42 protein-coding genes and 1 pseudogene (1 of these 43 cut by a window edge) are annotated in these 48,068 nt (G+C 63.0%); 27 read left to right on the forward strand and 16 right to left on the reverse strand.

The features are described 5' to 3' along the window. The 3 genes in view from IB236_RS14655 to IB236_RS14665 are tightly spaced (at most 17 nt apart) and all read left to right on the forward strand, a layout consistent with a single transcriptional unit that may run on beyond the window. On the forward strand, positions 1-708 hold the 3' portion of the coding sequence (locus IB236_RS14655; RefSeq protein WP_192421284.1) for an ABC transporter permease. It extends 408 nt beyond the left edge of the window; the window shows 708 of its 1,116 coding nt (coding positions 409-1,116); its start codon lies off the left edge, out of view; it ends in the stop codon at positions 706-708. Next, the gene (locus IB236_RS14660) at positions 702-1,505 is read left to right on the forward strand and encodes an ABC transporter ATP-binding protein (protein ID WP_121943135.1); all 804 of its coding nucleotides are present in this window, start codon (positions 702-704) and stop codon (positions 1,503-1,505) included. The genes IB236_RS14655 and IB236_RS14660 overlap by 7 nt, the downstream gene beginning before the upstream one ends. A 17-nt stretch (positions 1,506-1,522) precedes the next feature. Continuing rightward, the gene (locus IB236_RS14665) at positions 1,523-2,722 is read left to right on the forward strand and encodes a cytochrome c (RefSeq protein WP_192421329.1); all 1,200 of its coding nucleotides are present in this window, start codon (positions 1,523-1,525) and stop codon (positions 2,720-2,722) included. Positions 2,723-2,890: 168 nt separating this feature from the next. Here IB236_RS14665 and IB236_RS14670 read toward each other — a convergent pair whose 3' ends face one another. Then, on the reverse strand, positions 2,891-3,283 hold the full coding sequence (locus IB236_RS14670) for a VOC family protein (RefSeq protein ID WP_056067560.1): 393 nt from the start codon (positions 3,281-3,283) through the stop codon (positions 2,891-2,893). A 356-nt stretch (positions 3,284-3,639) separates the two neighbouring features. Between IB236_RS14670 and IB236_RS14675 the strand changes: the two genes are divergently transcribed. Continuing rightward, positions 3,640-4,755 carry an LLM class flavin-dependent oxidoreductase gene (locus tag IB236_RS14675; RefSeq protein ID WP_192421285.1) on the forward strand — a complete coding sequence of 372 codons (1,116 nt, stop codon included), beginning with the start codon at positions 3,640-3,642 and terminating at the stop codon, positions 4,753-4,755. Positions 4,756-4,853: 98 nt separating this feature from the next. Here the strand turns inward: IB236_RS14675 and IB236_RS14680 are convergent, their stop codons facing one another. Continuing rightward, on the reverse strand, positions 4,854-6,494 hold the full coding sequence (locus IB236_RS14680) for an FAD-dependent monooxygenase (protein ID WP_192421286.1): 1,641 nt from the start codon (positions 6,492-6,494) through the stop codon (positions 4,854-4,856). 102 nt (positions 6,495-6,596) lie between these two features. Further along, positions 6,597-7,613: a tripartite tricarboxylate transporter substrate binding protein gene (locus IB236_RS14685; RefSeq protein ID WP_192421287.1), complete on the reverse strand. Its 1,017-nt coding sequence runs from the start codon at positions 7,611-7,613 to the stop codon at positions 6,597-6,599. A gap of 83 nt (positions 7,614-7,696) precedes the next feature. Here IB236_RS14685 and IB236_RS14690 point away from each other — a divergent pair, with 83 nt between their 5' ends. The 3 genes from IB236_RS14690 (at position 7,697) to IB236_RS14700 (ending at position 11,691) form a co-directional block, all read left to right on the forward strand. Next, positions 7,697-8,626: a LysR family transcriptional regulator gene (locus IB236_RS14690; protein WP_225581155.1), complete on the forward strand. Its 930-nt coding sequence runs from the start codon at positions 7,697-7,699 to the stop codon at positions 8,624-8,626. A gap of 87 nt (positions 8,627-8,713) precedes the next feature. Continuing rightward, on the forward strand, positions 8,714-10,072 hold the full coding sequence (gene yjjJ, locus IB236_RS14695; protein ID WP_192421288.1) for a type II toxin-antitoxin system HipA family toxin YjjJ: 1,359 nt from the start codon (positions 8,714-8,716) through the stop codon (positions 10,070-10,072). A 173-nt stretch (positions 10,073-10,245) separates the two neighbouring features. Continuing rightward, positions 10,246-11,691 carry a TIR domain-containing protein gene (locus tag IB236_RS14700; RefSeq protein ID WP_370539919.1) on the forward strand — a complete coding sequence of 482 codons (1,446 nt, stop codon included), beginning with the start codon at positions 10,246-10,248 and terminating at the stop codon, positions 11,689-11,691. 87 nt (positions 11,692-11,778) lie between these two features. Here IB236_RS14700 and IB236_RS14705 read toward each other — a convergent pair whose 3' ends face one another. Further along, positions 11,779-12,723, reverse strand: a complete 945-nt coding sequence (locus IB236_RS14705) for a LysR family transcriptional regulator (RefSeq protein ID WP_192421289.1) — start codon at positions 12,721-12,723, stop codon at positions 11,779-11,781. A 97-nt stretch (positions 12,724-12,820) separates the two neighbouring features. Between IB236_RS14705 and IB236_RS14710 the strand changes: the two genes are divergently transcribed. Next, positions 12,821-14,056: an MFS transporter gene (locus tag IB236_RS14710; protein ID WP_192421290.1), complete on the forward strand. Its 1,236-nt coding sequence runs from the start codon at positions 12,821-12,823 to the stop codon at positions 14,054-14,056. Between the two features lie 512 nt (positions 14,057-14,568). On the opposite strand, the gene IB236_RS14715 is transcribed toward IB236_RS14710, so the two are convergent. Further along, complete coding sequence (locus IB236_RS14715) at positions 14,569-15,165, reverse strand: hypothetical protein (RefSeq protein ID WP_056067822.1); 597 nt, start codon at positions 15,163-15,165, stop codon at positions 14,569-14,571. 476 nt (positions 15,166-15,641) lie between these two features. On the opposite strand from IB236_RS14715, the gene wecB reads away from it, so the two are divergent. From wecB to IB236_RS14745, 6 genes are all read left to right on the forward strand, one after another. Further along, a complete protein-coding gene (wecB, locus tag IB236_RS14720) occupies positions 15,642-16,787 on the forward strand; it encodes a non-hydrolyzing UDP-N-acetylglucosamine 2-epimerase (protein WP_192421291.1) in 1,146 nt (381 codons plus the stop codon). Then, entirely contained in the window at positions 16,762-18,090 is a 1,329-nt protein-coding gene (locus IB236_RS14725; RefSeq protein ID WP_192421292.1) for a glycosyltransferase, read from the forward strand. Before wecB ends, IB236_RS14725 begins: the two co-directional genes overlap by 26 nt. 23 nt (positions 18,091-18,113) lie before the next feature. Continuing rightward, positions 18,114-19,241 (forward strand): glycosyltransferase family 1 protein, encoded by a 1,128-nt coding sequence (locus tag IB236_RS14730; protein ID WP_225581156.1) that lies wholly within the window; start codon positions 18,114-18,116, stop codon positions 19,239-19,241. A gap of 99 nt (positions 19,242-19,340) precedes the next feature. Continuing rightward, positions 19,341-20,738: a polysaccharide pyruvyl transferase family protein gene (locus IB236_RS14735; protein ID WP_192421294.1), complete on the forward strand. Its 1,398-nt coding sequence runs from the start codon at positions 19,341-19,343 to the stop codon at positions 20,736-20,738. Positions 20,739-20,760: 22 nt separating this feature from the next. Next, on the forward strand, positions 20,761-23,079 hold the full coding sequence (locus IB236_RS14740; protein WP_192421295.1) for a glycosyltransferase: 2,319 nt from the start codon (positions 20,761-20,763) through the stop codon (positions 23,077-23,079). Further along, complete coding sequence (locus IB236_RS14745) at positions 23,076-23,999, forward strand: bifunctional 2-polyprenyl-6-hydroxyphenol methylase/3-demethylubiquinol 3-O-methyltransferase UbiG (protein WP_225581157.1); 924 nt, start codon at positions 23,076-23,078, stop codon at positions 23,997-23,999. Before IB236_RS14740 ends, IB236_RS14745 begins: the two co-directional genes overlap by 4 nt. A gap of 24 nt (positions 24,000-24,023) precedes the next feature. Here IB236_RS14745 and IB236_RS14750 read toward each other — a convergent pair whose 3' ends face one another. From IB236_RS14750 to IB236_RS14760, 3 genes are all read right to left on the reverse strand, one after another. Beyond that, entirely contained in the window at positions 24,024-25,283 is a 1,260-nt protein-coding gene (locus IB236_RS14750; RefSeq protein WP_192421297.1) for an ABC transporter ATP-binding protein, read from the reverse strand. Continuing rightward, positions 25,273-26,091 (reverse strand): ABC transporter permease, encoded by an 819-nt coding sequence (locus tag IB236_RS14755; RefSeq protein WP_192421298.1) that lies wholly within the window; start codon positions 26,089-26,091, stop codon positions 25,273-25,275. The genes IB236_RS14750 and IB236_RS14755 overlap by 11 nt, the downstream gene beginning before the upstream one ends. A gap of 114 nt (positions 26,092-26,205) precedes the next feature. Further along, the gene (locus IB236_RS14760; protein ID WP_192421299.1) at positions 26,206-26,889 is read right to left on the reverse strand and encodes a 2OG-Fe(II) oxygenase; all 684 of its coding nucleotides are present in this window, start codon (positions 26,887-26,889) and stop codon (positions 26,206-26,208) included. Positions 26,890-27,664: 775 nt separating this feature from the next. On the opposite strand from IB236_RS14760, the gene IB236_RS14765 reads away from it, so the two are divergent. From IB236_RS14765 to IB236_RS14795, 7 genes are all read left to right on the forward strand, one after another. Beyond that, positions 27,665-28,483, forward strand: a complete 819-nt coding sequence (locus tag IB236_RS14765; RefSeq protein WP_192421300.1) for a class II aldolase/adducin family protein — start codon at positions 27,665-27,667, stop codon at positions 28,481-28,483. After that, entirely contained in the window at positions 28,480-29,628 is a 1,149-nt protein-coding gene (locus IB236_RS14770) for an acyl-CoA dehydrogenase family protein (RefSeq protein WP_192421301.1), read from the forward strand. The genes IB236_RS14765 and IB236_RS14770 overlap by 4 nt, the downstream gene beginning before the upstream one ends. Before the next feature lie 21 nt (positions 29,629-29,649). After that, positions 29,650-30,651: an NAD(P)-dependent oxidoreductase gene (locus IB236_RS14775; protein WP_192421302.1), complete on the forward strand. Its 1,002-nt coding sequence runs from the start codon at positions 29,650-29,652 to the stop codon at positions 30,649-30,651. Positions 30,652-30,796: 145 nt separating this feature from the next. Then, positions 30,797-31,756 (forward strand): ABC transporter substrate-binding protein, encoded by a 960-nt coding sequence (locus IB236_RS14780; protein ID WP_192421303.1) that lies wholly within the window; start codon positions 30,797-30,799, stop codon positions 31,754-31,756. A gap of 209 nt (positions 31,757-31,965) precedes the next feature. Continuing rightward, positions 31,966-33,174, forward strand: coding sequence for an MFS transporter (locus IB236_RS14785; RefSeq protein ID WP_225581158.1), 1,209 nt, complete (start codon positions 31,966-31,968; stop codon positions 33,172-33,174). A 155-nt stretch (positions 33,175-33,329) separates the two neighbouring features. Beyond that, complete coding sequence (locus tag IB236_RS14790) at positions 33,330-34,376, forward strand: methionine ABC transporter ATP-binding protein (RefSeq protein WP_192421304.1); 1,047 nt, start codon at positions 33,330-33,332, stop codon at positions 34,374-34,376. Positions 34,377-34,391: 15 nt separating this feature from the next. Beyond that, a complete protein-coding gene (locus IB236_RS14795) occupies positions 34,392-35,057 on the forward strand; it encodes a methionine ABC transporter permease (protein WP_056067588.1) in 666 nt (221 codons plus the stop codon). Between the two features lie 158 nt (positions 35,058-35,215). Here IB236_RS14795 and IB236_RS14800 read toward each other — a convergent pair whose 3' ends face one another. From IB236_RS14800 to IB236_RS14815, 4 genes are all read right to left on the reverse strand, one after another. Beyond that, on the reverse strand, positions 35,216-35,995 hold the full coding sequence (locus tag IB236_RS14800; RefSeq protein WP_225581159.1) for an N-acetyltransferase: 780 nt from the start codon (positions 35,993-35,995) through the stop codon (positions 35,216-35,218). An 86-nt stretch (positions 35,996-36,081) separates the two neighbouring features. Then, complete coding sequence (locus IB236_RS14805; RefSeq protein WP_056067589.1) at positions 36,082-37,116, reverse strand: tripartite tricarboxylate transporter substrate binding protein; 1,035 nt, start codon at positions 37,114-37,116, stop codon at positions 36,082-36,084. Between the two features lie 64 nt (positions 37,117-37,180). Beyond that, positions 37,181-38,485, reverse strand: coding sequence for a glycerate kinase (locus IB236_RS14810; RefSeq protein WP_056067591.1), 1,305 nt, complete (start codon positions 38,483-38,485; stop codon positions 37,181-37,183). A 41-nt stretch (positions 38,486-38,526) separates the two neighbouring features. Beyond that, positions 38,527-39,615, reverse strand: a complete 1,089-nt coding sequence (locus IB236_RS14815) for a tartrate dehydrogenase (RefSeq protein ID WP_192421305.1) — start codon at positions 39,613-39,615, stop codon at positions 38,527-38,529. A 167-nt stretch (positions 39,616-39,782) separates the two neighbouring features. Here IB236_RS14815 and IB236_RS14820 point away from each other — a divergent pair, with 167 nt between their 5' ends. Together IB236_RS14820 and IB236_RS14825 are read left to right on the forward strand one after the other, a co-directional pair. Next, complete coding sequence (locus IB236_RS14820; protein ID WP_056744402.1) at positions 39,783-40,757, forward strand: LysR substrate-binding domain-containing protein; 975 nt, start codon at positions 39,783-39,785, stop codon at positions 40,755-40,757. 110 nt (positions 40,758-40,867) lie between these two features. Next, on the forward strand, positions 40,868-41,455 hold the full coding sequence (locus IB236_RS14825; RefSeq protein ID WP_192421306.1) for a DUF1566 domain-containing protein: 588 nt from the start codon (positions 40,868-40,870) through the stop codon (positions 41,453-41,455). A 55-nt stretch (positions 41,456-41,510) separates the two neighbouring features. Here IB236_RS14825 and IB236_RS14830 read toward each other — a convergent pair whose 3' ends face one another. From IB236_RS14830 to IB236_RS14840, 3 genes are all read right to left on the reverse strand, one after another. After that, the gene (locus IB236_RS14830; RefSeq protein WP_056067597.1) at positions 41,511-41,912 is read right to left on the reverse strand and encodes a carboxymuconolactone decarboxylase family protein; all 402 of its coding nucleotides are present in this window, start codon (positions 41,910-41,912) and stop codon (positions 41,511-41,513) included. Then, entirely contained in the window at positions 41,839-42,318 is a 480-nt protein-coding gene (locus tag IB236_RS14835) for a MerR family transcriptional regulator (protein WP_192421307.1), read from the reverse strand. Before IB236_RS14835 ends, IB236_RS14830 begins: the two co-directional genes overlap by 74 nt. A gap of 149 nt (positions 42,319-42,467) precedes the next feature. Continuing rightward, a complete protein-coding gene (locus IB236_RS14840) occupies positions 42,468-43,358 on the reverse strand; it encodes a LysR family transcriptional regulator (protein ID WP_056067602.1) in 891 nt (296 codons plus the stop codon). Between the two features lie 96 nt (positions 43,359-43,454). Here IB236_RS14840 and IB236_RS14845 point away from each other — a divergent pair, with 96 nt between their 5' ends. From IB236_RS14845 to IB236_RS14860, 4 genes are all read left to right on the forward strand, one after another. After that, positions 43,455-43,925: a cyclophilin-like fold protein gene (locus IB236_RS14845; RefSeq protein ID WP_056067604.1), complete on the forward strand. Its 471-nt coding sequence runs from the start codon at positions 43,455-43,457 to the stop codon at positions 43,923-43,925. Between the two features lie 254 nt (positions 43,926-44,179). Then, positions 44,180-45,175: an alpha/beta hydrolase gene (locus IB236_RS14850; protein WP_056067605.1), complete on the forward strand. Its 996-nt coding sequence runs from the start codon at positions 44,180-44,182 to the stop codon at positions 45,173-45,175. 96 nt (positions 45,176-45,271) lie between these two features. Next, positions 45,272-46,423 carry an MFS transporter gene (locus IB236_RS14855; RefSeq protein WP_200939000.1) on the forward strand — a complete coding sequence of 384 codons (1,152 nt, stop codon included), beginning with the start codon at positions 45,272-45,274 and terminating at the stop codon, positions 46,421-46,423. Positions 46,424-46,637: 214 nt separating this feature from the next. Beyond that, the gene (locus tag IB236_RS14860; protein WP_056067610.1) at positions 46,638-47,777 is read left to right on the forward strand and encodes a zinc-binding dehydrogenase; all 1,140 of its coding nucleotides are present in this window, start codon (positions 46,638-46,640) and stop codon (positions 47,775-47,777) included. 215 nt (positions 47,778-47,992) lie between these two features. On the opposite strand, the pseudogene IB236_RS24610 reads toward IB236_RS14860, so the two are convergent. Then, positions 47,993-48,068: pseudogene (locus tag IB236_RS24610) on the reverse strand (DUF4148 domain-containing protein); the annotation flags it as partial.

Consider the following 48,068-nt stretch of genomic DNA (forward strand, 5'->3'; position numbering starts at 1 on the left):
GTGTGGGAGGTGTTCACCGCCAAGCTGGGCACGCTGCCGCCGCCCTTCTTTGCACCGCCCCAAAGCCTGGTGGAGGTGTACGCCACCGACTGGCCGCGCCTCCTGGAGAGCGCGGGCGCCTCCATCCGCCTGTTGGCGCTGGGCATTGCGATTGGAGCAGCGGCAGGTTTTGTCACGGGCGTGCTGATCGGCTGGTCGCGCCAGGCCAGTTACTGGATCCACCCGGTGCTGCGCATCCTGGGCCCGGTGCCCACCACCGCGCTGCTGCCGGTCAGCTTTTATTTCTTTCCGTCCAGCTGGTCCACCGCGATCTTTTTGATTGCGCTGGGCACGGCCTTCCCGGTGGCCATCCTCACCTGGTCGGGTGTGGCCGGGGTGCACAAGAACTTTTATGACGTGGCCCGCACCATGGGGGCGTCGCCCTGGTTTCTGGTGCTGCGCGTGGCCATCCCTGCGGCGCTGCCGCAGGTGTTTGTGGGCCTGTTCATGGGGCTGGGCGCGGCGTTCTCCACCCTGGTGGTGGCCGAGATGCTGGGCGTGAAGGCGGGCCTGGGCTGGTATCTCACCTGGGCGCAGGGCTGGGCGGCGTATCCCAACATGTATGCGGCGCTCATCGTGATGGCGCTGTTGTTCTCGGGCGTGATCACACTGCTGTTTGTGCTGCGCGACAGGGTGCTGTCGTGGCAGAAGGGGGTGGTGAAATGGTGAGTTCCGCGACGGTTCCCGAAATCTCTACGGCGGCCCGTGTGAACGGCGCACGCATTGACGTGCGCAATGTCAGCCACTGGTTTGACCTGCCTGCAGGCCCGCTGCACGTGATCGACGAGCTGGACTTGTCCATAGCACCCGGCGAGTTCGTGGCCCTGCTGGGCCCCAGCGGCTGCGGCAAGAGCACGCTGCTGCGCCTGGTGGCGGGGCTGGAGCCAGCCACCACCGGCGAGCTGCTGCAGAATGGCGCCCCCATCACCCAGCCCGACCCGTCGCGCATCGTGGTGTTTCAGGACCCCACGCTGTTCCCCTGGCGCACCGTGTGGGACAACGTGGCCCTGGGGCTGCAGGCGCGCGGCATCCTCAAATCCCAGCGCCATCGCGTGGACGAAGCGCTGGCCCTGGTCGGGCTGCAGGACTTTGCCAAGGCCTTCCCGCACCAGCTCTCGGGCGGCATGGCGCAGCGCGTGGCGCTGGCGCGTGCGCTGGTCAACGACCCCACCTTGCTGGTGCTGGACGAGCCGCTGGGCAAGCTCGACTCGCTCACGCGCCTGTCCATGCAGACCGAGCTGGTGCAGCTGTGGCAGCGTGCGGGTTTCTCTGCCCTGCTCGTCACGCACGATGTGGAAGAAGCGCTGTTCATGGCGCAGCGCGTGGTGGTGTTCTCTGACCGGCCTGCGCGCGTCAAGCAGGTGCTGGTCAACGACCTGCCATACCCGCGCCACCGGGGCGACCCCCGCCTGGCGGCCCTGCGCCACGAGGCGCTGGCGTTGCTGGGGCTGGACGCCAGCTGGTAGCCACCGCCTTGGCCTGGTTGTCGTTGCCGCCCGAGTGGCTGGCCGCACTGCTCGAAGGCCTGCAGGCCACCCAGCAGGGCCTGCGCGCGCTGCTGCATGCGGTGGGCCTGGCGCCCGATGTGCACGGCCAGCCCGCCTGGCCGTTTGCGCACCGTGTGGCCGCCGAGATGCTGGTGGTGGACGCCGGCCACGCGCGGCGCGTGCTGTTGTCGCTGCTGTGTGTGGGTGCGGCGCTGCTGGCGATGGCGACTTCAGCGGCGTGGCGGCGCGGCCGCAGGCCGCTGTGGTGGCTGGCCGCTGCACTGGTGGTGTTTGCGCCCTGGCCCCATCGCCACCTGCTGCTGACGCCCGCCGTGGCCACCAGCCTGCACCAGTCACCCACGGGCTTCACTGCGCAGGGCATCGTGCGTGGCCAGGCGGTGTACCAGCAGCACTGCGTGCGCTGCCATGGCGCCAGTGCCAACGGCGAAGGGCCCGACGCAGCCCGGCTGGCCATGTGGCCGCCCAACCTGAACGGCGCGCTGCTGTGGAAGCGGCTGGACGGCGAACTCTTCTGGCGCGTGCGCCACGGCATGCAGGGTCGCAACGGCGCGCAGACCATGCCCGGCTTTGACACCACGCAGCTCACCGACGCGCAGGTGTGGGAGGTGCTGGACTACCTGCAAGCCCATGCCGCAGGCCAGATGCTGCGCGAATCGGGCACCTGGGACCGCCCGGTGCGCCTGCCCGACGTGGCCGTGCTGTGCCGCCAGGGGCGCCAGCACACGGCGCGCAGCCTGGTGGGGCAGCGGCTGCGCGTGGTGCTGCCAGGCAGCGGCAGCCCCTTGCCTGCCGATGATCCACGCCTCGTCTCGCTGGTGGTGGCGCACCCCGGGCCCGGCGCGCCGCACACTCCCGATGCTGCTGCCGCCGATGCGGAATGCCTGACCACCGATACCGCAGCGCCGTTGGCATTGGCCCTGGTGCTGGGGGTGCCCGCCAGCGACCTGCCCGGCCACCAGCTCATCGCAGACCGCGCGGGCTGGCTGCGCGCACGGGGCCAGCCGGGCAAGGCCGCGTGGTCGGAGGACGATCTGGTCTGCCGCACTGCGCCAGCGGCCCAGCAGCTGCCTTCTGCCGATGTAGCTGCCAACGCTGCGGGCGATGGCCTGCAGGCGCTGATCCGCCGCATGGACGCAGAGCCCGTGCGGCTGGTGCGGGGCGGCTTCCCGCACTGACAGTGCCTGCCACCAGCGTGTTGGCAGCGCGCTGCGAGCGAACGCCTGGGTCGCGTTCCGGTTGCTCTCAAAAGAATAGCTGCTAGCGCTTTATCGACTAGCGCTTGAGGCCATTTCTCCTTAAATAAGCAGCGCAGGGGCTTCCCGCCCGCCAGGCGCCACCCTGCGCTACGCCTGTCCGTGCGACGCCACACACAGCTTGTTGCCGTCTGGGTCCCGAAAATACGCGCCGTAGTAGTTGGCGTGGTACTCGGGCCGCAGCCCGGGGCGGCCCTCGCACTGGCCGCCCAGGCTCAGCGCCAACGCATGGGCCGCGTCCACCTGGCTGCGCGTGGCGGCCATGAAGGCCACCATCAGCCCGTTGCCAGGGTGGGGCACCTCGCCGTTGAACGGGCGGGCAATCACAAACAGCGGCCGGGGGCCGGGGGTGGACTCCCAGCCCGCCCAGGGCCGCTCGGCTTCGCAAAAGCGCTCCTGAATGCCCAGCGAGGCCAGCACCGGCCGGTAGAACGCCAGGGCGCGCTCGAAATCTGTGATGCCAACAAAAACGTGCGAGAGCATGGTGGGTGGGGTCCTTTCTGGATGCGAAGCGGGCTGGCCATTGTGAGGAGTGAGGAGCCAGCGGTCAGAGGCCAGGGCCAGACGTGCAGGTTGGCAACGCACTGGCCGACCATGCCGACGCTGGCGGCCAGGCGGGGGAGTCTGGATGGCAACCCGCCACAGCATAGCGGCGCGCACGGCGGCGGTGCACCCCATCGCCTTGTGCGGCGGGGCCTATGCGCCGCACAACTTTGCAAACGCGTTTTTCTTCGTTGGCGCGCGCCAGGGGCGGGCACATCATGGCTGCAGTCCCGCACGCGTGACGTTGCCAACCATTCACCCAACCTTGTTTCACCCCATCGCCACAGGAGCCCGCTATGCCCGTCCAGTTCATCGGCATGATCCAGCCGCACGAAGTCTCTGAAACCATCGCCCGCAAGGGCCCGGCGGTGGACCCCGCCTATGTGCGCGTGTTTGCCCAGGCGCACGAGCACGCGGGGTTTGACCGCATCCTGGTGCCTGCCAGCTCGTCCAGCCCCGACACGCTGCTGACCGTCACGTACGCGGCATCGGTCACCGACAAGATCAAGTTCCTGCTGGCGCACCGCCCCGGCTTTGTGGCGCCCACGCTGGCCGCGCGCCAGCTGGCCACGCTGGACCACTACACCAACGGCCGCCTGGCCGTGCACTACATCAGCGGCGGCTCGGACGAAGACCAGCAGCGCGATGGCGACTTCCTGAGCCACGACGAGCGCTATGCGCGCACCGACGAATACCTCACCGTCCTGCGCCGCGTGTGGGCTGAAGACAAACCCTTTGACCACGAAGGCACCTACTACCGCGCCAAGGGGGTGGTGTCGGAAGTCAAGCCCCTGCAAGGCCAGCGCGTGCCCATCTACTTTGGCGGCGCCTCTGCACCCGCGCTGCAGGTGGCCGGCAAACATGCCGACGTGTATGCGCTGTGGGGCGAGTCGCTGGCCCAGGCGGGCGACCTGGTGCGCCGTGTGCGCGCCGAGGCCACCTTGCAGGGCCGGCATGTGGACTTCAGCATCTCGTTCCGCCCCATCCTGGGCAAGACCGAGGACGAAGCCTGGGCCAAGGCCGAGCGCATTCTGGAAGACACGCGCCGTTTGCGTGTGAGTCAAGGCTACTCGCGCGGCGTGGGCCCGCAGCAGAGCGAGGGCGCGCAGCGCCTGCTGGCCGACGCAGCCAAGGGCGACCGTGTGGACGAACGTCTGTGGACGGCCATTGCGCGCGAGCTGGGCGGCCGGTCCAACTCCACATCGCTGGTGGGTACGCCCGAGCAGGTAGCCGACGCACTGCTCAAGTACTACGACCTGGGCATCACCACCTTCCTGATCCGTGGCTTTGACCCGCTGGTGGACGCTATCGAGTACGGCCGCGAGCTGCTGCCCCTGGTGCGCGCCAAGGTGGCAGAGCGCGACGGGCAGCAAGCACCGGTGGCGCCCGCCGCGCTGCGCAAGGCCGCCTGAGCGATTGGCTGCCTGGCGCCCTGGCCTGGATCTCGCCCTGGCCTGGATCACTCCCGGGCTGGGGCGTTGCCGCTAACGCAGCGGCCTCGCCCGTGCGGTTACCCCGCCACGCGCGCCAGAACGTCGCGGGCTTGCTCGGCGGTCACCACGGGGCCGCCAGCAGGCGCCGTCCAGGCCACAAACTGGTCGGGCCGCACCAGCACCAGCGGTGCGCCATAGCGCGCAGGCTCGGTGCCTTCACACCCGTCACCACAGTCCACCAGCCGCAGCGGCAGTCCCAGGCCCGCCGCCGCCTCGCGAAAGGCCTGCACCGATGGCGCGTGGGCGCCGTCGCCGCCCACCACCAGCAGCGAAAAGCCCGGGCCCAGTTCCTCAAACACATTGCGCCCGCTGGGCAGCGTGGCGGGTGCCAGGTGGTGGCCAGGCCGCGCCTCAAACCGGTGCGATCCCTTGGCGCTGCTGGCGCGGCCCTCGCTGCCCCACACGATGCCCGAGCCCTCGTAGTGCGGCTCAAACGCATGCACCTCGCCCACGGCGCCCTGTGCACGCGCCAGCCACGCGGCTTCAAACGCGGCCTGGTCCCGCGCCGGGTCGTGGGTGTCCAGAAACTCCTTGTCTGTCTCGATGGACCGCGCAATGAAGTCGTTGATGGTGGACGCAAACACCGGGCGCCGCTCGGCGTCGTACGAGTCCAGCAGGCGCTCGCCGCCCCAGCCTTGCAGCGTGGCAGCCAGCTTCCAGCCCAGGTTGCGCGCGTCTTCCAGGCCCGAGTTCACGCCATAGCCGCCGTAGGGCGGGTGGCTGTGGGCGGCATCACCCGCGATGAACACCCGGCCCTTGCGGTAGCTGTCGGCCAGCATGAAGCGCAGGTCCCAAAAGCCGATGTGCTCAAACTCCACCTCAAACTCCGCGCCCACCGCCTCGTGCAGGTAGGCGGCAAAGTCAAAGTTGTCTTTGGTGGTGCCTGGCGGCACCGGGGCGTGAAAGAACCAGGTGCTGCCCAGGTCCACCCGGCCCAGAAACTTCCAGTAGCCCTTCAGCTCGGGCTGCAGCACGTTGTAGTAAGACTTGCCGGGGTAGCGCTCCAGCAGCTGGTGCAGGCCTTGCGACTTGAACACCAGCAGCACCATCATGCGGTCGTGGTCGGTGCGGGTGTGGGTGATGCCCGCCTGCTCGCGCACCACCGACCGCGCTCCGTCCGACCCCACCACATAGGCGCCGCGCAGCACGCGCTGGGCCTTGCCTTCGCCGCGTTGCTGGATGGTGACGGACACGCCCGCATCGTCCTGCGCCACGGTGCTTGTCTCCCAGCCGTAGAGGGTCTGCACCGATGGCAGCTGGGCCACGCGCTGGCGCAGCACGGCCTCGGTGGCGTACTGCGGCAGGCGTTCGTTGGCGGTGAAGTAATAGGGCTTGACCAGGTCGCGCTGTAGCCAGTCGTAGCTGTAGGGCCCCAGCAGTGTGCCGTGTGCGGTCAGGCCGCCAATCCCGTATTCCACCGGAATGGTGCGCGCCGCGCGCAGCTGCTTTTCTGCACCCCAGAAGTGAAAGTGCTCCATGGTGCGCTGCGTGAGGTTCTGCCCCTTGGGGATGGGCTGGGGCTGCACATAGCGCTCCACCACGATCACGCTCACGCCCCGCTGGCCCAGCTCAATGGCCAGGCCCATTCCGACGGGGCCGCCGCCCACGATGATCACTTCGGCGTCTTGCTGCGGCGCCACGGTTGCTTGCTGGTTCATGTTGTTGGTGTTGTTCGGTACGGGTGGGTTCGACACTGGCCGCGATGCGGTGTTGTGCAGTGCGGCGCGCTGCTGGCCACCGCTGGGTGCGGGTGGTCGTGGTTACTCGGCGGTGATGCCCTGGGCCTTGATCAGGTCGGCCCAGCGCTTGGCGTCAGCGGTCACCAGTTTCTGGAAGGCGTCGGGCGAGCTGTGGGCGGGCGTCATGCCCTGGGTCTCGAACGACTTGGCCACGGCGGGCGATGCCAGCACATCGCGCAGCTCGGTGTTCAGGCGGTCCACCATGGCGCGGGGCGTGCCTGCGGGGGCAAACACGCCGTACCACATGTCCACGTTCAGGTCGCCCAGCTTCAGCGTGCCCAGCGACGGCACCTCAGGCAGCAGCGGGTGGGGCGTGTCCGAGCTGATGGCCAGCGCCTTCAGCTTGCCCGCCTTCACATGCTGCAGGGCCACGTGGATGGGCAAGAACATCGCGTCGATCTGCCCGCCCAGCAGGTCCGTCACGGCCGGGGCGGTGCCCCGGTAGCTGATGTGGGTGAGCGAAATCTTGGCCCGGTTCTTCAGCAGCTCCATCGCCAGGTGGTGCGGGGTGCCCGCACCGGGCGAGCCGTAGTTGAGCGAGCCGGGCTTGGCCCGGGCGCGGTCCATCAAGTCTTTGAGCGATTCGATCCTGGACCCAGCCGACGCCACCAGCAGCAGCTGCCCCCAGCTCGTCTGGCTTACGGGCACCAGGTCCGTCAGCGGGTTGAAGCCCTGCTTGGGGTACAGCGCCATGTTCATCACCAGCGTGTTCACGCTGACCAGCAGCGTGGTGCCGTCAGGCGCCGCGCGCACCACCTCTTGCGTGCCGATGATGCCGGACGCCCCCGCCTTGTTCTCCACAAAAAACGGGCGCTTGAGCCGGTCAGACAGCGGCTGCGCAATCTGCCGCGCAATCAGGTCAATGCCCGTACCGGGCGTGAACGGCACCACCAGCCGCACTGGCGCATCGGCACCCGTCTGCGCCCAGGCCTTGGGCGTGGCGGCTGCAGCCGTGGCGGCCAGCGCGCCCAGCACCAGGCTGCGGCGTTGGGGGGAGGGCGGGTGCGCGTTGGCACGCAGGGTGGGCAGCTGGGGCATGGGGCTTGTCTCTCTAGTCGTTAGAAGGGCGTTACGGGACAATTCCAACGACACTCTTGACATTGATCAAACGGAAAATTCTGATGAATTCTTCATCAAAGCTGATGAATGTCAGCAGCCGCCAGCTCCATGCTTTTCTGGAGGTAACGCGCCTGCAGAGCTTTGCCAAGGCGGCAGAGCAGGTGCACCTGTCGCCCTCGGGCATGAGCATGCTGGTCAAGGAGCTGGAGGACCAGGTTGGCGCCCGCCTGTTTGACCGCACCACCCGGTCGATCACGCTGACCGACGCCGGGCGCCGCCTGCAGCCCGTGGCCGAGCGCGTGGTGGGCGAGCTGCGCGCCCTGGGCGCCGTGCTGGACGGCAACGAGGCCGCCGTGCGCTCGCGCCTGCTGGTGGCGGCCACGCCCATGATCTCGGCCAGCCTGCTGCCTGAGGTGATTCGCGGCTTTGCGCACAGCCACCCCGGCGTGCAGGTGCAGCTCAGCGATGTCGAGGTGGGCACCGTGCGCCAGCGCGTGCTCGACGGCGAGGCCGACATCGGTTTTGGCTTTTTCGTCAAACCCGCCGTGGGGCTGTCGCGCCAGCCCTTGTGCAAGTTCCGCCTCATGCGCATCAGCCCGCCCGATGCGGCGCACACCAGCGGCCAGCTGTCCGACAGCCAGCCCTGGAGCCGACTCAAAGACGTGCCTCTGGTCAGCCTGCCGTCGGGCAACCCCATACAGGTGGTCATCGAAAAGCAGCTCTCCCGCCTGGGCCTGGCCCACCAGGAGCGCCCCCGCATGAACCTGATCGGCACCCTCATTGGCATGGTGCGCGCCGGCCGTGGCAGCGCTATCGTGCCCTCGTTCGCGCTGGAAGAATGCCTGCGCCAGGGCCTGGGTGTCGCCATGCTGCGCGAGCCCGTGGTGCATCTGGACCTGTACCTGGCCTACCGCCGGGGCACGCAGCAAAAACCGGCGGCGATGGCGTTTGCCGAGGCGTTGCGGGAGGCGGCGGTGCGGTTGCCGGCGTAGTCGGGCGATCCCGGGGTGTTCATTCAGCCTGGTTTATCTGTTCTGTTATCTATTCAATTTTCCATTCAACCGGGGTATCCTTAAGGCATGCCCTCCGCCGCCCAGACCTACGCCAACGCCATCCGCCCCCTGCTGCGCCCCGGCCCCGCCAAGGCACAGGCACTGGCTCAGGCGCTCCAGGTCAGCCAGCCCACCGTCTCGCGGGCCCTTAGCGCTCTGGGTGATGAGGTGGTGCCTTTTGGGGCTGCAAGATCTATTCAATACACCCTCCGCGACCCCCTGCGCGCCGATCTGGAGGCCACTGTGTACCGCGTCACCCCCCAGGGCGCGCTCGAAACCCTGGGCACCCTCATCCCGGTGTGCCCGCAGGGCTTTGTGATGGTCGATGCGGGCGGGGCCCGGCAACACAGCGACGGCCTGCCGTGGTGGATCTATGACATGCGCCCGCAGGGCTACCTGGGGCGCGCGTACTGCCAGCGGCACGGCCAGCGCCTGGGCTTGCCCGAGCGGCTGGGCGACTGGAGCGACACCCACGCGCTGCGCGCCATCCTGGACCAGGGCGACGACATGCCCGGCAACCTGCTCATCGGCCCCACCGCCCGCGACCAGTTCGTCAACGCGCCCGACCCCGTGCCCATTGCAGCCGCGCAAAAGCTGCACACCTACGCCCGGCTGGCCGACCTGGCCGCGCGCGGCGAAGTCGCGGGCTCGTCCGCTGCCGGAGAGCAGCCCAAGTTCACCGCCTACGCAGAGCAAGCCGATGGCACCGCCGCGCATGTGATGGTCAAGTTCACCGCAGAACTCGACACCCCCGTCAGCGCCCGCTGGCGCGACCTGCTGCTGGCCGAACACATCGCCCTGCAGGTGCTGCGGGACCACGGCGTGCCTGCCGCGCAGTCGATGACCTGGATGCACGGCACCCAACGATTTCTGGAAGTGCAGCGGTTTGACCGGCTGGGCGCGCGTGGGCGCAGGGCGCTGCATTCCATCTCCGCGCTGGACGCCGAGTTTGTCGGCAGCGGCGGCAACTGGCCAGTGATTGCCAGGGCGTTGTTAAAGGCCGGGGTCATTACCCCCCAGGCCTTTGACACAGCCTGCCTGCTGTGGGCGTTTGGCACCCTGATCGGCAACACCGACATGCACAGCGGCAATCTGTCGTGCTTGTCAGAGGGGCGCAGGCCTTACGAGCTGGCCCCGGCCTATGACATGACGCCCATGGCGTTTGCACCCACGGCGGGGGGCGGTTTGCCGAGTCGGACGCTGGAACTGACGGTGGGGGAGCAGGTCAGTGCGGCGGCTTGGAAAGAGGCGCTTGCGATGGCGAAGGTGTTTGCGTGCCGGTTGGAGGACGAGGAAGCATTCAGCGCGGGCTTTGAAGAATGCAACGTTGAGTTGCGGCGCCATGTGACGGAGGCTGCTGAGCGGATTGGGCGGCTTGCGCTTTAGGGTGGGTACTCTGAAAACTCTCAGGCTATAGTTTGCGAGCTCAGTTCTGCGGGTTTTGCTGGAGCTTGATTCGTGAATCTCTCATTAGATACTCGTTTGAAGCCTCGGTCTGCGCACTGCCTGATTAAATCTATCCCGCAGGTTTTATGGGATAGCCATTTCCATACCTTTCTGTGATTGAAACCGTGAATCCACCTCGTCTATTTATTTCATACAGTTGGTCGAATCCGCAGCATGAACAGTGGGTCCTTGATCTCGCCAGTGAGCTGGTATCCAGTGGTATTGATGTTGTTCTTGATAAATGGGATTTACGTGAGGGTCACGACGCAATTGCGTTCATGGAAAAGATGGTTACTGACCCAAGTATCTCGAAGGTCGCTCTCGTATGTGACGAGGTCTACGTAACTAAGGCAGATGGCAGAGCGGGTGGTGTAGGGACGGAAACTCAGATCATTTCTGCCGAGGTTTACGCAAAGCAGAACCAGGACAAGTTCGTGGCGGTAATCGCAGAGAAGGGTACGGACGGCAAGCTATTTCTTCCAACCTACTACAAGTCGCGTATCTACATTGACCTAAGCGAAAGTGAGCGATACGCAGAGAGCTTCGAGAAGCTTGTTCGCTGGGTGTTCGATAAGCCCTTGTTCAAGAAGCCAGAACTCGGAAAGCCACCTTCATTCATTACCGATAGCACTGCACCGGTTCTTGGGACAACGCCGCTTGCAAAAAGAGTGGTGGACGGCTTGCGAGGTGACAAAGCTTATGCGAGGGGGGCTGTGGACGAGTACCTCAATATATTCTCTCAACAGCTTGAGCGGTTTCGACTCGTGGCAGTTGAGGGGGAGTTCGACGACCGTGTCGCGAAGTCCATTGAAGACTTCCTGCCGGCCCGGAATGAGTTCCTGCAGGTGCTCACCACACTGACACAATACGCGGACATCGATAGCTACTCATCTCGCCTGCATCGGTTCTATGAGTCGCTTATTCCCTATTTCTATCGTCCTTCACACATTAATCAGTGGAACGATCTTGACTTCGATAACTTCAAGTTCATCGTGCATGAACTCTTTCTATACAGTATTGCCCTTCTCTTGAAGGGAGAGTACTTTGGCGCAACAGACTACCTATTGGGGCAACCCTACTACGTCCCAGGTAACTCTAATCACGGAGAGAACGCCGCCGTTTCCTTCATTGCTATACAGGAGTACGTTAAGTCACTTGAGATCAGAAACCAGAGGCTCAAAAAGAATCGTGCCTCGCTCCGGGCTGACTTACTTGAACAGCGCTCGCATACGTCGGGGCTCGCATTCCGTCATTTGATGCAGGCCGATCTCGTGTGCTTTCTTCGTGGAGACATGATGGGCGTCGATACCTGGCATCGTTGGTGGCCAGACACGCTGATATACGCACAAAGACAACATGGACCATTTGAGATTTTCGCTCGTGCATCCTCGAAGTCCTACTTGCCATCTGTGCTCAAAGTCGTAGGCGCTTCCAGTGTTGCTGCGCTGAAGGCGAAGCTCGAAAGCTATGCGCATGACAGCAGTTTTCCTCGTTGGAGCTATCACTCGTTCAGTCCAGCCTCTTTGACTGGAATTGAACAAATCGGAACACGGCCCTGAGGCGACGGCGCAACTCTATGCTGAGCGCCAGCGTTCGTCAGCTATTAGCCACTGTCATCAACTGATCCCAGCCGCTAGCTTCGCCCCTCACCCCACCGCCCGCATCCCCACCAACCCCGGCATCGCCCCCCGCATCGCCTCCAAAAACAAGCGCAGCCGCGCCGGATAAAACCGCGCATACGGGTACACCAAGTACACCGGCAGCGGCGCCGCGTGCCAGTTGGGCACCAGGTGCAGCAGCTTCCCCTGCCGCACATCGTTGTCCACGATCCACGCCGATGAAATGCACGCCCCCAGCCCGGCCAGGGCGGCGCTGCGCAGGGCGTACAGGCTGTCGGTGGCCAAACGGGGCGTGATGCCGAAGGTGTGGGCTTCGCCGCCGGGCTCTTGGGTCAGCGTGACCTCGCGGCGGTAGAAGGTGCTCAGGGCCAGCCAGGGCAGGGGTTGCAGGTCTTGGGCGTGCTGGGGCGTAGGGCGCCCGGCCATGAGGGCGGGGGCGGCCAGCACGATGCGGGGCACTTCGGCCAGGCGCACCGCCACCACGCTGGGGTCGTCCACCGCGCCGACCTGGATGGCGCAGTCGATGCCTTCGGCGATGAAGTTGGGGCGGCGGTCGTGCAGCATCCATTCCACGTCCACCTCGGGGTAGCGGCGCAGGTAGGCCATCAGCGGGGCGATGAACTGGTCTTGCCCAAAGGCGTGCGGCGCCAGCACACGCAGGGTGCCGCGCGGGGTGTCGGCCGTGCCGCGCAGGTCGTCCTCCATGGCGCGCCAGTCTTCCAGCAGGGCCTTGGCGTGGGCAAAGCAGCGGTCGCCGTCTTCGGTCAACTTCATCACATGGGTGGATCGCTGCAGCAGCTTGATGCCCAGGCTGCGCTCCAGCGCCTGCAGGCGGCGGCTCACGGTGGGCTGGCTGGTGCCCATTTGCTGGGCGGCGGCAGACAGGCTGCCGGCCTCGACGATCCGGACAAAGGTCTGCATCAGTTCGATGCGGTCGGCGCCGGGTTGCAAGGCTGGCAGGGTGTTGGTCATACGCCAAGCGTATAACGAATCTGCAATTCAGCCTACTACCCAGCGCGGCGGCGCGCTAGAACAATCGCACCATTCCTTTCTAACTGATGGTGTTGTGATGTCTTCCATTCAAAACGTGCATGCAAGTGGTGCAGCGGGGCTGGCCCCGGTGGCGCCCCCTGCGGAGGGGGCGGTGAGTGCGCCGCTCTTATTGCTGCTGGCGACCACGGCGGGGCTGAGCGTGGCCTCGCTGTACTACAGCCAGCCCATGCTGGGCGTGCTGGGGCCCGACATGCAGGCCGACAGCCGCGTGGTGGGGCTGGTGCCCACGCTCACGCAGCTGGGGTATGCGCTGGGCATCTTGCTGCTGGCGCCGCTGGGCGATCGGTTTGACCGGCGCCGCATCATCGTCATCAAGTCCATCGCGCTGATGCTGGCGCTGCTGCTGAGCGGCCTGGCGCCCGGCATGGGCGCGCTGCTGGCAGCCAGCCTGGCCGTGGGCCTGGCGGCCACGGTGGCGCAAGACGTGGTGCCCGCCGCCGCCACACTGGCCCCGGCGGCGCAGCGCGGGCGCATGGTGGGCACGGTGATGACGGGGCTGCTGCTGGGCATCTTGCTGTCGCGCGTGGTCAGCGGCTTTGTGGCGCAACAGTGGGGCTGGCGCACGGTGTATGTGGCGGCGGCGGTGGCCATTGCGCTGCTGACGGTGGCCGTGTGGCGCGGGCTGCCGCGCTTTGCGCCCACCACGCAGATGGGCTATGGCGCGCTGATCGGCTCGATGGTGGCGCTGTGGCGCCAGCACGCAGCGCTGCGCCGTGCGGCCTGGGCGCAGGGGCTGCTGGCCGTGGGCTTCAGCGCGTTCTGGTCCACGCTGGCGGTGATGCTGCACAGCCAGTTCAACCTGGGCACGGCGGCGGCAGGTGCGTTTGGCCTGGCCGGGGCGGCGGGTGCACTGGCTGCCCCACTGGCCGGGCGCCTGGCCGACAAGCGCGGGCCCGAGGTGGTGACGCGCTACGGCGCCGGGCTGGCGGCTGCGTCGTTTGCGGTGATGGCGCTGGCGCCACTGCTGCCTGCGCAGGCCCAACTGGGGTTGATCGTGGTCAGCGCCATCGGCTTTGACTTTGGCGTGCAGGCCACGCTGGTGGCGCACCAGACCATCGTCTACGGCATCGACCCTGCGGCGCGCAGCCGGCTCAATGCGCTGCTGTTCACCGGCATGTTCATCGGCATGTCGGCCGGGGCTGCGCTGGGCAGCCTGGCGCTGGCGCAGTGGGGCTGGCTGGGGGTCGTGGGCTTGGCCACCGTGGGGTCGCTGGCGGCGCTGGCGGTGCGCATGGGGCGGCGCCGGGGCTGATTTGGGGCGAAATATGGCTGTAGCGCTAGTGGATCATGCGCTGGCAGCTATACAAATGAGAGCGAAATCCGCGCAAGGCAAGGGTTACGCTTTTTGCAGCAAGCGGTCCATCCAAACCAGGCAAGCCAGACCCAAGGGGCCAGACAGCGCCACATAGCCCAGCGAGGCGACCAGTTTGGCCCACCGCGAGTAGCGTGGCAGGTTAGTGATGACATACAGCCCGGGGATGAAGATGAACAGAGCCAGTATGGCGGCCACTGCCGGGGGAGGGGCCCCAAGCCAGATCATCACCAAAGGCGGCACCCACAAAGGGGCCAGCAGCGACGTCCAGCGAAATGAAGCGCTTTCCAGAACATAGGGAGGCAGACCCCAGCCCGCTTCCCTGGGGCTGAGGTCATCTCGCGACGCGGAAGGACTGCCGCCTGCCCACCGGCCGCATCTGAGGCACCTGGATGTACCTGGCGGGACGCTGGCGCGGCAGTTGATGCAGGTGGGAAATGACACGCGTCCGCTCAGGCCTTCTTCACCTCAATGTGGTACAGCCCCCAGGGGCACAGGCCAAAGCGCTCCTTCACGGGCTTGTCCTTGAAGGCGGGCAGCACGTCGGCGTCGTACACGGCCCACTGGGGGCCCAAGCCGCCCAGGGCCATGGGCTGGCCGTCGATGTGGGTGGCGACGATCATGCGGTAGGCCTGGGCGTCGGCCATGCTGATGTTGACGTTGTAGCCGTCCACCGCGCGCAGGCCCAGTTGCACGGGGCTGCCCGCTGCCACACCGGCGGCGGCCAGCACGGTGGTGAGCAGGGGGCCCTTGAGCGTGTGGGGCTTGCTGTCGTATTCGAGCGTGGGCTTGATGGTGACGGCCGGCATGCGCGCCAGGGCGGCGGCGTCCAGCGCAAAGGCCTTGTCAAACTGGATGCCGTGTTTGCCCATCATCTGGTCGATGGTGGTGTCCAGCGCGCCGCGGTTGGACTGGGTGATGGCGCCGCTGATGGTGAGCAGCGTGGGGCCGCTGGGGGCCTTGGCCGGCGTGGCGGCGTGGCTGCTGCCCGTGGCGGTCCACAGGCCTGCCAGGCCCATGCCGGCGGCGACGAAGTTGCGCTTGTTCATGCTCATGGGAGGGGGCTCCTTGATGGAAATCAGGGGCGCATGGTAAGCGCAAGATGCAGGGGCGCCATGCAAAAAATTGCCGTGGTCCAGCCATCGCTTGCAGTGCGCCAGAGTCCGCCGGGTCCGGCTATCGCGCGCGAAGCCCATGGCGCAGCGCCAACATGGGGCAAACGCAGCGCTCGCTGCGTGGTCTCCGGAAAACATGCTTCGCGGTGTGCTCCTGTGATTCAGGTCAAGCTCTCGTGCACGCGAACCTGCTATGGACCCAATGGCCCGACGCTTCAATCGAAAAGGCGCGGGCGTACGATGGGGGCCACGGCGATGTGGCCTGAAGCGCTGGTCTGCACCTTGTGTTGCGCAAAGCGTCATTCACCGAAATCCCGAGACTGAACAAATTGTGATTGGCCCAGAATAGAACGAAGCCAACCAAGCAATCAACGGGCGTACCATTTTTGTCGCAACTCTATTCCTTTGCAATGCAATCATCTAGCCGGATAAATATCATTTGTGTAGTGGGTACCCGGCCGGAAGCCATCAAAATGGCGCCACTGATTATTGCGCTGCGCAAAACCCATTGGGCATCGGTACGGATTGTTTCGACAGGGCAACACCCTGTCTTGGTCGAAAAAATGCTGTCGCATTTTTCGCTGACTCCGGATTTTATTTGCGACGTCATGGAGCCAAATCAGAGCCTGGCAAAACTGACCATCCGGTTGCTTGGTGAACTAGATCGTTGCTTTCAGGCTGAAAAGCCTGATATCGTGATTGGACAAGGTGATACAACGTCAGTCACAGTGGCCGCACTCGCTGCATTCTATCTTCGCATTCCCTTTGCTCACGTGGAGGCGGGCTTGCGAACGAGAGATTATAAAAATCCATTTCCCGAGGAAATGAATCGCGTACTGGTTGGAAATTTGGCGCAATGGCATTTTGCGCCAACTAACGCTGCTAAAAAAAATCTCATCGAAGAAGGAAAATCTGCCGATACCATTTACGTGACGGGCAATACGATAGTGGATGCCTTGCTTTATACTGCAGATCGTTGCCCGCCCTTCGTGCTTCCGGAATTCGCGAATTGTAGAATGATATTATTTACCGCGCACAGACGAGAAAACATTGGGCGGCCATTTGCTGAAATATGCCGGGCGGCGCGATATCTGGCTGACGTGAGGGATGATGTATTTATTCTCTTTCCGGTTCATCCTAACCCTGCTATAAAGGATGCGGCATACTCGTATCTTTCGAATCATTCACGGATTCGTTTAACCCCCCCGCTTGACTATATTGATTTCATTGCAGCCATGAAATCTTCGTTTTTTATACTTACTGATTCGGGGGGAGTCCAGGAAGAGGCTCCATCTTTGCGCAAGCCGGTGCTGGTGTTGCGCAACGAAACCGAAAGGCCCGAGGGCATAGAAGCCGGCGTTACCAAATTGGTGGGGCGTGATTTTGAATCCATCGTCAATTCATCGCTGCAACTGCTTGATGATGATGCTGCGTACAAATCGTTTTCACGGGGCGATTCCCCTTACGGCGATGGCAGGGCATCAGAAAAAATCGTGGATATATTGCACAAGGCACTGACAAAGCACAGTTATGCGCATTCTTCTGATTGCCTATGAGTTTCCTCCCATCATCGCAGCCCAATCACTACGATGGTTCTATCTTTCGAATGAGCTGGCAAAGCTCGGTGTGGAAGTGCATGTGCTTTGCTCCGACATGCCTTCACTGCCGCCTTTTCATGAGGATTTCGCGCCCGGGGTTATCGTCCACCGGGTCTGGCCTGGTCCATATGTCGGTTTTTCGCAAAAAGCCTATTTACATTTATCCAGATGGACACGAGGTGGTGGCGCGGTTGGGCCGCTGGGTGGCGATTCGGTTTTGTTAAAAATGCACCGGTGGGGGCGTCGGGTACTCGATCAGATTATATTTCCAGACTTGCGTACCGAATGGGCACCCAGCGCGTCCTTGCGTTTGATTCAGTTGCTCCGAACAACCCGGTACAGCGCGGTAGTGGCGTCGCACGAGCCCGGCGTAGACCTTCTGTTGGGTCTCTTGGCCAAACGGATCACTCGAATTCCGCTTATCGTCGATCTCGCTGATCCTGTAGTTGCGCCCTATACGCCGCGCTGGCGCCAGCGCATCGATCTCGCCTTTGAAGCAAAAGTTATTGCCCGTGCCGACGCTATCGTGGTAACGACGATGGCTGTTGTCGATCTCCTGAAAAGGCGCCACGGATTACGAGACGCCGACAATAAATTCACCTGCATCGCACAGGGGTTTCCCAGTCGAAACAGCGGACGTGTAGAAAATAGCCATCATTCCAAGTCCCTGCATCTTGTTTATACCGGGAATTTTTATGCGGACTTCCGTTCTCCTGTCGAGTTTGCAAGGGCGCTGCGGTCGATTCGTGATCTGGATATTTCAGTCAAATTTTATGGAAATCACGCTGCATACCAAGCACTTTTCGATGGCATTCCGGGGGTCAGATTTCACGGGATAGTCGATCATGGCACGTGCATTTCCGCGCAGCAGAATTCCGATGTGCTGCTTAGCGTGGGCAACAGCCAGCCGTTTCAAGTTCCAGGAAAAATTTATGAGTATCTCGGTATAGGTTCACCTATCTTGCATATTGCCAATACCCCAATGGACGAGGCCGGTGCACTGATCATGCGCGTCCGGGCAGGATGGGTTGTCCAGAACCAGGCAGATTCCATCGAACGCATCCTCCGCGAAATTCATGCGCGATGGACAAGCGGGGCATTGCAATCGATGTTTCTGCGTGATGAAAACACTATTGCAGAGTTTGCTTGGGATAAAAGAGCCATTCACTATAAGGACGTAATCGATGAGTGCATAGGGGCGCATGAAAATGCCGGTCGTATAGAGCGCAGCATGAAAAACAAGGAAAAGGGAAGGTATTGATGCGTATAGCCGTTGACATCAGCATGCTTGAGGTACCTGGTTCAGGCATCGCGAGGTACATCAAATGCCTGCTGCCAATCATGATAGAGCAGAGCGAGGGTCGGCATCATTGGTTACTTTATGGTAGAGCATGCCCGTCAGGGGATTATGCTCATCTGCCAAATGTGACTTGTCGGTCTGATTATTTACCTCGGGATGCAGGCCGCATCGCCAGTTTGTTTTGCTCCCAAGTCATTTGGGGGAGTATTGATAGACCTGATGTTTACTGGAGTCCTGCGCACAGGCTGCCATGGTTCTTGCCGCGAAAAACAGCCACCACCGTAACCGTTCATGATTTGTGCTGGTTGAAGCAACCAGAAACGATGCGTCGCGTCACGTATCACCTTGACCGCGTGCTGATGCCCCGAAGCCTTGCCTCCACCCAACAGATCATTGCGATTTCTGAATCGACGGCGGAAGACATCAGGCTTCATTTTGATGAGACAGTCTGGAAAAAAGTGTCCATCGCAACCGAAGGCGGGGCGCATATGCCATCCCCCTTGCCGGTCACCCATTTAAAGACCCTTGGCATTGAAATGCCCTATGTACTCTTTGTGGGTAGTTTCGAGCCACGAAAGAATTTGGCAAGATTGTTACAAGCTTTCCAACAGGTGATCGAGCGTAGCGGCACGGAAATACTTTTGGTATTGGTGGGGGGCGCGAGCTGGGGGCAAAACTCTGTCAAAAGTGACATTGCAGCCTTGGGGATTGCGGGCAAGGTGCTTGTCCTGGATAACGTTGATGATCAGGTGCTGTCGACGTTGTACCGTCATGCGCAATGCTTGGCCGCGCCTTCTCTCTTGGAAGGTTTCTGTTTGCCGGCAGCCGAGGCAATGTCGCTTGGAACTCCGGTGCTAGCCTCCATGTCCTCAGCCTTTCCAGAAGTGGTAGGGCAAGGAGGTGTCCTTGTAGATCCTCTTAGTGTGGATTCCATTGCCGAAGGTCTTACCAGGCTCGTCACCAATGAGGAATTGAGACGGGAACTTGGTGCGTATGCACTCCAGCATTCCCGTGGTTTCTCATGGGAGCGGGCAGGACTGGCCACGTTGAAGATTCTGGAAAATGCGCATGCAAGTAAAAAGATGGATCTGGATCGTAGTGGAGCCCGCTAGATTTTTAGAATTTCTCTAGCGTGAATAATCAGATTGAACTGAAAGTGCGGGCGCCCAGTTTTTATAACCCTAAAAATGAATGCAACTGATTCCGATGCAATGAAGAACCAACGCTCTTGGCGCATTGGCATCTTTGGCACGTTTGATGTCCAGAATTATGGTGATCTACTTTTCCCGATCATTGCAGAACTGGAGTTGTCCCGCAGGCTGGGACGTATTGAAATCATCCCATTTTCCTATCACGCGAAATCCTCGGAGGATTGGCCATATGATGTTGAGTCACTGGCGGAATTGCCTCGCATGGCCAGTGACCTTGATGCAATCCTGATCGGCGGTGGGTTCATTGTCCGTTTTGACAAATTCATCGCTCCGGGATATGGGCCACCGGCAACGTGGATTCACCATCCCACGGGATATTGGCTGGGGCCAGCATTGGTGGGTGTGCAGCATGGCGTGCCTGTCATATGGAATGCTCCGGGCATGCATTGCAACGAGATTCCAGATTGGAGCCACCCGCTGCTTTCCCTTGCGCTTAATTCCAGCGCTCATATTGCAGTGAGAGACGAACCGTCGAAGGCAGCACTCAGGCCATTTGTTGAGCCGCAGCGTGTGCATGTGATGCCTGATACCGCCTTTTCTATCGGGCGCTGTTTGGAATCCCATGTCGCGACCGATGAGGCGGCTGCGATTCGCGACGCTCTGGGCCTGAAGGCCCCGTACCTCGTGATTCAGGCAACCCAGAATCTTGAGCGGCTTACTGATTATTTGAAGAAATTCCGTACAGAGCTGCCCAATCTCAGCTTGCTTCTGCTTCGTCTCGGACCGGTGCTTTGCGATCATGAATCGTTCATTGACAGGGAGCTGCCGGGGACGTTTTATCTCAGCGAATGGCCATCTCCGATGGTGCTGGCATCGCTGATAGGCGGATCCGAAGCAGTTGCGGGACACAGCTATCACCTTGCGATTACTGCACTGTCCTGTGGTGTTCCGGTATTCAGCTCCAGCGACCTCTCCCAAGGGAAGTTCACCGCGCTATCCAGATATGACACCGTGCATCCGTTGCCGCCTGCAGGCTGCGACGATCCCCAATGGTTGTCCCAACGAATGGGCCGTAAAGAACCGTCGCATGCGGTGGTCGAAGCAAATGACGTGTTGGAAAACTACTGGAATCATGTTGCAGCTGTGGTTCGGGCGGGAAAGACGGATTCCACGACCTCGATGAATGCATTTTTGATGACGCTGCCTGGCATTCTTGAGCATAGGCAGCGGCAGGCGGGAGCAGGCGATCCGGAATCCGCCGACCATCTGCGGGATCTGGAGAATCGTTTGATGGGCTGCGAGTATTCGCTTGGTGAAGCAAAAGCGGAGTTGTCGGAGGTAACGCGACGATCGCTCGATCTTGAAAACCACCTGCTGGAGATGCACAAATCTATGTCCTGGACAACGACAGCCCCCTTGCGCAGGGCGTGGCGCTGGTTGCAAGGCCTCTCCGCTTGAAGCAGATTCATACTATTTTCTTATGAAGCCAGAATCAGACGAATCGAAAAACCTACTGCCCACCCCTGCTCGCGTGAATGCCATCGGGGAGCGCGAAGGCCCGCCTGAATGCCCTTCCTGCGGCGAAATGGCAGTGATGCGGCAGGCCATTACTCAACTCGAGCAAGAGTTGATTACCAGCAGGGAAACGGTTTCGTCCCGAGATATCGCCATTGATTGGCTGAAAAAAGAAGCAGAAGCTGCAAAGATGACGCTGGAGTGGCGTCGGAAAAGTCTCAAATATCTGCTGATCGATTTAATGTATCTGCTGGCCGACCGCTCGCCGATTGCCCGTACGCTTGGAAATCTGCTTTTACCAAGGCGCCTCAAAAGAAGACTCCATGCAGAATCACTGCGCAATCAATTCCAGGAAGTTCCGCCTCTCCGGCCGCTAGCTGCGCCCCTCGTTGACGAAAAATGCAACGATAAAATTGATATTGTCTGTTTTGCCAACATCGAATGGTCTGCCCGGTATCAAAGACCGCAGCAGATGATGTCTCAGTTTGCCGCTCATGGTCATCGTGTGTTTTATATCGTACGCTCGGGAATGCCTGAAAGGAGGGCTCCTTACGAGTTGAGGCAGGTTGCCGAGAGAATATTCGAGGTATGTCTGGCTTTCAGTGAGTATGAAGATTTCTATTCTGTAAAGATGTCAGCTACCAATCTTAAGGTTGGGAATGAATCATTTTCCCGGCTGGCGCTGGATGCAAAGATAAGAGCCGCTCTGATCGTGGTCCATCTTTCTTACTGGACCGGGTTGGCTCTCGACTTACAGAAGTCCCGGTCATGGCGCGTTCAATACGACTGCATGGACGAATGGGCTGACTTCCCTGATATCGGCGAGCAACTTATCAAAGAAGAAGAGGTACTGGTTCGCAGCGCAGATCTGGTTACGGTAACTGCATCTGTTTTAAAGAAAAAATGGATGGACCAAGGAATAGATTGTCTGCTCGTGCGAAATGCTGTGGACTATGATTTCTTTTTTGATCGATGTACTGAAAACAATCTGCTTTCCCATCTAAAGAAGCCCATCATTGGGTTCTACGGCGCCTTGGCTCCCTGGATTGATTTTTCTTTGTTATATTTCCTGGCAGAAAAACGCCCAAGCTGGAATTTTGTATTGGTCGGGGATCGCTTTGTAAAGGATCTGGCGGGCCTTGACCGGATGTCCAACGTGCACCTTACGGGCCGAAAGCCCTATGAGGACATGCCACGCTATCTTCACGGCTTTGATGTATGCCTGATCCCATTCAAGTTGAACAAAGTGACGCATGCGGTGGATCCAGTGAAATTCTACGAATTCATGAGCGCCGGGAAGCCGGTGGTGAGTGTGCCACTTGAAGAGATGGCAATATACCAAGATTATGTATATTTTGCCACTGAATTCGAGGATTTTCTCGCAAAAATAGAAATCGCGTTGGCTGAAAAAGATTCCGTACTGGTTGAACGAAGAAGGGAGTTGGCCAGGGAAAATGATTGGCGGCATCGCTATATCGCAACTCAGGAGGCCATAAAGGGGTTGTACGGGAAATGCTCGATTGTAATAGTGAGCTTCAATAATGCTGAACTTACCAGGCAATGTATTGAGAGCATTGTTTCCTGGACTACATATCCTAACTATGAATTGATCATTGTTGATAATGCTTCTTCCGATGGTACCGGAGCCATGCTCCAGGAAATTCAGAGCCGGTATGCGATGGTGAAGGTGCTTATCAACAAGAGCAATAGAGGCTTTGCGGCGGCAAACAACCAGGGAATTGCGTTGGCCGAAGGTGAATATATCGTGTTGCTCAATAATGATACGGTGGTCACAGGCGACTGGCTGGAGGCAATGCTCCGTCATTTGGAGGATGAGAAAATTGGCATGGTGGGACCGGTGACCAATTCAATCGGTAACGAAGCAAAGATCAATACAAGCTATATTAATCTGGAGCAGATGCATGAATTCGCTTCAGGATATACCGTCGCGCATGCCGGTCGCCATTTCGACATCTCGATGCTGGCAATGTTTTGTGTGGCGATGCGGCGCCATGTTTTCAATGAAATCGGGGACCTGGACGAGATATTCGGTCTCGGAATGTTCGAGGATGATGATTACAGTCGGAGAATGCACGCAGCCGGTTATCGAACAGTATGTGCTGAAGATTCCTTTATCCATCATTATGGCCAAGCATCGTTTGGGAAATTGATCGAGACAGGTGAATATCAGGCCATCTGGGACCGAAACCAAGCTTACTTCGAAAGCAAATGGGGTGCCTGGAAGCCGCACACGCACAGCCGCCAGCCAGGAAGGCCAGAATGAGATCCGATAGTGAGATCACCGCCGACCATTGGTCCAAGAATGTGGCGAGTTCCGATGCCTTTTCGCCCCAGGTCTACTGGCTTGCTGTGCCGGCTGTTCAGCAGCGCTTTCAGCGGCTGGCCTGTGGAGGGACCGATCATCGCTGGTGGGTGCAATACTGCCTTGGTGAATTCCTAAATCGTTCGATATCCCCGATCAGGATGTTGAGCATCGGTTGTGGCAGCGGTACTCTGGAGCGGGACCTTTTCCGACTCAATGCCTTTTCCGAGTGTGATGCAATTGATATTGCGCCCGGCGCTATTGATATTGCCCGGAAAGAGGCGAATTTAATTGGTGCTTCTAATATTAAGTATCACGTACAGGACGTCCAAAAAACGCCGTTGGAGAAAAATGCTTACGATGCCGTCTGGTTTAATGGGTCGTTGCATCACATCAAGGAACTCGAGTCAGTCTGTGAGTCGGTTCGCAACGCCTTAAAGCCGGGGGGCTGGGTGTTCTATAATGAATATGTAGGAGCCAATCATTTTGCTTTTCCAGAGCGCCAGCGGGAGGTTGTCGAAAGTGCTTTCCGCCTTTTGCCTCCGGAGTATCGCCGCTCATTTCAGCTGGAACACTTCGGCAAGGTACAGTTCAACGTGCAACTTCCCGAGCCAGCAGAAGTAATCAAGGTCGATCCGTCAGAGGCAATTCGGTCACAAGACATACGCAGGGTGCTATCTGATTATTTTGTCGAACATGCTTTCAATCCCTGTGGTGGCAATATATTGCAGTTCGCCTTGCATGGGATTGCGGGTAATTTCGTAGAAACAGACCCGCGTTCGATGGCTTTGCTCCAGATGCTGTTCGATATTGAAGACACTCTCTTGAACAACCGATTTTTTGAAACCGACTTTGCAGTGGGAGTAGCACGGGTTCCGTAATGGAGGGGAGATTGATCCAAAATTTCATCCGCCATGAAAGCTGGTTGCCTGGTTTTTTGCTTCGATTCCCAGATCGACGATACCAAGAAAAGGGTCATTTCCGCGCGCTACCGTATCAAAACTCAGTATCCCCACTTGCTTGTCAATCAGGAGTGAGGTCTCCTCGGTGCGACCATTCATCAGCTTGATGGTGATGTAGTATCGACCTGCTGCCAGTATCGCTGGGACGTGAAAGGTGACTGTTCCACTTTCCCCGTCAATGTCAGAATTGGTGAGGGGAAGCACAAAATTTTTTCCACCAACGACGAGCAGCCGTGCTTCCTGGATGGTAATGCTGATATTGGGTAATGAGACTGACTTGCTGATTCTATAGCTGACGACGATCTCGATTGTCTCACCATAGACAAATGACGAATAGTGGCTTCCGGTGTTGGTGAATTTGGCGGAGATTACCTCTCCTTCCGTTGTCCCAAATGCAATGCGTGCACCGTTGACCTCCTGTTTCCTCGTCACTGGAATCTTTCCGCCGCTGGCCCAGCGGCGTTGCTCGTCCCGCATGTCCAGCAGGTACATTTCGGAAATCGTCTCAGGAGATCCAAATGCCTTTAGCATTCCTTCATGGAGATAGATCGCGGTGTTGCAGAATCTCTTTACCATGCTCATGTCATGGGACACAAACAGAAGAGTTGTTCCTTTTCCTGCCAGGTTCTCTAGCCGATCCAAGCATTTGAACTGAAAGGAGGCGTCACCGACGGCAAGAGCCTCATCGATGACCAGTATGTCGGGCTCCACGCAGACGGACACCGAGAATGCCAGGCGCACAAGCATCCCGCTGGAATATATCTTGGTCGGCTGGTCGATGAAGTCTCCGATATTGGCGAAGTCGGCTATTTCGTCAAACTTTGCATCTATTTCCGCTCTTTTCAATCCAAGCAGTGCTCCATTGAGATAGACATTCTCACGGCCTGTGAATTCTGGATTGAATCCTGACCCAAGCTCGAGCAGTGCCGCTATTTTCCCTCGGGCTTGAATCTGCCCCGACGTGGCGCGCAGCGTGTTGCAGATCAGTTGGAGCAAGGTTGATTTTCCGCTTCCATTTCGTCCGATAATACCGAGGGATTCTCCCTTGCGGACACGGAATGAGACGTCTTTCAGTGCCCAGAATTCGCGGAACCGCTGCTGCCCGACAAAAGGGAGCATCTGCAGCAGTCGGTCACGTGGCTTGTCATAAATTTGATAGCACTTGCTGATTTTGTCGACTTCAATGGCGAATTCAGAGGACATCGGAAAATCCCTCGCGGCTTTTCTGAAAAAACCAAAGGCTTGCTATCGCGAAGACGCCGGAAAATAGGATCGATGTGCCCCATTTTATGATATTTGGCATGCCTCCCCAGAATAGTGCCGTACGTGCATCTTCAATCACCTGTGCCAGGGGGTTCAAGCCCATTGCTTGGTGCCATTCAGGGGGGAGTGCACTGATTGGGTAAAATACAGGGGTCAAGAACATGATCGGCAGTAAAAGTGCGCCAATAATGTGATTGATATCACGAAAGTATACGCCGAGTGCGCTCAGGATCCAGGAAATGCCGAGTATGTAGAGGCAGATTGGAATTAAAACAAAAAGATAGATGAAAGAAGATGCGGGCGGAATTCCAATTGTCAATCCATAGAAAGCAAGCCATACGATTGAACTCACAAGCATATGAAATAGGCCTGCCCCCAGATTGATCCAGGGCATAATTTCAAGTGGGAATTGAATTTTTTTTACATAATTTGTATTGGATACAATCATTGTCGGTGCGCGGAGCGCGCATTCCGAAAAAAAATTGAAAATCGTCATGCCGATAAAAATAAGCAGTGCAAATTCAGTAGGGGATTCATTGCTACCGGGCCAGCGAACAGTAAATACCTTGGTGAATACTGTGGTGTAGACAAGAAGGGTAAATGCAGGGGTGATGATTGACCAGATCAATCCCATGAGTGAACTTCGATAACGGGAAGTGATTTCACGTTGAATTAATGAAAAAATAAGCTCTCTATGTTCCCAGGGAATAAATAGATGGGCGGATCGCAGAAATGACTGCCTGGTCATGTATTTACGGTAATTGAGGATTCAATGCAAGAGCCGCTTGACGGCAACATCGCCAAATGCTCAAGTTGAGAAATTGGCTGCGCCGAAGATGCCAGCGCGGGGCACGCGGCCTATTCAGCTTGGGTAGTCATGCAGTTCCATATCCACCCCTGGTGGCCACATTGAGCTGATGGATCCGGGTTGGTAGAACGTCACGGTCACGCTCCGTCGGGATTGAGTGGCTTGCTCCGATACCCTTGTCACTTCGTGCCAGGAAGTGTCCGACCTGACAAAGGTGGCCGAATTCCCAATGGTCGGGTTTACCAGAGCGGCAACGTCCTTTGCATCGGAAGAATTCAGGATGGCCAGACAGCCACCGTCCATGGGATGCCACTTGTCGTTGAAATAAAAAACGTGGGTGACAATTTTCTCGGGGAGATCGCGATGGGGGCCCAGAAGTGCGCCAGGGCCGTAGTGATAAACATGCGCCTCCATCGGCAGGCTAGTCAGGTCAATGCCAGTAATGGACGACATGGCAATCCGGTATTCTGCAGAAAGCAGGTCTTGTGCCAATTGGTACCAATAAGGGCTCAGGGATTCGGCGTGCGATATGGTTTGCTCTCCCATCGGAATCAGGGATCGGGCGTCGTATCGATAGTCTTTTTCTCCCCCATAAGCCTCGACGGTGCGGAAGTGATCGTGGGGATAGGTCTTGGAAAGTGCGGCGCAGTCAGCCTTTGAATAGAGGTCTGAAATTTCAGCCCATCTGAATGGCTGCATTTTCATACTGCATTTGCGAATTTTCGAAAAATCGATCATGGGTCAATAAAAATTTGTGAAGGGGCAATTGGTGAGTACGTAAGGCTGAGCTGACTCAGGACTTTTTTCGTGTGACTTGGAACAGTATGCACTCCACTTCGTAGTTAGCTAGAGGCCTCAGATTCGGAAGGCGAGATGGCTGCGGGAGGGCTCCTCTGATTGACTAGTCGAGACCGAGTGTTGTCCATCCGCCCGGCTGTCTGGGATGCCGTTGTCACCGGACTGCGGCCATACGGCAAGGGTAAATGGTGAACATGCCCACACGCACGCTTGATCAATAGACTCTGGGCGAGCTTTTCTGATCTGTAGTGGTTTCGAGAGCTGGGGCTTCGCGCGGAGGGGTTGCGTAGATGCCTTTGCTGCGACTGGAGAGCTCCCGTCCTAATGTGGTGTCCGTGCGCAGATGCCCACACGATGACTTTCGCACCGAGGGGATTTGGGCTCCAGAAGGCCGAATGTGTTTGATCAGCCGGGGCTGAGGCCGTTTGTGACTGAGCTGGCTGCGGTGGCCTCCTGCCGTGCAGGCTCGTCACTTTCGGCGCGCCATGGCGTCAGAACCGGTCGGTGCATGTCGCCCTCCGCGAGTCAGCGCATTCGACAGCCGTTCATGGTGTCTGGCTCAAATCGGGGAGTGTGCTGCCTGCGCCGCCTTGCTTCATACAGAAACTGTATGTGGTCACGCGGATTTCTTCGTTGGCGCGGGGCGGGGGCGCCCCTATGGTGGGCGGGTTCGTTTCTCTTTCGTCCAACTCACCGATCTGGAAAGCCGCCGCCCATGTCTGCCGTCCTCAAGCCCCTGCCCGCCACCAACCTCGCCCGCAATCCCACGCCGCAGCGCAAGGACTGGTTTGACGCGCCCAGCCCGCGCCCCACGGTGCAGGCCGAGCGCCGCTACCGGCAGGAGAACCTGGCCGTGGCCTTTCGGCTGTTTGCACAGCAGGGGTTTGACTACGGGCTGGCAGGCCACATCACTGCGCGCGACCCGGAGTGGACGGACCACTTCTGGGTGAACCCGCTGGGCGTGCATTTTTCGCAGATCAAGGTGTCCGACCTGCTGCTGGTGAACGCAGCAGGCGAGATCGTCATCGGCCAGGGCCCGCTGAACCGCGCGGCGTTTGCCATCCACGCGGCGTTGCACGAGACGCGGCCGGACATCATTGCTGCGGCCCACACCCATTCCACATACGGCAAGGCGTGGTCTGCGCTGGGCCGCAAGCTCGACCCGCTGACGCAGGACTCGTGCATCTTCTACGAAGACCACGCGCTGTTCGACGACTTCACGGGGGTGGTGCTGGAGACGGACGAGGGCTTTCGCATTGGCAAGGCGTTAGGGGCGCAGAAGGCGGTGATCCTGCAGAACCACGGCATACTGACGGCGGGGCCGTCGGTGGAGGCGGCGGCGTGGTGGTACATCGCGCTGGAGAACGCCTGCCAGGCCCAGCTGCTGGCCGAGGCGGCGGGCACGCCCCAACCCATTCGCCACGAGATCGCGCAGCACACGCATGCACAGATCGGCGGGCCCGGCGGCGCGCAGTTTGCCTTCAGGAGCCTGTTCGACATCCTTGTGCGGCAGCAGCCCGAGGTGCTGCAATGAACGCGCCGCTGACCTGGGGGCAGGTGGCGCGCACGCTGGCGGTGGAGTTTGCCGGGCGCGCCGTTGCGCACGACCGGGACGGGAGTTTTCCGCACCAGAACTTTGCCGACCTGCAGCAGGCCGGCCTGCTGGCGCTGGCCGCGCCGCGCACGCTGGGCGGGCAGGGCGCGTCAGCCGCGCAACTGGGCGAGGTGATTGGCGCGGTGGGCCAGGGCTGCCCTGCCACGGCGCTGGTGCTGACCATGCAGTACATCCAGCAGCGCGGCATGGGGCGGCCCGGCTCCCCCTGGCCGCAGGCGCTGGCCCGGCAGCTGGTGCACGAGTCGCACAACGAGGTGTCGCTCATCAATGCGTTGCGCGTGGAGCCCGAGCTGGGCTCGCCCGCGCGCGGCGGCCTGCCTGCCACAGTGGCACGGCACACAGCCGAGGGCTGGCGCATCAGCGGGCACAAGGTGTATTCGACCGGCGCGCCCATCCTGCGCTGGTACGTGGTGTGGGCCCGCACCGACGAAGAGGTGCCACGCGTGGGCTCGTTCCTGGTGCGGGCCGGTTCGCCCGGCATCCGCATCGACGCCACCTGGGACCACCTGGGCCTGCGCGCCAGTGGCAGCCACGATGTGATCCTGCAGGACGTGCTGACCCCCCACGACCACGCGCTCGATGTGCGCCTGCCGCAGGACTGGGCCCGTGGCGAGCCCGCCATGCTGGCCGAGATGACGGTGATGCTGGGTGCGCTGTACACCGGCGTGGCCCGCGCGGCGCGCGATTGGGTGGTGCGCTTTCTGCGCGAGCGCACGCCCGCCAACCTGGGTGCACCCCTGTCCAGCCTGCCGCGCGCCCAGGAGGCCGTGGGCCGCATCGAGGCCCTGCTGCTCACCAACGACCGGCTGATCGCCAGCGTGGCGCATGACCTGGACACCGGCACCCTGGTGCCAGCAGTGGACAGCGGCCTGGTCAAAACCGTGGCCACGCAGAACGCCATCGAGGTGGTGCAGGCGGCGCTGCAGCTGTCCAGCAACCACGGCCTGGCACGCAAAAACCCGCTGGAGCGCCATCTGCGCGATGTGCTGTGTGGCCGTGTGCACACCCCGCAGGAGGACAGCGCCCACATTGCCGCAGGCCGCCGCGCGCTGGGCCTGGGCTGAGACGATGAGAACGGATACACCATGAATGCCGTGCTGGCCCCCCGCCCCCTGGTGGTGTTGAACCAGACCGGTGCCGAGACCGATGCCCTGGTAGCCGCAGCGGGCTTGCCCGTGGCCCTGGCCGACGATGCCGCTGTGCCTGCATGGGAGCGCGCCGCTGATGCCGATGTGCTGTTCACCGGCCCGCGCAATGGCTGGCGCAATGCGCCCGCGCAGCCCCCGGCGGGCTGGCCGGGGCGCCTGCAGTGGGTGCATGTGGCGTCGGCGGGCATCGACTTCTTTCCGCCTTGGTTGCTGCAGGTGCCGCTGGTGACATGTTCACGCGGTGTGGCGGCTGTGCCCATTGCCGAATATGTGATCACGGCGCTGCTGGCACACCAGCGCGACTGGGACACACTGCGCGTGCAAGGGGCCGACCCATGGCGCGAGACCTTTGCGCGGGTGGACCAGCACCTGCCCGGCACCCTGCAGGGCCGCACGCTGGGCATTGCGGGCTATGGCGCCATTGGCCGCGCGGTGGCCTTGCGTGCACAGGCGCTGGGCATGCAGGTGGTGGCGCTGCGGCGTGGGGGGGCGCCGGTGGATGGACGGGGTGAAGGGGGTGAAGGCGTGCAGGCGGTGGGCTCCATCGAGCAGCTGCTGGCGGCGTCTGACCACCTGGTGCTGGCCCTGCCCATCACCGCGCAGACCTACCACCTCATCAACGCGGCCACGCTGGCCCATGCGCGGCCGGGACTGCACCTGGTGAACATTGCGCGCGGCGCCCTGGTGGACCAGCAGGCACTGCTGCATGCGCTGGATGCGGGCCGCCTGTCGGGCGCCACGCTGGATGTGACCGACCCCGAGCCTTTGCCCGACGGCCACCCTCTGTACCACCACCCGCGTGTGCGCATCACGCCGCATGTGTCGTGGGCCGCACAAGGGGCTGCGGAGGTGACGGCGCGCAAGTTTGTGGGCAACCTGCAGCGCTTTGTGGCCGGGCTGCCGCTGCACGACGTGGTGGACAGGGAGCGCGGTTACTGAGCGCCGCAGGCCAGCGGGCCACCCCACCCACACCCCGCGCGCGCATACGAAAACCGCATATGGATGCTTGCAAGCCTTCGTTGGCGCCGCGTGGGGTGGGTGATGCAATGAATGCCGAATCAACCTTGCCTTCATTGACCACACCATGCTGCGCCGCCAATTCCACCATCTGCTGACCGCCTCGGTCGCTGCCAGTTCGTTCCTGTCGCCCGTCCTCACCCATGCCCAAACCTCGTCGCGCGTGCTGCTGCGTGCGGGCGATCAGAAGGGTGGGCTGCAGGCGCTGCTGGACGCAGCGGGCGAGCTCAAGAACCTGCCCTACGACATCAAGTGGAGCGAGTTCCCGGCGGCTGCGCCACTGGCCGAGGCGCTCAACGCCAACGCGGTGGACTTTGGCCCCATTGGCGATGCGCCGCTGCTTTTTACGCTGGCGGCGGGCAGCCAGGTCAAGGCGTTTGCGGCCAGCCGCTCAGATGCCTACGGCACGGCCGTGCTGGTGGCGCCCCACTCGCCGCTCAAGACGGCGGCCGACCTCAAGGGCAAGAGCATTGCCACCAACCGGGGCTCCATCGGCCATCTGGTCACCCTCAAGGCGCTGGAGTCGGCAGGCCTCAAGGCCGACGATGTGCAGCTGCGCTTCATCCCGCCGCCAGACGCCAAGCTGGCGCTGACGCAGGGCTCGGTCGATGCCTGGGCCACCTGGGAGCCCTACACCGCGCTGGCCGAGACCAGCGGCCATGCGCGCGTGCTGGTCAGCGGCCGGGGCCTGTGGTCGGGCCTGAGCTTTCTGGCGGCCACCGATGCGGCCCTGGCAGAAAAGCGTGCGGCGCTGGCGGACTTCAAGGGGCGCGTGGCGCGCGCGCAGGTGTGGTCGTACCAGAACGCCAAGCCGTTTGGCCAGTCGCTGGCGCGCATCGTGGGCATTCCGGCCGATGCGGCGCAGCTGCAGTTTGAGCGCCGCGCCACCCGCTGGCAGGACATCGACGCCCAGGTGCTGGCCGACCAGCAGAAGACGGCCGACTTTTACCTGGCGGCAGGCCTCATCAAGCAGAGGCTGGATGTGCGGGGCACGTTCGACACCAGCTTCAATGTGGGCAAGGGCTGAGGACGGCTGCTCCCGACCGTTCGGCATTCGCCATTTGCAGTCCGTCCGTCCCGGTGGGCGTTGGGCGGGTTGATGCGCTGGATGTCGTTCGCCAACCATCAACGGAACGCGCTGGTGTGTCCAACGCGCCCCTCCCTGACCTTGAGCCACCGGGGTGCATGCCGCCCCGCGCCAGCAACCTTGCGCTGGCCGCACCACAATCGGGTCATATGACCTCTTCTTCGACGATGCTGCGGGTGATCAGCCTGGCAGCCTTTTGCAGCATGGCTTCCATGCGTGTCTGCGACCCGATGCTGGTGTCCCTGGCTCGCGAGTTTTCTGTCACCACGGGCGATGCGTCGGCCGTCATCGCGGCGTTTGCCGTGTCTTATGGCGTGCTGCAGTTGTTCTATGGCCCCCTGGGCGACCGGCTGGGCAAGGTGCGCGTGGTGATTGGCGCCACGTTTGCCTGTGCGCTCTTCAGCGGCGTGACGGCGCTGGCGCCCACGCTGCCGGTGCTGGTGGCGGCGCGGGCTGCCATGGGCGCGTCGGCGGCAGGCATCATCCCGCTGTCGATGGCATGGATTGGCGACAACGTGCCGTACGAGCAGCGTCAGGAGACTTTGGCACAGCTGATGGTGGCCACGGTGTCGGGGATGATGGCCGGGCAGTGGTTTGGCGGCTTTGCGGTCGAGGCGCTGGGCTGGCGGGCTGCGTTTGTGGTGCTGTCGCTGCTGTTTTTGACCGCCGCGAGCCTGCTGTGGCGGCAAGCCCGCGCCATGGCGGCCAGCACCCCGGCACCTGCGGCTGGCGGTGCGGTGCCGCCCGCTTTTTCGCTGTCGGCTTACCTGGCCAACACGGCCGCGTTGCTGCGCATGCCCCGGGTGCGCTGGGTGCTGACCGTGGTGGCGGTGGAGGGCGCCCTGGCCTTTGGCACGCTGGCTTTTGTGCCCGCACGCATGGTGGACGGGTTTGGGCTGTCGGCCTCAGCGGCCGGCGGGGTGATGGTGCTGTATGGCGTGGGCGGGCTCATCTACAGCCTGCTGGCGCGCCGTTGGCTGGCGCTGCTGGGTGAGCGGGGCCTGGCGCTGATGGGCGCCTCGCTGATTGCTGCCGGGCTGTTGCTGCTGGCCTGGGGGCCGGTGGCGGCCTGGGGGGTGCTGGGCTGCTTCTTTGCCGGGGTGGGGTTTTACATGCTGCACAACACGCTGCAGGTGCAGGCCACGCAGATGGCGCCCGAGGCCCGGGGCACGGCGGTCACGCTGTTTGCGTGCCTGCTGTTCCTGGGGCAATCGCTGGGTGTGCTGCTGGTGGCGGCCAGTGTGGACCGGGGCTGGATCGCGCCCGTGTTCTCGGTGGCGGCACTGGGGGTGCTGGTGCTGGGCGCGCTGGTGTCGCGCAAGGTGAATGGCCGGGTGGCGGTGCCCGCGGGAGCGTAGTCTGGAGTCGGCCGCACCGTGCAAATAACTTTGATGTCTTATTACTTTATTTTTTGATAGTTTGATTCTTTATGGCGCAATAGTACATTCCCTGATCTTTGTGTCTTTTGGGGCCGAACCCGCGCCGCCCGGCGTGTGGCGGCCCTTTGTGTTTCATGATCGAACTACGGGGTATCACCCAAACCTACCAGGGCTCACAAGGCCCGGTCGAGGCGCTCAAGGGCATCGACCTCACCATCCAGCCGGGCGAAGTGTTCGGCATCATCGGCAAGAGCGGCGCGGGCAAAAGCTCGCTGGTGCGGGTGATCAACTTGCTCAATCGGCCCACCACGGGCCAGGTCATCGTGGGCGGGCAGGACCTGACCCAGCTGAACGACGCGCAGCTGCGCGAGGCGCGCCGCGAGATCGGCATGGTGTTCCAGCACTTCAACCTGCTGTCGTCACGCACCGTGTTTGACAACGCCGCGCTGCCGCTGGAGCTGGCGGGCATGGACAAGGCCGCCATCCGCGCGCGCGTCAACCCGCTGCTGGAGCTGGTGGGCCTGTCGGCCCTGGCCGACCGCTACCCGGCGCAGATCAGCGGCGGGCAAAAACAGCGTGTGGGCATTGCGCGTGCGCTGGCCAGCCGCCCCAAGGTGCTGCTGAGCGACGAAGCCACCTCGGCGCTGGACCCGGAGACCACACGCTCCATCCTCGACCTGCTGCGCCAGGTCAACCGCGAGCTGGGCCTGACGGTGGTGCTGATCACCCACCAGATGCAGGTCATCAAGCAGGTGGCCGACCGCGTGGCCGTGATCGAGGCCGGCCGCATCGTGGAGCAGGGCCGGGTGCTGGACGTGTTCACCCGCCCGCAGCAGGCCATCACCAAGAGCCTGATCGACGAGATCCTGCCGCAAGAGCTGCCCGCCAGCGTGCTGGACCATGTGCGCAAGCTGGCAGGCCAGCTGAGCTCAGGACGAACCGGCCAGCTGCTGCGCCTGTCGTACGCCGGGGACAGCGCTTACCAGCCCATCCTGTCGCAGCTGATCCGCCAGTTTGGTGTGGACATGAGCATCCTGCACGGGCAAGTGGATGAGATCCAGGACGAAACCTTTGGCTCGCTGGCCGTGTACGCCAGTGGCGAGGCCGAGAGCGTGCGCGGCGCCGTGGCACACCTGCGCGCGGGCGGGGTCGAGGTGGAAGAAGTGGCCGTGGCCGGTTAAGAGGGAGCACACATCATGTTCAACAACTTCACGCCAGCCATGCTGGATCTGTTTGCTTCGTCGCTGTGGGAGACGCTCATCATGGTCGGCATCTCCGGCCTGGTGGGCGGCTTGCTGGGGGTGCCGCTGGGCGTGTTCCTGCGCCTGACCGATGACGGCGGGGTGCTGGAGAACGGCCCCGTCAACAAGCTGGTGGGCTGGCTGGTCAACGCCGTGCGGTCCACGCCCTTCATCATCCTGCTGGTGGCCATCATCCCGTTCACGCGGCTCATCACCGGCTCGTCCATCGGCACGGCCGCAGCCGTGGTGCCACTGACCATTGCCGCTGCCCCGTTTGTGGCCCGCCTGGTCGAGGCCGCGCTGCGCGAGGTGGACCACGGCCTGGTCGAAGCCGCGCAGGCCATGGGTGCCACCACCAGCCAGATCGTGTGGAAGGTGCTGCTGCCCGAGGCTCTGCCCGGCATCGTGGCGGGCCTGACCATCACGTTTGTGAGCCTGACCGGCTACTCGGCCATGGCCGGTGCCATTGGCGGCGGCGGCCTGGGCGACCTGGGCATCCGCTACGGCTACCAGCGCTTTCTGCCCGAGATCATGCTGGCCGTGGTGCTGGTGCTGATCTTCTTTGTGCAGGCCGTGCAAAGCCTGGGCGACTGGGCGGTGCGCAAGCTGAGCCACCGTTGAGCGGTGAATGGTTTGCTATTGAATCAATAGCTGCTGGCGCATGATCCACTAGCGCTTGCAGCCTTTTTGGCTTCCAACCCACGCGGGGAGGCACTGCGGGGGGCTCTGCGCTGGTCCTGGCTCTCTCGCACCCTCTAGGAGAGGTGCAGAAGCCAATCTCAGCCCGGCACCCGGTAGTGGTAGCCGTAGGCCGTCTTGAACCCCATCGATTCATACAGCCGCAGCGCAGGCGTGTTCTGCGCCCGCACCTGCAGGTAGGCGCTGGTTGCACCGGCCTCCATGCCCCAGTGCAGCAGCGCCTGCACCAGCGCGCGCCCGCGTCCGCCGCCCCGGTGTTCAGGCGCCACAGCCAGGTCGTACAGGCCCACCGCGCCGCGCTCCAGCACCGCCAGGCCAAAGCCCACGGCGTGGCCCTGGGCGTCGTGTTGCAGCGCATAGCCCACCGGGTGGGCGATGGCGTCGAGGATGCTGCGGTGCAGGTTGCGGTGGTGCGGCGCCACGCCGTTGGCCGCCGCAAAACCTTCCAGCCACGCGGGCGATGGCGAAGTGCTGACCACGGTGCTGCCATCGGGCCGAGGCACCGCGCCCGGCGCCAGCAGCCGGTGCAGGACCAGCGAGGGGTCAAAGTGCTGGTAGCCCGCGTCCGCCAGCTCCTGGTCGGCCTCGGCCGGGGCCAGGGGGGAGATGCGGAACACGGCGGGCAAACCATGCCGCGCATACAGCGCCGCCGCCGCCTCGCGCACGCCGTCGAACGGCGCGCCGGGCACCAGCGCGTTGACCGAGTTGGCGCGCTTGGTGTAGCCGCCCGACAGCCGGAACACCCAGCCCCGGTGAAACACCGTCTGGTGCGCAGGCCAGGCGTTGAAGGCGCGCTCTTCCAGTGCGCGGACGAGGGCTGCGGGGGCGGTGTTGGCGATGGAGGCGGCGGTGTCGGTCATCACAGGTTTATACCAACCCACCTTGACCATTCACCGCGCCCGCCACCCTGTGCGACAACTCTTTGCAACCGCTCTTTGCCACCGGGTCAGTCGGTGGTGATCTTGTTGTCTGCCACCAGCTTGGCAAAACGTGCGGTGTCGGCCGCAATCTGTTCGGCCATCTGCGCGGGGGTGTTGCCGATGGGTTCGGCGCCAATGTCGTGCATTCGCTTTTGAAAGTCCGGCGACTGGATGACCTTGACCATTTCGGTGTTCAGCCGCGCTACCACGTCGGCGGGCGTGCGGGCGGGGGCCAGCACACCAAACCAGGTGCCGATGTCAAAGCCCGCAAAGCCGCTTTCTTGCAGTGTGGGCACATCGGGCAGGGTGGACGAGCGCTTTGCCGTGGTCACCGCCAGGGCGCGCAGCTTGCCCGCCTTGATGTGCGGCAGCACGGGGGTGACGGTGTCGAACGACATCGACACCTGCCCGCCCAGCAGGTCGGTGGTGAGCGGGCCGCTGCCCTTGTAGGGCACATGCAGCAGGGGCTGGCCGATGGACGTGGCGAACTGCGTGCCGATCAGGTGCTGCGCCGTGCCCGCGCCGTTGGAGCCGTAGGAGAACTTGTTGGGCGTGGCCTTGATCAGCGCCACCAGTTCCTTCACGTCCTTGGCGGGCGTGGCCGCACTCACAGCCAGCACGTTGGGCACCAGCGCCACGGTGGTGATGGGTGCAAAACTCTTTTGAAAGTCGTAGTTGAGCTTTTTGTACACGCTCGTTGCAATGGTGTGGTGCACCGCGCCCATCAGCAGCGTGTAGCCGTCGGCAGGGGCCTTGGCCACGTAGTCGGCCCCGATGGTGGCGCCCGCGCCGCCCCGGTTTTCCACGATCACCGGCTGGCCCAGGGCTGTGCCCAGTTTTTCGCCCAGCGCGCGTGCCAGCACATCGGTAGTGCCGCCGGCCGCAAAGGGCACGACGATGGTGACGGGCTTGGCCGGCCAGGCCTGCGCGTGCGCCGGTGCGCTGGGCAGGGCACAGGCAGCACCAGCCAGGGCGGCCAGCGCCAGCAGGTGGTGCCGGCGTGTGGAGGGTGTTGTGGGCGGCGTTGACGGTGGGTGGTGCGGGGTTGCAATGCGTGGCATGGTTGTCTCCGTTGGGTTGTGGTTCTTGTGGGGGCAGGGCCGGTGGGGACGCGGGTGCGTGGCGTCAGCCCGTGGCTGCGATCAGGATCGCGCGGAAGTCGTTGACGTTGGTGCCCGTGGGCCCGGTGACCACGGCGTCGCCCAGCGCGCCAAAAAAGGAGTGGGCGTCGTGTGCGTCCAGTGCGGCGGTGGCGTGTTGGCCCAGCGCGGCGGCGCGCTCCAGCGTGTCGGGCGTGGCGATGGCGCCTGCCACGGGCTCCAGGCCATCGATACCGTCGGTATCCCCGGCCAATGCGTACACGCCGGGCAAGCCCTTGAGCGACAGGGCCAGGGACAGCAGGCATTCCACATTGCGCCCGCCGCGCCCCGGGGTTGGCATGGGTTGCCCTGGGGCGGGTGCGCGCAGGTTGACAGTGCTTTCACCGCCACTCAGCAGCACGCGGTGCCGTGGTGACGGGGCCTTGGCGGCGTAGCGGGCGACACCGGCCAGCACGGTGCCCATGTCGCGGGCTTCGCCCTCCAGCGCGTCGCCGAGCAGCGTGGGCTCGATGCCCGCCTGGCGCGCCACCTGGGCGGCTGCCTGCAGGGCCAGGTCGGGTGTAGCAATGACGTGGGTGGTGATGGGGCCCAGCCGGGTGTCGCCGGGCTTGGTGCTTTCGCTGGCGGCAGTGTCCAGTGCGGCCAGCACGGCGGGCGGCAGAGCAATGCGGTAGCGCTGCAAGATGGCTAGCGCCTGTGCACGGGTGGTCGGGTCGGCCACGGTGGGGCCCGAGGCCACGTCCAGCGGGTCGTCGCCCGGCACATCGGACATCACCAGGTTGACCACGCGGGCGGGGCTGCAGGCCAGGGCCAGCCGCCCGCCCTTGATGGCCGAGAGGCGGCGCCGCACACAGTTCATCTCGCCAATGCTGGCGCCGCTGCGCAGCAGGGCCTGGTTGAGCGCCTGCTTGTCGGCCAGCGTGATGCCTGGCAGCGGCAAGGGCAGCAGTGCCGAGCCGCCGCCCGACCACAGGCCAATCACCAGGTCGTCTGCTGTGAGGCCCGCCACTGCGGCCAGCATCTGCTGCGCAGCAGCCAGGCCCGCCGCATCGGGCACGGGGTGGGAAGCCTCCAGCACGCGGATGTGCTGGCAGGCGGCAGCATGCCCGTAGCGTGTGACCACCACGCCAGACAGCGGCGTGGGCCAGTGGGCCTCCAGCACCTGCGCCATCTGCGCCGATGCCTTGCCCGCGCCGATCACCACCGTGCGGCCCCGGGGCGGGGCAGGCAGGTGCGGCGGCAGACATATCGTGGGCTGCGCGGATGCGATGGCGGCGTCGAACATGCTGCGCAGCCAGTGGCGGGCCTGGGTGTCGATGTGTGTGCTCATCGGGTCGAGGGGCAGGGCGCAGTGTGTTGGAGCCACGCAGCTCAGGCGGCCTTTTGCAACTGCGTGCTGCTGATCAGCGCGCACACGGCGTCGGTCACCTGCGCCGTGGTGGCCGTGCCGCCCAGGTCGCGGGTGTGCAGGGCGGGGTTGGCGGTGACCTGTTCGATGGCCTGCATCACGGCGCGGGCGGCGTCGGCCTCGCCCAGGTGCTCCAGCAGCATCACCACCGACCAAAAGGTGCCGATGGGGTTGGCCAGGCCCTTGCCCATGATGTCGAACGCCGAGCCGTGGATGGGCTCGAACATGCTGGGGTAGCGGCGCTCGGGGTCGATGTTGCCGGTGGGCGCAATGCCCAGGCTGCCCGCCAGCGCGGCGGCCAGGTCGCTGAGGATGTCGGCATGCAGGTTGGTGGCCACGATGGTGTCGAGCGTGGCGGGGCGGTTGACCATGCGGGCCGTGGCAGCGTCCACCAGCTCCTTGTCCCATTTCACGTCGGGGAACTCGGTGGCCACCTGCGCGGCAATCTCGTCCCACATCACCATGGCATGGCGCTGGGCGTTGCTCTTGGTGATGACGGTGAGCAGCTTGCGGGGGCGGGATTGGGCCAGGCGGAAGGCGTAGCGCAGGATGCGTTCCACCCCCACACGGGTCATGATGGACACATCGGTCGCCGCCTCGATGGGATGGCCCTGGTGCACGCGGCCGCCGACGCCCGAGTATTCGCCCTCGGAGTTTTCGCGCACGATGACCCAATCCAGGTCCTTGGGCGTGCAGCGCTTCAGGGGCGCATCAATGCCCGGCAGGATGCGCGTGGGCCGCACGTTGGCGTACTGATCAAACCCCTGGCAGATCTTCAGGCGCAGGCCCCACAGCGTGATGTGGTCGGGGATGTCCGGGTCGCCCGCCGAGCCGAACAGGATGGCGTCCTTGCCGCGCAGCGCATTCAACCCGTCGGCCGGCATCATCACACCGTGGGCGCGATACCAGTCGCCGCCCCAGCCAAAGTTTTCGAACTGGAACTGCAGGCCCGCATGGCGGGAGGCCAGGGCTTCGAGCACGCGCTGGCCGGCGGGAATCACTTCCTTGCCGATGCCGTCTCCGGGGATGGTGGCGATTTGGTAGGTTTTCATGAAGGTCTTTGGTCTTGGTGTGTGAAAGCGTCGGGAAAGGCCTGTGGGGATGTCGGGCCGCGAAAAGCGGGTGGAACAAAAACAGTGAGAGCGACTGTAGGCATCCGCTCGTTGTAAAAACGGCGCTCAAGTGAATCCATCGTTAACCTGCAGTTGATAATGCGGCGATGAGCTCCACCATCCAGCCCGCAGAACTGGGCTTCTTCTCGGCACTGGCGGCCAGCCCCAGCCTGAGCGCCGCCGGGCGCGAAATGGGTGTCTCCACCGCCGCCGTGAGCAAACACCTGGCGCAGATGGAAAAGCGCCTGGGTGTGGTGCTCATCAACCGCACCACCCGGCGCATGAGCCTTACGCCCGAGGGCGAGCTGCTGCTGGAGCATGCGCGCCGCATCCTGCGCGAGATCGATGCGCTGGATGAACTCATCGTGCAGTCCAAGGCCAGCCCCAAGGGCCTGCTGCGCGTGAATGCCACGCTGGGTTTTGGCCGCATGCACATCGCCCCCGTGATCTCGGACTTTGTGCGCCAGTATCCCGAAGTGGATGTGCAGCTGCAGCTGTCGGTGCACCCGCCACCGATCACCGACGATGCCTACGACGTGTGCGTGCGTTTTGGCGAGCCGCCCGACGGCCGCGTGATTGCCCGCCGCATGGCCCCCAACCGGCGCGTGCTGTGCGCCGCACCCGCCTACCTGGAGCAGCATGGCAGGCCCCGCGTGCCGCGCGACCTGATGGAGCACCAGTGCATCGGCATCCGCCAGGGCGACGAGGCCTACGGCCTGTGGCGCCTGACCACCGGGCGTGGCAGCAAGGCGCACACCGAGTCGATCAAGATCACCGGCAACCTCACCACCAACGACGGCGAGATCGCCGTGTTGTGGGCGCTGCAGGGCCACGGCATCGTGATGCGCGCCGAGTGGGACGTGAACCGTCATCTGGCCCAGGGCCTGCTGGAGCCCGTGCTGCCGCAGTACCACACGCCTGCGGCCGACATCTACGCGGTGTACCCGCAGCGGCACCAGTTTTCGACGCGGGTGCAGGCGTTTGTGGGGTTCCTGGCCGAGGCATTGGCCGCGTCAGGCACGCTGGCAGGAGTGGGCGTGGGTGGCCGCACGGACAAGCGGCGGGCCGCGCGGGTTTCTTGACCTGGTGGGTGGCGCGCGGGCCGCTGCCGGGTTAGGGTGTCGCCAAGGCATCCTGTGATGCCTCTCTGCCCCCGGACCTGTACCTGGCTTTCATTGCCCCTGCTTTGCCCATGAAAACATTGTTGCCGCTCATCCCCCCGCTGTTGGTTGCCCTGTTGGCCGGGCCTGCGCAGGCCGCCGATTCGCAGGTGGCCGCCGATTGGTCCCTGTCCGCCGATGGCGCTTATGTGTTGGATCAGCGTGCCGGCCTGGCCTGGCCACGCTGTGTGGAGGGCATGCAATGGACCGGCAAAACCTGCACGGGCCAGCCCCTGCTGCTGGACCGTGCCGAGGCCACGGCCCTGGCCTCTGACCGCTGGAAGGCCGAGGGTGTGGGCTGGCGCCTGCCCCGTGCGACAGAGCTGCAGCGGCTGGTGGACAAGGCGCTGTCGCCCCCGGGCCTCAACCCCCTTCTGTTCCCGGCGGCGCCGGGCCAGTGGCACTGGACGGCCACCGCCAACGTGAGCGCGCCCAGCGTCAACCAGTACACCTACGGCAACATCGCCCAAAGCCGGGCGGGTGATGGTGCGCGGCAGGCGGCCATGATCAACGGCTGGGCGGTGAACCTGTCCACCGGCGAGGCGCGCGGCGATGCCGCGCGGGCCAGCAAGCTGCCGGTGCGGCTGGTGCGGCCGATGCCGGTGGGGGCCGCCAAATAGGCGATCGCCCCGATGCAGCCGCATCCGGCAGGACAGGGCGGGGCGGCAGGGCGCTTCAAGCGGCCTGTGGTTGTGCGTCGGCCGCTGCAAACACCTCGCGTGCCGCGGCCAGTCCGTTGAGCGCGGCCGGAAAGCCTGCGTACACCGCCATTTGCATCAGCACCTCCACGACCTCTTCGCGGGTGACGCCCACATTCAGCGCCGCCTGCAAATGCACCTTGAGCTGTGGCGTGGCGTTGCCCAGCGCGGTCAGTGCGGCGATGACTGCAATCTCGCGGCTGCGCAGATCGAGTCCGGGGCGCGAATAGATGTCGCCAAACGGAAACTCGATCAGGTAGCGCGCAAAGTCGGGGGCGATGTCGGCCAGGCTGGCGACGACACGCTCACCCGCGTGGCCGTCGATTTCGCGCAGCTTGGCGAGGCCCTGGAGATAGCGGGGTTGGGTTTCGGGGGACATGGGAGCTTCCTTGGTGGGTGGACGACGGGGTGGGTCGAAGGGAAGCTTCCAGACCTTGGTAGTGCGCGATCTTGGATTGCAGGGCCTGCGCGGCTTGCTGCATGGCGGTGATCGTTGCCAGCACCTGCGCCAGGTGCTGTTCCAGCAACTGGCGCCGCTCGGGGGCGGTGGCGTTCCCTTCGCTGCGCAGCCGCGCAAAGGCCTGCATCTGCCCGATGGGCATCTGGGTCTCGCGCAGGCGCAGCAGGAATCTGATCCATTCCATGTCCGAAGCCGCATAGCGGCGCTGGCCACCTGGCGCGCGCGCCACGGGCGCAATCAGCCCGGCGCGCTCGTAGTAGCGCAGCGTGTGCGCGGTCAGGTCCGTGCGTTCGGCGACTTCGGCAATGGTGAGGAGGGATGCCATGGGAACGATTCTGAAAGTTGGAGTGCACTCTAAGTCAAGCACTGAATCGTTCCAACGTGACAAGGGGTCGCAACAGGCCGCTGTCTAACCCTTGTTCGTATTCGCAGCCTCGTGATCTCTAGCCACCCGCGTGCTTGCAAGCAGTCTCTTCACCGCAGCTGCAACGCCTGCAGCACCAGCGAAAACGCAGGCGATGGCTGGCGCCGACTGGGGTAGTACAGGTGGTAGCCCGCGAACGGTGGGCACCAGTCTTCCAGCACTCGGACCAGGCGTCCGTCTTCGATGTGGGTGGCCAGTTCGTCCTCGGGCAGCAGCGCAATGCCCAGCCCAGCCAACGCTGCATCGACCTGGGGCGGGGCGGTGTTGAAGATCAGCGGGCCATCTACCCGCACGTTGACCTGTTTGCCTTTGCGCGCAAAGTCCCACACGTACAGGCCGCCCGAGGTAGGCATGCGCTGGTTGATGCACCGGTGCGCCGTCAGGTCGTGCGGGGTTTTGGGAATGGGATGGGCGGCAAAGTAGCTGGGCGATGCGACCACGGCCATGCGAAGCGGCGGGCCGATGGGCATGGCAATCATGTCCTTGTCGATGGTGTTGCCCAGGCGCACCCCGGCGTCAAAACGGTCGGCCACGATGTCGCGAAAGCCGTAGTTCATGTCGAACTCCAGCGTGATGTCGGGGTTGTCGTGCAACAGTGGCATGAGCTTGGGCAGCAGCGTGGTGTGCATGACGTGGTCGCCGCAGGTGATGCGCACAGTGCCTGCGGGTTTGTCGCGCAGTGCGGTCAGCGCATCCAGCTCGGCCTCAATCTCGTCAAAGCGGTGACCGATGGCGTGCATCAGGCGTTCGCCCGCTGGTGTGGGCGAGACGCTGCGCGTGGTGCGTGTGAGCAGCCGGATCTGCAGGCGCTCTTCAAGGCCACGGATGGTCTGGCTCAGCGCGGACTGCGTGACGCCCAGAGTGGCTGCGGCTCGGGTAAAGCTGCCCTCGCGCGCCACGGTGACAAAGGCCAGCAGATCGTTCAGGTTGCGTCTCGCCATGTCTGATTCTCTGGATTGATTGGTTAGCCAGACTTATAAACCCATTCTCCATTCATTATCTAGTCGGCGCAAGCAATGCTGGGCAAACTTCTTGCTATGGCACAACGCATCAGCACCCACCCCTTCCAACGCCACGCCCTGGCGGGTGTCGCCTTGGCATTCACCCTGGCAGCCGGGGGGATGCCCACCACCACCTTTGCACAGCAGGGCCCCATGAAAATTCATCTGCATATCGATGGCGCCATTGCCACCGCCACCCTGGACAACAACGCCGCAGCGCGCGATTTTGTGGCCCAGCTGCCGCTGTCGCTGACGTTGCAGAACTACGCGGAGATCGAACGCATCGCCACCCTGCCGCGCAAGCTGTCGGTGGATGGGGCACCGGCGGGCATCACCCCCAAAACCGGTGACATCAACTACTACGCGCCCTGGGGCAATCTGGCGATTTTTGTGGGCGATGACGCCTATGCACGCGGCCTGGTGCGGCTAGGCAGAGTGGACACGGGCCTGCCCGCGTTGCAGCGCCAAGGGCCTTTGAAGGTGCGTATCGAACGCGCCAGCGATTGACGCGCGGACAAAGCATTGGAGCGTCCAACGAAGGCGCGCCCTCGACCCCCGCCTTCATTTCTCGATTTCTCGTCCTCCCCCAATTTCCTACCTCCCCAGGAGCATCGAACATGCACGACACACTCTCCACCATCCACGCACAGCACCCAATACCCGGCACAGACCCCCTCACCTCGGACCGGCGCGACTTCCTCATCCGGGCGGGCTTCGGTGCGGCGGTATGGGGCGGGCTGTCTGCCGCGGGTGGTAGTGCGATGGCAGCAGGGCCGCAGCCAGCGCCCGGCAAGCTCAGCGGCGCCGACAATTTCTACCAAAGCGACAAGGTGGCCGTGCGCAAGGTGATCTTCAAGAACCAGTACCGCATGGCGGTGGCTGGCAACCTGTTTGTGCCCAAGAACCTGGACCGCAGCAAGAAAAATCCGGCCATTCTGGTGGGCCACCCCATGGGCGCAGTCAAGGAACAAAGCGCCAACCTGTATGCCACCAAGATGGCAGAGCAGGGTTTTGTCGCGCTGTCGCTGGACCTGCCTTTCTGGGGTGAGAGCGAGGGCCAGCCGCGCAACGCGGTGGCGCCAGACATCTATGCCGAGGCTTTCAGCGCAGCGGTGGATTTTCTGGGCACGCAGGCGATGGTGGACCGCGAGCGCATTGGGGCCATTGGCGTGTGCGGCAGCGGCAGCTTTGTCATCAGCGCCGCCAAGATCGACCCGCGCATGAAGGCCATCGCCACCGTCAGCATGTACGACATGGGTGCTGCCAACCGCGACGCGCTGAACCACTCGCAGACTGTGGAGCAGCGCAAGCAGATCATTGCCGCCGCTGCCGAGCAGCGCTACGTGGAATTCACCGGCGGGGCCATCCAGTACACCGGTGGCACGGTGCACGAGCTGACGGCAGACACACACCCCATTCAGCGGGAGTTCTATGACTTCTACCGCACCCCGCGTGGCGAGGTCACGCCCAAGGGCGGTTCGCCGTTGACCACCACCCACCCCACGCTGACCAGCAACGTCAAGTTCATGAACTTCTACCCGTTCAATGACATCGAGACGATTTCTCCGCGCCCCATGCTTTTCATCACGGGCGATCAGGCGCACTCCAAGGAGTTCAGCGAAGACGCGTTCCAACGTGCTGCCGAGCCCAAGGAGCTGCACATCGTCCCCGGAGCAGGCCACGTGGATCTGTATGACCGCGTGAACCTGATCCCGTGGGACAAGCTGACGGCGTTCTTTGGCAAGCACCTGGCGTAAACGATGACCACTCAGGTATGCGCTGCGCCGTCGGTCGATTTCGACGGTGCGCTGGGTGCAGCGGTGCAGCCTGCGCGCTGGAGCGGCGTCTTTGCGATGACGCTCTGCGTGTTTGCGCTGATCGCGTCGGAGTTCATGCCCGTTAGCCTGCTGACCCCCATGGCGGCAGACCTGGGGGTCAGCGAAGGCGGGGCAGGGCAGGGCATTGCGATATCGGGCGCCTTCGCCGTACTCACCAGCCTGAGCATTGCTGCGTTGGCAGGCCGGGTGGACCGCAAGACCTTGTTGCTGGGGCTCACAGCGCTGATGTGCCTCTCTGGCGCAGTCATTGCACTGGCGCCGAACTATGCGGTGTACATGGCAGGCCGCGCGCTCATCGGAGTGGTGGTGGGTGGCTTCTGGTCGCTGTCTGCGGCCACGGCCATGCGGCTGGTGCCTGCGCAGCAGGTGCCACGGGCTTTGGCCATTTTCAATGGTGGCAACGCACTGGCCACGGTGGTGGCGGCGCCGTTGGGCAGCTATCTGGGTGCTCTGGTCGGGTGGCGTGGGGCCTTCTGGGGGCTGGTGCCGGTGGCGGTGGTGGCTTTCATCTGGCAGTGGGTGAGCCTGCCGCCCATGCCTGCCGGTCAGCAGCGCGCGGGGGGCTCTGGTGGTGCGGTTGTCAGGCTGCTGCGGTGCCGGATGATTGCTGTGGGCATGCTGGCAGTAGGCTGCTTTTTCATGGGACAGTTTGTGCTGTTTACCTACCTGCGGCCATTTCTGGAAACCGTCACGCATGTGGGTGGGTTCACGTTGTCGTTCATTCTGCTGGTGATCGGGGTGGCGGGCTTTGTGGGCACCACACTCGTCGGCGCGGCACTGGCCAGAGGCTTTTACCCAACGCTGTTCATGGCACCCGTCTTGATGGCGCTCATCGCCATCGCGCTGATCTGTTTGGGTGACCAGCTCACCGCTGTCACTGCCTTGCTGGGTGTGTGGGGCCTGGTGGCTACGGCCGCGCCGGTGGGCTGGTGGACATGGGTCGCCCGGTCGATGCCGAAAGACGCTGAAGCCGGAGGCGGTCTCATGGTGGCGGTGGTCCAACTGGCTATCGGCCTGGGCTCCACGGTGGGGGGCCTGCTATTTGACCGCAACGGATACCAGAGCACCTTTGTCGTCAGCGCTGTTTTGTTGCTGGTGGCCGCGTTGCTGGTCTTGCTGACCTGGCGCTCTGGCAGGACCGAGGGCTGTGCTGTTGCCGGTAGTTGAAGGCTGAAGGAGATGGGGTGAACGCGTGCCTTGCGCACCAGCAAACTGACGGCGTTGTGGGGTGCAAAACCGAGGGGACAGCAAAACCCGGCGTCCTGGTGAAAAATGGCGCGGCAGGTGGAGAGGCTGTGACCTGCTGGCACCCCAGCCTCCCTCCACGTCGCGCCGCTTCATGCGCGCGGCCCCATTTCCATCATCCCACTGCGAATCCTCCATGAACCCATCCATCCCTACCACCGCGCTGCAGCTGCGCTCGCTTGTACAAGCCAATGGCACCTTGCAGATCAGCCTGGAGCTGTCACCCGTGCCCACGCCAGGGCCTGACGAAGTGCTGATTCAGGTACAGGCCACGCCCATCAACCCATCGGACATTGGCCTGCTGCTGGGCCCGGCTGATCTGTCCACCGTGCAGGTCACGGGCACGGCCGAGCGGCCGGTGGCCACGGCCAGCATCCCCGAGCGCGCCATGCCCGGCATGGCGGCACGCCTGGGCCAGAGCATGCCCGTGGGCAACGAGGGCGCCGGTCTGGTGGTGGCTGCGGGTGCATCGCCCGCTGCGCAGGCGCTGCTGGGCCGCACGGTGGCAGTGATTGGTGGCGCCATGTATTCGCAGTACCGCTCCATGCCTGCAGCGCAGTGCCTGCCTTTGCCGCCCGGAACCACGGCGGCTGAGGGCGCGTCGTGTTTTGTCAACCCGCTGACTGCGCTGAGCATGGTCGAAACCATGAAGCGCGAAGGCCACACCGCGCTGGTGCACACCGCTGCGGCCAGCAACCTGGGCCAGATGCTGCTCAAGATTTGCCAGAAGGACGGTGTCGGCCTGGTCAACATCGTGCGCAAGCCCGAGCAGGCGGCGCTGCTGCGCGAGCTGGGCGCCCAATATGTGTGCGACAGCAGCGCGCCCACCTTCATGGCCGAACTGACCGACGCGCTGGCCGCCACGGGCGCCACCATTGCGTTTGATGCCACGGGCGGCGGCACGCTGGCCGGGCAGATCCTGCAGTGCATGGAGGCCGCCATCAACCGCAAGGCCAAGGAATACAGCCGTTACGGTTCGGCCGTGCACAAGCAGGTGTACCTGTACGGCCACCTGGACACGCGCCCGACCGAAGTGCACCGCACCTTTGGCATGGCCTGGGGCATGGGTGGATGGCTGCTGTTTCCGTTTCTGCAGAAGATTGGCGAAGAGGCCACCCAGGCGTTGCGCCAGCGCGTGGCGGCTGAGCTGAAGACCACGTTCGCCAGCCACTACGCGCGCACCGTGTCGCTGGCGGGGGCGCTGAGCGCCGAGTCCATCGCGTTCTACGGCCCGCGCAATACCGGCGCCAAGGTGTTGATCGACCCGTCGCTGTAAGCGACTTTGCAGGGGCGCGCCTGGCGCCCCTGGGGGGCGCGGCTACACGGCAGGCACCAACAAAAAGAGCTCCCTAAAGGAGCCCTTTTTGCCTGCCCGCCCCTGCGGTTCAGTTAACACTCCCCATGGCAGCAGCACCCGCACCGCGCGAAGAGCCACCACCCTGGGAAGTCCCGCAACTGCTTCAAACCAATCTCAGCAGTTGGTCTGCCAAATTACATGGCGCTGAATTCGCCCGAAGGGATCTGGCCGGTGCGCACGGCTTCGGCAGCCTGTGCACGCACGGCAGCG

The organism is Acidovorax sp. ACV02 (assembly GCF_014851475.1).
Lineage (GTDB): Bacteria > Pseudomonadota > Gammaproteobacteria > Burkholderiales > Burkholderiaceae_C > Acidovorax > Acidovorax delafieldii.

What these genes read in the sequence shown, in the direction of transcription:
- IB236_RS14660 (WP_121943135.1), top strand. Translation starts at nt 702, where the DNA reads ATGGTGAGTTCCGCGACGGTTCCCGAAATCTCTACGGCGGCCCGTGTG.
- IB236_RS14670 (WP_056067560.1), bottom strand. Translation starts at nt 3,283, where the DNA reads ATGCTCTCGCACGTTTTTGTTGGCATCACAGATTTCGAGCGCGCCCTG.
- IB236_RS14675 (WP_192421285.1), top strand. Translation starts at nt 3,640, where the DNA reads ATGCCCGTCCAGTTCATCGGCATGATCCAGCCGCACGAAGTCTCTGAA.
- IB236_RS14680 (WP_192421286.1), bottom strand. Translation starts at nt 6,494, where the DNA reads ATGAACCAGCAAGCAACCGTGGCGCCGCAGCAAGACGCCGAAGTGATC.
- IB236_RS14685 (WP_192421287.1), bottom strand. Translation starts at nt 7,613, where the DNA reads ATGCCCCAGCTGCCCACCCTGCGTGCCAACGCGCACCCGCCCTCCCCC.
- IB236_RS14690 (WP_225581155.1), top strand. Translation starts at nt 7,697, where the DNA reads ATGAATTCTTCATCAAAGCTGATGAATGTCAGCAGCCGCCAGCTCCAT.
- yjjJ (WP_192421288.1), top strand. Translation starts at nt 8,714, where the DNA reads ATGCCCTCCGCCGCCCAGACCTACGCCAACGCCATCCGCCCCCTGCTG.
- IB236_RS14705 (WP_192421289.1), bottom strand. Translation starts at nt 12,723, where the DNA reads ATGACCAACACCCTGCCAGCCTTGCAACCCGGCGCCGACCGCATCGAA.
- IB236_RS14710 (WP_192421290.1), top strand. Translation starts at nt 12,821, where the DNA reads ATGTCTTCCATTCAAAACGTGCATGCAAGTGGTGCAGCGGGGCTGGCC.
- IB236_RS14715 (WP_056067822.1), bottom strand. Translation starts at nt 15,165, where the DNA reads ATGAACAAGCGCAACTTCGTCGCCGCCGGCATGGGCCTGGCAGGCCTG.
- wecB (WP_192421291.1), top strand. Translation starts at nt 15,642, where the DNA reads ATGCAATCATCTAGCCGGATAAATATCATTTGTGTAGTGGGTACCCGG.
- IB236_RS14725 (WP_192421292.1), top strand. Translation starts at nt 16,762, where the DNA reads ATGCGCATTCTTCTGATTGCCTATGAGTTTCCTCCCATCATCGCAGCC.
- IB236_RS14730 (WP_225581156.1), top strand. Translation starts at nt 18,114, where the DNA reads ATGCTTGAGGTACCTGGTTCAGGCATCGCGAGGTACATCAAATGCCTG.
- IB236_RS14735 (WP_192421294.1), top strand. Translation starts at nt 19,341, where the DNA reads ATGAAGAACCAACGCTCTTGGCGCATTGGCATCTTTGGCACGTTTGAT.
- IB236_RS14740 (WP_192421295.1), top strand. Translation starts at nt 20,761, where the DNA reads ATGAAGCCAGAATCAGACGAATCGAAAAACCTACTGCCCACCCCTGCT.
- IB236_RS14745 (WP_225581157.1), top strand. Translation starts at nt 23,076, where the DNA reads ATGAGATCCGATAGTGAGATCACCGCCGACCATTGGTCCAAGAATGTG.
- IB236_RS14750 (WP_192421297.1), bottom strand. Translation starts at nt 25,283, where the DNA reads ATGTCCTCTGAATTCGCCATTGAAGTCGACAAAATCAGCAAGTGCTAT.
- IB236_RS14755 (WP_192421298.1), bottom strand. Translation starts at nt 26,091, where the DNA reads ATGACCAGGCAGTCATTTCTGCGATCCGCCCATCTATTTATTCCCTGG.
- IB236_RS14760 (WP_192421299.1), bottom strand. Translation starts at nt 26,889, where the DNA reads ATGATCGATTTTTCGAAAATTCGCAAATGCAGTATGAAAATGCAGCCA.
- IB236_RS14765 (WP_192421300.1), top strand. Translation starts at nt 27,665, where the DNA reads ATGTCTGCCGTCCTCAAGCCCCTGCCCGCCACCAACCTCGCCCGCAAT.
- IB236_RS14770 (WP_192421301.1), top strand. Translation starts at nt 28,480, where the DNA reads ATGAACGCGCCGCTGACCTGGGGGCAGGTGGCGCGCACGCTGGCGGTG.
- IB236_RS14775 (WP_192421302.1), top strand. Translation starts at nt 29,650, where the DNA reads ATGAATGCCGTGCTGGCCCCCCGCCCCCTGGTGGTGTTGAACCAGACC.
- IB236_RS14780 (WP_192421303.1), top strand. Translation starts at nt 30,797, where the DNA reads ATGCTGCGCCGCCAATTCCACCATCTGCTGACCGCCTCGGTCGCTGCC.
- IB236_RS14785 (WP_225581158.1), top strand. Translation starts at nt 31,966, where the DNA reads ATGACCTCTTCTTCGACGATGCTGCGGGTGATCAGCCTGGCAGCCTTT.
- IB236_RS14790 (WP_192421304.1), top strand. Translation starts at nt 33,330, where the DNA reads ATGATCGAACTACGGGGTATCACCCAAACCTACCAGGGCTCACAAGGC.
- IB236_RS14795 (WP_056067588.1), top strand. Translation starts at nt 34,392, where the DNA reads ATGTTCAACAACTTCACGCCAGCCATGCTGGATCTGTTTGCTTCGTCG.
- IB236_RS14800 (WP_225581159.1), bottom strand. Translation starts at nt 35,995, where the DNA reads ATGACCGACACCGCCGCCTCCATCGCCAACACCGCCCCCGCAGCCCTC.
- IB236_RS14805 (WP_056067589.1), bottom strand. Translation starts at nt 37,116, where the DNA reads ATGCCACGCATTGCAACCCCGCACCACCCACCGTCAACGCCGCCCACA.
- IB236_RS14810 (WP_056067591.1), bottom strand. Translation starts at nt 38,485, where the DNA reads ATGAGCACACACATCGACACCCAGGCCCGCCACTGGCTGCGCAGCATG.
- IB236_RS14815 (WP_192421305.1), bottom strand. Translation starts at nt 39,615, where the DNA reads ATGAAAACCTACCAAATCGCCACCATCCCCGGAGACGGCATCGGCAAG.
- IB236_RS14820 (WP_056744402.1), top strand. Translation starts at nt 39,783, where the DNA reads ATGAGCTCCACCATCCAGCCCGCAGAACTGGGCTTCTTCTCGGCACTG.
- IB236_RS14825 (WP_192421306.1), top strand. Translation starts at nt 40,868, where the DNA reads ATGAAAACATTGTTGCCGCTCATCCCCCCGCTGTTGGTTGCCCTGTTG.
- IB236_RS14830 (WP_056067597.1), bottom strand. Translation starts at nt 41,912, where the DNA reads ATGTCCCCCGAAACCCAACCCCGCTATCTCCAGGGCCTCGCCAAGCTG.
- IB236_RS14835 (WP_192421307.1), bottom strand. Translation starts at nt 42,318, where the DNA reads ATGGCATCCCTCCTCACCATTGCCGAAGTCGCCGAACGCACGGACCTG.
- IB236_RS14840 (WP_056067602.1), bottom strand. Translation starts at nt 43,358, where the DNA reads ATGGCGAGACGCAACCTGAACGATCTGCTGGCCTTTGTCACCGTGGCG.
- IB236_RS14845 (WP_056067604.1), top strand. Translation starts at nt 43,455, where the DNA reads ATGGCACAACGCATCAGCACCCACCCCTTCCAACGCCACGCCCTGGCG.
- IB236_RS14850 (WP_056067605.1), top strand. Translation starts at nt 44,180, where the DNA reads ATGGCAGCAGGGCCGCAGCCAGCGCCCGGCAAGCTCAGCGGCGCCGAC.
- IB236_RS14855 (WP_200939000.1), top strand. Translation starts at nt 45,272, where the DNA reads ATGACGCTCTGCGTGTTTGCGCTGATCGCGTCGGAGTTCATGCCCGTT.
- IB236_RS14860 (WP_056067610.1), top strand. Translation starts at nt 46,638, where the DNA reads ATGAACCCATCCATCCCTACCACCGCGCTGCAGCTGCGCTCGCTTGTA.